The 52,201-nt window shown below is 45.7% G+C and carries 30 protein-coding genes; 21 read left to right on the top strand and 9 right to left on the bottom strand.

All coding sequences use genetic code 11. The features are described from left to right. The first annotated feature begins 124 nt into the window (after positions 1 to 124). The 7 genes from HU824_RS11505 to HU824_RS11535 all read left to right on the top strand — a co-directional run bounded on the left by HU824_RS11505 (position 125) and on the right by HU824_RS11535 (position 14,487). Positions 125 to 1,555 carry a DUF6377 domain-containing protein gene (locus tag HU824_RS11505; RefSeq protein ID WP_176468917.1) on the top strand — a complete coding sequence of 477 codons (1,431 nt, stop codon included), beginning with the start codon at positions 125 to 127 and terminating at the stop codon, positions 1,553 to 1,555. Between the two features lie 296 nt (positions 1,556 to 1,851). After that, positions 1,852 to 4,887: a TonB-dependent receptor gene (locus HU824_RS11510; protein WP_176468918.1), complete on the top strand. Its 3,036-nt coding sequence runs from the start codon at positions 1,852 to 1,854 to the stop codon at positions 4,885 to 4,887. Positions 4,888 to 4,929: 42 nt separating this feature from the next. Then, the gene (locus HU824_RS11515) at positions 4,930 to 6,729 is read left to right on the top strand and encodes a RagB/SusD family nutrient uptake outer membrane protein (protein ID WP_176468919.1); all 1,800 of its coding nucleotides are present in this window, start codon (positions 4,930 to 4,932) and stop codon (positions 6,727 to 6,729) included. Positions 6,730 to 6,845: 116 nt separating this feature from the next. Then, entirely contained in the window at positions 6,846 to 8,240 is a 1,395-nt protein-coding gene (dcuC, locus tag HU824_RS11520; RefSeq protein WP_176468920.1) for a C4-dicarboxylate transporter DcuC, read from the top strand. 15 nt (positions 8,241 to 8,255) lie between these two features. Next, complete coding sequence (gene iadA / locus HU824_RS11525; protein ID WP_176468921.1) at positions 8,256 to 9,401, top strand: beta-aspartyl-peptidase; 1,146 nt, start codon at positions 8,256 to 8,258, stop codon at positions 9,399 to 9,401. Further along, a complete protein-coding gene (locus HU824_RS11530) occupies positions 9,398 to 12,430 on the top strand; it encodes a M14 family zinc carboxypeptidase (RefSeq protein ID WP_176468922.1) in 3,033 nt (1,010 codons plus the stop codon). Before iadA ends, HU824_RS11530 begins: the two co-directional genes overlap by 4 nt. A 29-nt stretch (positions 12,431 to 12,459) precedes the next feature. Further along, positions 12,460 to 14,487 carry a glycoside hydrolase family 97 protein gene (locus HU824_RS11535; protein ID WP_176468923.1) on the top strand — a complete coding sequence of 676 codons (2,028 nt, stop codon included), beginning with the start codon at positions 12,460 to 12,462 and terminating at the stop codon, positions 14,485 to 14,487. Between the two features lie 27 nt (positions 14,488 to 14,514). Here HU824_RS11535 and HU824_RS11540 read toward each other — a convergent pair whose 3' ends face one another. Then, a complete protein-coding gene (locus tag HU824_RS11540) occupies positions 14,515 to 16,575 on the bottom strand; it encodes an RNA degradosome polyphosphate kinase (protein ID WP_176468924.1) in 2,061 nt (686 codons plus the stop codon). A gap of 71 nt (positions 16,576 to 16,646) precedes the next feature. Between HU824_RS11540 and HU824_RS11545 the strand changes: the two genes are divergently transcribed. From HU824_RS11545 to rfbB, 3 genes are all read left to right on the top strand, one after another. Beyond that, positions 16,647 to 17,141, top strand: coding sequence for a metallophosphoesterase (locus tag HU824_RS11545; RefSeq protein ID WP_136010280.1), 495 nt, complete (start codon positions 16,647 to 16,649; stop codon positions 17,139 to 17,141). A gap of 408 nt (positions 17,142 to 17,549) precedes the next feature. Continuing rightward, positions 17,550 to 18,422: a glucose-1-phosphate thymidylyltransferase RfbA gene (rfbA, locus tag HU824_RS11550; RefSeq protein ID WP_136010281.1), complete on the top strand. Its 873-nt coding sequence runs from the start codon at positions 17,550 to 17,552 to the stop codon at positions 18,420 to 18,422. Between the two features lie 97 nt (positions 18,423 to 18,519). Beyond that, positions 18,520 to 19,662: a dTDP-glucose 4,6-dehydratase gene (gene rfbB / locus HU824_RS11555; RefSeq protein WP_176468925.1), complete on the top strand. Its 1,143-nt coding sequence runs from the start codon at positions 18,520 to 18,522 to the stop codon at positions 19,660 to 19,662. A 46-nt stretch (positions 19,663 to 19,708) separates the two neighbouring features. On the opposite strand, the gene menA is transcribed toward rfbB, so the two are convergent. Further along, positions 19,709 to 20,620: a 1,4-dihydroxy-2-naphthoate octaprenyltransferase gene (gene menA, locus HU824_RS11560; RefSeq protein ID WP_176468926.1), complete on the bottom strand. Its 912-nt coding sequence runs from the start codon at positions 20,618 to 20,620 to the stop codon at positions 19,709 to 19,711. Positions 20,621 to 20,690: 70 nt separating this feature from the next. Here menA and HU824_RS11565 point away from each other — a divergent pair, with 70 nt between their 5' ends. Continuing rightward, positions 20,691 to 21,758 (top strand): metallophosphoesterase, encoded by a 1,068-nt coding sequence (locus tag HU824_RS11565; protein ID WP_176468940.1) that lies wholly within the window; start codon positions 20,691 to 20,693, stop codon positions 21,756 to 21,758. 5 nt (positions 21,759 to 21,763) lie between these two features. On the opposite strand, the gene HU824_RS11570 is transcribed toward HU824_RS11565, so the two are convergent. Further along, entirely contained in the window at positions 21,764 to 24,733 is a 2,970-nt protein-coding gene (locus HU824_RS11570; protein WP_176468927.1) for a PEP/pyruvate-binding domain-containing protein, read from the bottom strand. A 125-nt stretch (positions 24,734 to 24,858) separates the two neighbouring features. Here HU824_RS11570 and HU824_RS11575 point away from each other — a divergent pair, with 125 nt between their 5' ends. The 7 genes from HU824_RS11575 (at position 24,859) to HU824_RS11605 (ending at position 38,629) form a co-directional block, all read left to right on the top strand. Further along, positions 24,859 to 28,791 carry a two-component regulator propeller domain-containing protein gene (locus HU824_RS11575; protein WP_176468928.1) on the top strand — a complete coding sequence of 1,311 codons (3,933 nt, stop codon included), beginning with the start codon at positions 24,859 to 24,861 and terminating at the stop codon, positions 28,789 to 28,791. Positions 28,792 to 28,921: 130 nt separating this feature from the next. Beyond that, positions 28,922 to 29,863 (top strand): ROK family protein, encoded by a 942-nt coding sequence (locus tag HU824_RS11580; RefSeq protein ID WP_005833057.1) that lies wholly within the window; start codon positions 28,922 to 28,924, stop codon positions 29,861 to 29,863. 22 nt (positions 29,864 to 29,885) lie between these two features. Beyond that, positions 29,886 to 30,617 (top strand): 6-phosphogluconolactonase, encoded by a 732-nt coding sequence (locus HU824_RS11585; RefSeq protein WP_176468929.1) that lies wholly within the window; start codon positions 29,886 to 29,888, stop codon positions 30,615 to 30,617. A gap of 55 nt (positions 30,618 to 30,672) precedes the next feature. Further along, positions 30,673 to 31,938, top strand: coding sequence for an MFS transporter (locus HU824_RS11590; protein WP_176468930.1), 1,266 nt, complete (start codon positions 30,673 to 30,675; stop codon positions 31,936 to 31,938). 14 nt (positions 31,939 to 31,952) lie between these two features. Then, positions 31,953 to 33,677: a glycosyl hydrolase family 18 protein gene (locus tag HU824_RS11595; protein WP_176468931.1), complete on the top strand. Its 1,725-nt coding sequence runs from the start codon at positions 31,953 to 31,955 to the stop codon at positions 33,675 to 33,677. A gap of 254 nt (positions 33,678 to 33,931) precedes the next feature. Beyond that, positions 33,932 to 37,042, top strand: coding sequence for a TonB-dependent receptor (locus tag HU824_RS11600; RefSeq protein ID WP_176468932.1), 3,111 nt, complete (start codon positions 33,932 to 33,934; stop codon positions 37,040 to 37,042). 24 nt (positions 37,043 to 37,066) lie between these two features. Continuing rightward, the gene (locus tag HU824_RS11605) at positions 37,067 to 38,629 is read left to right on the top strand and encodes a RagB/SusD family nutrient uptake outer membrane protein (protein WP_176468933.1); all 1,563 of its coding nucleotides are present in this window, start codon (positions 37,067 to 37,069) and stop codon (positions 38,627 to 38,629) included. A 585-nt stretch (positions 38,630 to 39,214) separates the two neighbouring features. Here the strand turns inward: HU824_RS11605 and HU824_RS11610 are convergent. Both HU824_RS11610 and HU824_RS11615 read right to left on the bottom strand, forming a co-directional pair. After that, on the bottom strand, positions 39,215 to 40,018 hold the full coding sequence (locus tag HU824_RS11610; protein ID WP_176468934.1) for a ThuA domain-containing protein: 804 nt from the start codon (positions 40,016 to 40,018) through the stop codon (positions 39,215 to 39,217). A gap of 35 nt (positions 40,019 to 40,053) precedes the next feature. Beyond that, complete coding sequence (locus tag HU824_RS11615) at positions 40,054 to 42,519, bottom strand: glycoside hydrolase family 9 protein (RefSeq protein ID WP_176468935.1); 2,466 nt, start codon at positions 42,517 to 42,519, stop codon at positions 40,054 to 40,056. 1,203 nt (positions 42,520 to 43,722) lie between these two features. On the opposite strand from HU824_RS11615, the gene gdhA reads away from it, so the two are divergent. Next, positions 43,723 to 45,060, top strand: coding sequence for an NADP-specific glutamate dehydrogenase (gene gdhA, locus HU824_RS11620; protein WP_136010301.1), 1,338 nt, complete (start codon positions 43,723 to 43,725; stop codon positions 45,058 to 45,060). A gap of 199 nt (positions 45,061 to 45,259) precedes the next feature. Further along, the gene (locus tag HU824_RS11625; protein ID WP_136010302.1) at positions 45,260 to 46,423 is read left to right on the top strand and encodes a Xaa-Pro peptidase family protein; all 1,164 of its coding nucleotides are present in this window, start codon (positions 45,260 to 45,262) and stop codon (positions 46,421 to 46,423) included. A gap of 196 nt (positions 46,424 to 46,619) precedes the next feature. Here the strand turns inward: HU824_RS11625 and HU824_RS11630 are convergent, their stop codons facing one another. Both HU824_RS11630 and ruvA read right to left on the bottom strand, forming a co-directional pair. Continuing rightward, positions 46,620 to 47,612 carry a DUF3843 family protein gene (locus tag HU824_RS11630; protein ID WP_176468936.1) on the bottom strand — a complete coding sequence of 331 codons (993 nt, stop codon included), beginning with the start codon at positions 47,610 to 47,612 and terminating at the stop codon, positions 46,620 to 46,622. Then, on the bottom strand, positions 47,609 to 48,211 hold the full coding sequence (gene ruvA, locus HU824_RS11635) for a Holliday junction branch migration protein RuvA (RefSeq protein WP_176468937.1): 603 nt from the start codon (positions 48,209 to 48,211) through the stop codon (positions 47,609 to 47,611). The genes HU824_RS11630 and ruvA overlap by 4 nt, the downstream gene beginning before the upstream one ends. A gap of 195 nt (positions 48,212 to 48,406) precedes the next feature. Here ruvA and HU824_RS11640 point away from each other — a divergent pair, with 195 nt between their 5' ends. Then, a complete protein-coding gene (locus HU824_RS11640) occupies positions 48,407 to 49,306 on the top strand; it encodes a diaminopimelate dehydrogenase (RefSeq protein WP_176468938.1) in 900 nt (299 codons plus the stop codon). Between the two features lie 143 nt (positions 49,307 to 49,449). On the opposite strand, the gene rseP is transcribed toward HU824_RS11640, so the two are convergent. Together rseP and HU824_RS11650 are read right to left on the bottom strand one after the other, a co-directional pair. Beyond that, on the bottom strand, positions 49,450 to 50,781 hold the full coding sequence (gene rseP, locus HU824_RS11645; protein WP_136010307.1) for an RIP metalloprotease RseP: 1,332 nt from the start codon (positions 50,779 to 50,781) through the stop codon (positions 49,450 to 49,452). A gap of 111 nt (positions 50,782 to 50,892) precedes the next feature. Beyond that, entirely contained in the window at positions 50,893 to 52,038 is a 1,146-nt protein-coding gene (locus HU824_RS11650) for a 1-deoxy-D-xylulose-5-phosphate reductoisomerase (RefSeq protein WP_176468939.1), read from the bottom strand. Positions 52,039 to 52,201 lie beyond the last annotated feature (163 nt).

Genomic DNA, 52,201 nt, shown 5'->3' on the forward strand with positions numbered 1-52,201 from the left:
TGACAAAACGCACTTGAAAGACCTCTTCGACAAAACTAAATTTCAATATGACAAAGACCGTTTCGGACCAAATGGGCCAAATTTATTTAATGTTTAACTAGTCCCTATTTTTTATGGGACACTAATGAATCAGGCTATTTATCAAGAATATCGCGTGTATGATGCAGATTCGGCTATGAAGTATACTACACAAAGCCTTGATTTAGCACGACAATATCATGATAAGAATCGTGAGATTGAATCTTTATTAGGTATTGGTTTTGTTTATACGGCTAATGGCTTGCTTAGTCAAGCCTCTGAAGTAATGCATTCACTCTGTTCTTCCAGTATGCCTCGCTATTTACGTTCGCGTTATTATGGTCAGATGCGTACTCTCTGCTCGCGTTTGCAGCTTTATTCATTAGGTGATGATGCATTGCATGAATATTATGGTCAACTTTATGCGTTATATTCAGATTCAGTATTGCAGACGGCCACTCCTGACGAGCCACGCTACCTTTATAGCCGTGTGTGGAAATATCAAGATGTTCCCGGTGCACAACGTATTGCTATTAGGGATGAGTTGGAAAAAGAAAAACAACGTCTTCTACCTAATAGTCGTAATTATTCTATTTTAGCTTATAACTTGGCTCTACTTTATGAAAAAGAACACAACCATACCAAGTGGCTGGAAAATATGATTCTCTCAGGTATTGCTGATGTATATGCTGTGAATCGTGATATTGGTTCGTTATACGCATTGGCTTCCTATTTATATGAACAAGGTCAGTTGGACCGAGCCTATCGTTATAGTACTTATTGTTCTGATATCGGTATAGCTTTTAAGAGCCGTGTACGACTGCTTCATCAGCAGAAGTTGCAGAGAAGGATACATCAAAGTTACATTGAGCGTGATCATATGCAACAGGAGCAGCTAAAGCTATTCCTTTTATTTATTAGTTTTCTCACTGTTGTATTGCTGATAGCTCTTTTCTTTTTGAGAAGGCAAACAAGAAGACGTAGGAAAGCTTTGGTGGAGCTACATGTGGCCAATGGTAGGTTGAAGAGTCTTAATAGTGAATTGCAAAAGCTCAATTTGGTTCTACGTGACACAAATTATATTAAGGAGGAGTATATTGGTCAGGTATTCAAACTTTGTTCGTCCTATATTTGCCGTATGGAGGAGTATCGTAAAAAATTGAACCGTAAATTAAAGGCTGGACAACTTGAAGATTTAAAGAAAATGATTAGTTCTACCTCTACCATGAGCGATGAAATGAAGGAATTTTATGAGAAATTTGATTCTATTATTCTGCATTTATACCCTGATTTCGTAGAACATTTCAATAGTTTGCTACGTCCAGAAGAACATATTGAAGTGAAGTCTGGGCGGCTTAATACAGAACTTCGTATTCATGCTTTGATACGAATGGGGGTAACGGATAGTGAGAAGATTGCAGAATTTTTGCACTGTTCACTGCAAACCGTATATAATAATCGTTCTATAACTTTAAATAAATCTTCGCTCAGTAAGGAGGAATTTCTTCGAGCTGTGAAAGAGGTTTGTAAAAAGTAATTTGAAGACTGAGCGTTTCTCTCATTTTTTACCCACATGTATATAGATAATTGCCATTCGATAGTATTAAGCTATTGAATGGCAATTATCTATATACATGTTTTTGATTACCGATTTAATTTAAATCACTACTGAAAATCTATTGAGTCTGTCTGTAATTGAAAGATAATCAGTAATATATAACTTTGTGAATTTACCAAATCCTCTACCAGTGAATATAATCGGTTGTTACATTGTCTAATTTTGCTCTCGAGATTTTTTACACACAAGTTCCTATTAACTTAAAAATGTAATTTATGAAAACCAGACAAAAATCGAGAGACGCAAGTGGTATTTTGCTTGTCTGTCTTATGTGGATGCTGTCACTTTCAAGCTCACTTCATGCACAGACATGGAATATTAACGGAAATGTGACAGATGAACAAGGAGAACCGATAATCGGTGCCAATGTAGTGATACAAGGTACGGGTACGGGCACCATTACCGATGTAGAAGGAAACTTTAAACTCGCTTCAGTGACTAAGGGGGCGGTAATGGAGATAAGTTTCATTGGGTATATATCCAAGACATTGCAGGTGAAAGACGCATCATCGTTAAAGATTGTACTGAAAGAAGATAACCAGGCACTGGATGAGGTGGTAGTAGTAGGTTATGGTGTACAGCGCAAAAGTGATCTTACAGGTTCGGTTGCTTCGGTTAACTCGGATGTACTTGAAAGTCGCCCACAAGCTAATTTGATTCAATCTTTGCAAGGAGCAGTTCCAGGATTGAATATTAGTGTGACGGGTAGTAATGCTGAAGGTTCGTCTACTACTACACGTATTCGTGGTAACAACTCCATTACGGCCGATAATAAACCTCTTGTTATTCTTGATGGAATACCTTTTGATGGTCCATGGTCGGAAATCAATCCCAATGATGTAGAGAGTATAGAAGTATTGAAGGATGCCTCTTCAGCAGCCATTTATGGTGCTCGCGGTTCTAACGGTGTAATCCTTATTACTTCTAAGCGCGGTAAGAAAGACAGATTGACGGTATCATACGATACTTATGTTACTATTGACCAGCCTATCAATTTACCTCGTATGATGAATGGCAAAGAATTCTATAAGTATAAATCTGAAGCTTTCAAGGCTACCAATACTACTCCTCCTACAGAAGAGAATCCTGAACCTTGGTTAGATAACTTTACTCCTACTGAATTAGCTATGTATGCTGCCGGTCAGAGTACTGATTGGATGAAGTTGGCAACACAGACCGGTATAAAACAACAGCATAACCTTTCTTTCCGTGGTGGAGCTAACAAAACCAGCTATTTCATTTCATTGAACTATACGGATGTGAAAGGAACTGCGGTAGGCAATGAGTTCAAGCGTTATAATGTACGTTTCAATCTTGATCAGGAGTTTAATAGTTGGTTGAAATTTTCTACTACTACACAGTTAGGTCGCTACGATCGTAGTGGTAGCAGTGCTTCTTTTTGGCGGGCTATAAAACAAGTTCCGTTGGGACATGCTTATAACGAGGATGGTTCACTTACACTTTCTGCTACTGAGGACTCCTCTTCAGCTTTCAGCATTAATCCGTTGGGATCTCTTAATAATAAGACAAAAGATATCCGTGCAAAGGTTATCACTAATAATGTGCTTGAGGTAAAGTTTCCCTTTATTAAAGGGCTGAGCTATAAATTGAATACAGGCTTCACTTACCAAAACAGCTCCTATAAGAATTATCAAGGTTTGGATACCTACGAAGGAGCTAGTGCTAATGGCGTATTGAATACTGATGACTGGCATTCAGAAGAATGGATTTTGGAGAATATTATTTCTTATCAACGTGAATTTGGTAAACATCGTATATTTTTCACAGGATTATATTCTGCTCAAAGCAAGGAATATGAACAGAATACAATGGAAGGTAAGAATTTTCCCAATGATGTGATGTATTATTACCAGATTTCTAAAGCTGCCACAATGTCTGGTAATTCCAATTATTATAAAGAAAATCATATTTCACAAATGGGGCGTTTGAATTATACTTATGATGATCGTTACTTGTTGACTCTTACTGCTCGTCGTGATGGTTACTCCGCTTTTGGTGAAAGTTCTAAATTCGGCGTTTTTCCTTCAGCCGCTATTGGATGGAATATTTCCAATGAATCTTTTTTTAAAGACAAGCCTATAAGTGAAACCATTAGCAATCTGAAATATCGCTTGTCATGGGGTAAAAATGGCAATGAGGCTATCAGTGCTTATAGTACACTACCTAATCTTTCAACTTACAATTATCTGAATGATGATCATACTGCACAGTTTGGTTTCTATCCGTCGAAGTTAGCTTCGCCCGGTTTAGGTTGGGAAACTACTACATCTATTAATACTGGCTTTGATATTGCACTTTGGAATGGACGTATTCAGAGTTCATTTGATATTTATTGGTCTAAAACCAAAGATTTGCTGCTTTCCCGTTCTATTCCTACCATTAATGGTACTGGCTCTATTACTGAGAATCGTGGACAGACCCGTAATCGTGGTTTTGAATTCCAGATAACTTCTAATAACATTACACATAAGAGTTTTAGCTGGAGCACCTCTTTCAACCTCTCACACTATCGTTCGGAGATTGTAGATGTTGGTTTGTATGATGCTAATGGAAAGCCGGTTGATGATGTGGCTTCCAAGTGGTTTATTGGTGAACCTATCAATGTGAACTATGATTATAAAATTATCGGTGTATGGCAGATTGCTGATCCGTCTAACCCGACAGGGCAGCAAGATCCTAACTATCGTAATTCGTATCCTGGATATGTGAAATACCTTGATGTAGATGGTAACGATATTACAACGGCTGATAAGACTATTATAGGGTCGGCTATTCCTAAAGTAAATATGAGTTTGATGAACACTTTTGAGTACAAAAACTTCACTCTGAGTGTGTTCTTAACGGCTCAGTTAGGACAAACCCATCTGAATGCCTTGTATGATACAAGCCATAATTCATATCGCCAGAACCGCTTTTTGGTGGATTTTTGGACTCCAGAGAATCCTACGAATAGCTATCCGAAAAATAGTTTGAATAGTGATGTGAATCCAGAGGGAGCCAGTTTCTATGAAAAGACAGATTTCTTACGTATTTCCGACGTTACATTGGGTTATAATTTCCCACAACAATGGTTGCGTCGTACTTTCGTCAAACGGCTCAATCTTTACATGAACATTAAGAATTTGGCTACAATAACTGGCTGGACAGGTATGGATCCGGAATTTCTCAATGATCAATTGGCTGCTCCTCCAGTACGTTCGTTCACTTTTGGACTAAAGTTAGATATTTGATGAGAGTAATATATCATAAAAAGCTAAAATGAAATTGCACATATGAAAAAAATAACATATTTCAATGTCTTAGTGTTTACAGTATTATTGCTCACTATGGGCGGCTGTAATGAGGATAAGTTTCTTAAGGAAGATCCTCGTGATGCACTTTATCCAGAAAATTTACTTGTAGATTACAATGGATTTAAATCGATGATAACGCCTCTTTATGGTCTTATGCGTGCAGAGTATCGCCGTGCTGATGCAATGGGAGGAAGTATTGCGCTCTGTCTGCATTCTGCCTGGGGTGGAGGGGTAGATAATTCATGGGCCAATAATAGTCATGCGGAAATGAAGTTCCTCTACAATCCCAAAGAGATAACTTACACTGATCTTGCTATTTGGAATAATATTTTCCAGTGGGGATATCGTATCATCAATACTGCCAATATGGTTATCTCAAGAGCTGACAATGATGATATTAACTGGGGAAGTGGTGCTGATGCTGAAAATCGTAAAAATGAGGTGTTGGCCGAAGCTCGCTTCTTCCGTGCTTGGGCTTACCGTCACCTTACCTATTCATTTGGTGCAGTGCCCCTTTCAACACAAGAAATTACAGGATTGAATTATCGTGATGATTGGGAGCGTGCTTCCTTGAGTAGTATTCGCGAAGTGATGGCAGAAGATTTCCAGTTTGCAGTCGATAACCTTCCTTTGCGTACTTCTAATAATAGTAAAGTCTCTGGTGCTGTGGCACGTCACTATTTGGGTGAACTTTATTTGGCAGAAGGTAATGCTGAAAAAGCAGTTTCAGTACTGAAACCATTAGTGGAAAGTGGAGAATATTCCCTTATAAATCAACGCTTTGGTAGTAATGCTTCCAATGATGGATGTCCTTTTATTGACGTATTTTATACTCCTATGTATGCTGATGGAAATACGGAGGTGTTACTGGCTTTCATTAACACAGAAGAGGAGAATAGTGCCTATGGTACTGCAAATGTCTATATGACTACAACTTATAAGAACTATTATGCTAATGATGGCGATTGTAAAAAGACAAACCAGCATAATCCGGACTATATCAATAACGGTGGTGAAGGTTCATTTGCACAAGTCTTTTGGCAAGCTAATGGTGGTAAGGGAGCCGGACGTGTAGTTCCTTCCAGAGGAGCACTTCGTTTGTACAATTATAAAGGAATGGGAGAACAAGATGACCGTGTATCTGCCAATGCTATCGTATGGAGTATTAATGATGTAGATGCTGCCGGCAATGTAACCAAGGTATTTGATTTAGGTGGTACTGCACTTATTGATACTACGGTTAATGCAGCCATGCTAACTTCTACTTCCATTAAAAAATATGATTGGCCTACTACTCGTAAATGGGATTATACTCCACCTATTTTGGCTAATGCAGCTAATGATGGACACTATGCGGACATTGTTTATTTACGTTTGGCAGATACATATTTACTTTATGCAGAGGCTCTTTACAAGAGTAATCAAGTAGGCGAGGCCATTAAATGGATAAATAAAGTACGTAATCGTTCCAATGCTGTAAGTATTACTGAAGATGATCTTAGAATCGGTGGTATGGATTTCATTCTTGATGAACGCAGCCGTGAACTGCTTACGGAGGAAGAACGTCGTCATACATTGGTACGTGTTTGCCAAGAAAATGGTGGTGACGAACGTGATACCAATAACTATTTCAAACGTCGCATGCGTGAACTCAATGAGATAGCTGGTATTGCAGGACGTGGTATGGATGAATATGAGACTCCTGTCCTTTTCCCGCTGCCGCAATCATTCATTGATGCCAATACTGGTAATCCTTTGGAAAATAATCCGGGGTATTGATAGATAATAGTCAGATATAAATACCGCATATAAACGGCTTTGTATATATCGGTGTTTATATCTGATTTAGATTCATATATTCAAAAGAAAACAAAAACTTAATATCTTGATACATCATGTCCGAATTGGCTTTCATTTTTAGTCTTCTTATGGTAGGGATTACAGCGGTAGGTCTTTATCGTAAGCTCAATCCTCAAGGTCTTTTGATGCTTTCCGGTTTATTAATGCTTACAGCTGCTTTTTTCATGCAAGTGCATTCGGTAGTACCTAGTGAAGCTACGGGAATGGTGGTGTTTGATTTGGTAAGGATGATAGAGGAAGTTTTTCTTTCTAATTTGGCGCGTGCAGGGTTTATGATAATGACAATTGGCGGTTATGTAGCTTTCATGAATAACATAAAGGCTACTAATGCATTGGTCTATATTTCCATGAAGCCATTAGGTCTTTTTCGACGTTATCCTTATTGGGCGGCTACTATAGTTATTCCTATTGGACAATTACTTTTTATTACTACTCCTTCAGCTGCCGGATTAGGATTGTTGCTTGTGGCTTCGGTTTATCCTGTTTTAATTAGTTTGGGAGTAAGCCAACTTACAGCATTGTCAGTCATTGCCGCTGCTACTCTATTTGATCAGGGACCGGGGTCGGCAAATACTGCTATGGCTGCCGAATTGATAGGACAATCCAATGTGGAATATTTTATCACTCATCAACTTCCTTTAGTAATTCCTACTTCCTTGGTTGTAATGGTACTCTTCTATTTCAATAACCGTTATTTTGATAAAAAAGATGCAAAGAAACAGCAGGATGGCATATTGCAGGTGTCAAATGTGACTGCAACCTCATTAGTAGAAAAACCGGATGTTCCATTGGCTTTTGCGCTACTCCCGGTATTACCTTTGGCTCTTCTCATTTTCTTTTCACCTTTTGTGGGACTGTTTCAGCCTACTGTAACATTGGGTACCACTACTGCTATGCTTTTTTCTCTGTTCTTATCATTGGTATTTGTGTTGTTTCATACTCGTAGTGTGCGTACTACTTTTAACGTTTTTGCAAGTTTTTGGAAAGGCATGGGAAATGTGTTTATTTCAGTTGTAACATTGATTGTAGCTTCAGAAGTTTTCTCTAAAGGACTGATTGGTTTGGGATTTATTGATTCATTGGTGGGTTATTCCTCTCATATCGGACTTTCGGGATTAGCTATTGCCGCAATCTTTACTCTCATTATTTTTGGAGCTGCCATGCTGATGGGAAGTGGCAATGCAGCCTTTTTTTCATTTGGTCCTTTATTGCCGGGTATAGCCACTCAGCTTGGTTTGCCGGTTTTTTCATTGATACTTCCTTTGCAGTTGGCGGCAAGCATGGGACGTGCCGCATCTCCTATTGCCGGAGTCATTGTTGCCATTGCCGGGGTAGCCGGTGTGTCATCAGTGGAGTTGGCAAGGCGTAATACATTTCCTTTAATAGGAGGAATTGTTTTCTTGATACTTTATCATCTTATCACTTTCTAAAATTAATCGACAGCTATGTTTACATTGATAAAGAATGCAAATTTATATGCTCCTGCCTATCTTGGTAAAACAGACATTTTGCTATGCGGAGAAAAGATTGCGCATATTTCAAAGACAATTGAACTGAATGAATCATTTTGCCATACTATTGACGTGCAAGGTAAAATTGTTACTCCGGGATTTATAGATCAGCATGTACATATTACTGGTGGAGGAGGGCAACAAGGTTATGCCTCATTAGTCCCCGAGGTGACTATGAGCGAACTGGTGGCATCTGGTACTACTACTGTATTGGGTATGCTTGGTACTGATGGATTTGCCAAAGAACTTACTACGCTTTATGCCAAGGCCAAAGCTATTGACGATGACGGATTGTCGGCTTATATGCTGACAAGTTATTACGGATTGCCTACCAAAACATTGATGAATAGTGTGGCTGACGATTTTATCTTCATAGATAAAGTTATTGGCTGTAAGCTGGCGATGAGTGATGACCGTAGTCCGTTTCCGACAGAGCAAGAGATATTACGTATTATACATCAGGTACGTTTAGGGGGATTTACATCTGGTAAAGGAGGAATTCTCCACATTCATTTGGGAGCACTTCCGGAAGGTATCGAGCTCTTACTCAATATTGCTCGTCACTATCCTACACTGATATCTTATCTGTCTCCTACTCATCTGATACGTACTGAAGCTCTTTTTATGCAGGCTGTAGAATTTGGTAAATTAGGTGGAATGATTGATTTTTCGACTGGTGGCTCAAAGTTTGATACTCCCCATCGTTGTGTGATACGTGCATTGCAAGCTGGTGTCCCCCTTGATCGCATTACTTTTTCTAGTGATGGCCATGGTGGTGTACGCAGGGTGAATCCTGAAACTGGAGAAATAATTTATCGTCCTGCTCCTTTGAATTTAAATTTCAAGGAGGTAGTTGCATTAGTCAATGAGGAGGGGGTACCATTGGAACAGGCGATTACATTGATAACATCCAATCCGGCTCGTAATCTGAAATTACGAGCTAAAGGTATTGTGGCACAAGGAGCAGATGCAGACTTGTGTTTTTTGGCGGAAGATTTGCAGCTTACAGATGTCATTGCCCGTGGTAAATTTGTAATGCAAGATGGTACAATAGTAAAGAAGGGAAGGTACGAATTATGAAGAAGCTGATTATATTTTATATTGGATTCCTCTGTATTTGTTTATCTGCAATAGCGAAACAGACTTTGGAAAGGCCAAGAGGTGAACATTTCTTTACTTATAGTCAATACCCTCCTTTTGCCGATCGCCCGGTAGATGTACATTATTATATACCTTCCCAGGGGGATATCAAACAAATGCCTATTGTATTTGTCTTTGAAGGAGGAGACCGCGGCTATCGTTATCTTTTGGACGGTTGGAAAGAAGAAGCGGAGAGAAAGGGTTTTATGCTTTTTATACCTCACTTTGATTTGAAATCTTATCCTTTGGCAGACTATCAGGAGGTGGGGGTGATGAATGCTGCCCATACAGTAGCTAATGCTCCCGAAAAAATTACACCAGTGTTGGTTGATAAACTATTTGAATATGTGCGTCAATTTACGGGAAGCATGCGCAAAGGATATATGATTTATGGTCATTCTGCTGGTGGGCAATTTGTACAGCGTTTCATGCTTTTTCACGATAGTCCTTATGTGGAAAAAGCTATTATAAGTTCTCCCGGTTGGTATACTTTTCCAGATTTGGCCCAGACATATCCTTATGGTACGGCTGGTATCCCCTATATTTCATCTGAACAGATAAAAAAATACTTGTCAAAACCTATCATACTACAGCTGGCTTTGGGAGATACGATACGTGAGTCTTTTCTACGCAAGACTCCTGAAGCTGAACGACAAGGACGAAACCGTATGGAGCGTGGGCGTAGTTTCTGGCTTTATATTCACCAGTTGGCTGCATCCCGTGGTTGGGAATGCCATTGGCGCAAGATAGAAGAGTGCGGCATCGGGCATGAGGCTGTCCCTATGGGGAAACAAGCTGTGCCATTATTGACGACAGATTCTTTACGGGTACTTTTTATAGGTAACAGCTATACTTTTTTTAATCGTTTGCCATTGCAAGTCCAATCGTTAGCATCCTCATGTGGAAAAAAAATATCAGTGCGCCAGGTTGCTAACCCTGGTTGGTACTTGAGACAGCATGCAGCCAATACGCAAACATTAGAGGCGATTCGTGAAGGAGGATGGGATTATATGGTGATGCAGGAACAGAGCAAGGCACCTACTCGTGAAAAGGAATGGGTAAAGAAGAATGTATTCCATCCTGCGGCGCAGTTAGATAGTTTACGCCGTCTTTATGCCCCAAAAGGAAAAAGTGTCTGTTATATGACATGGGGGCGTAATAATGATACTTATGAAGGAATGCAGCAGCAACTTACGGAAAACTATTTGGAAATGGCTGATGTCCTTGATGCTTATTGTGCTCCTGTGGGTGAGGCATGGAGACGTGTACGTAGAGAGTGTCCAAGTTTGCAGTTGTATAATTCTGATGGCAGCCATCCTAGTCCTGCAGGAAGTTATCTGGCGGCTTGTGTCTTTTATGCAATTTTTTTTGGTGAGCCTTTTAGCAGCGATTATTATGCAGGTCTACCGTCTGAAACAGCTCTTTATTTACAGAGGATAGCACAAGAAGTGGTATTAGCTAATCTTGTGTTATGGAATAGAAATCAGTCGAAGCAACCTGCTGGAGTAACTGCAAGTTTCTATCCTGACCCCAAATTTGACCGTGAGACACCTACTCTAAGTAAACCTTACGGTAGCGGATTGGCATCGGTTGATGAGATAAAGGACTATTTACAACAATTGGTTGTACGTTCTCCGGGTTTGGCATATATGGAGAATATTGGTGTAACCAAACAAGGACGTACCATTCCGGTATTTTATTTGGGTACTCCCGACAAGAAGAAGGTAAGGGTATGGATTCAAGCGGCACTGCATGGTAACGAGCCGGCAGGTGCTGAGGCTGTATGCATGCTTGTCCGTTACTTACTTTGTGAAAAAGAAGGACGTGAATTGCTGAATCATATAGCTGTGGCTTTGGTTCCTATAGCCAATGTTGATGGTTATGCCATTCAGCAACGTCGTTCAGCCGATGGCTACGATTTGAATCGCGATCAGAGCAAATTAGAGGATGCTGTCACTTTGTTGTTGAAGCAGTCCTACCAGCAATGGAATCCGGATGTAGCTCTTGATATTCATGAATATACACCTTTACGTCGTGAGTTTAACTTATTACGTGGAGTGCCGACAGCAAATGCTGCTGATGTACTTTTTTTACCTACCGGACATCTTAATGCGCCTTTAGCTTTACGTACGCTGTCTGAAGAACTTTTTCGTCGTGAGGCAGAGGTCGTTTTAAATAGTGCCGGTTATACTTCCGGTTTCTACTTCACTCCCCGTGTGGCAGATGGTTCCCTTGTTCTTGTAAAAGGTGCTAAAAGTCCGCAGTCCAGTTCTACTTTTCAAGCATTGACGGGGGCTGTATCGCTTTTTGTCGAAATAAGAGGTATTGGATTGGGACCGGAGTGTTTTGCACGTCGTAGTGAATGCGGTTTCTTGGTGGCACGGCAAACGTTGGTTACTGCTGCGCAACATCGCACTTCAATTAAACGTAAGGTAGAACAAGCCAGGAAGCGCACCTTGAAAGCTACTGAACCGATATATGTTACTTTCACTTCGGATACTGTACGTCATGTAGTCTCTTTTATCGATTATAAGGCCAATGAACTGTTTAAGACTGAACTGCCAACCCTTGATGCCATGCAAGCAACACCTCAATTGGTGCGTACTCGCCCTAAGGCTTATCTGCTCGATGCTCTCTGTACAGAAGCAGTATGTAGGCTTCGAGCGTTGGGTGTACACATTGAACAAGTTACCCATGTACAAAAAGCAAAAGTTGAGCGTTACAAAGTAACCCGCCTGTATCGTGCAGAGAAGGAATGGGAGGGGATTCGTCCGGTAAATGTAGAAACGGATGTCTATGAAGATAATGTAGAACTTCCAATAGGTAGTTGGTTGGTACCTTTGGCACAACCTTTAGGAAATTTGGTTGCTACGTTGCTTGAACCGGAGTCTGTCTGTGGTTTCGTAAACTTCTGTGTTATTCCGGCTGAGGAAGGAAAGGGACTGTTTGTCAGTAGACTTATAAAATAAGAATTGGATATATAAAATTAAATTCGGTAATGACTATGAAACTAAAAAAAACGCTACAGATTATACTTGCTTTATGTTTAGGCCTATGGATGATTTCATGCCAGCAGGAACATATCAAGTTGACCTCTCCAAATGGAAAACTTTCTTTAGAGTTTACACTTGATGAAGAAGGTGCTCCCCGATATTGTTTAAGACATGCGGGGAAGAATATTTTACTTCCTTCACGTCTGGGATTGGTTTTGAAGGATGCGCCAGATCTTTTGACTGGTTTCGTTCTAAAAGAGGTTAAGCATGATTCGCATAATGATGTGTGGCAACCAGTATGGGGGGAAGAGGCTGAAATTGTAAATCATTATAATGAATTGAGGGTATGCCTCAAGGAAGAAACATCGTTGGAGCGGGAACTGAATATTATTTTTCGTCTTTTTGATGATGGGATGGGATTCCGGTATGAGTTCCCTCGCCAGCAACAGCTACAAGAGTTTCTTATTGATGACGAAGTGACTGAATTCGTTTTTCCTGCAGATTATGATGCTTGGAGTATTCCAGTGAAAGGAGTTCGTTTTTACGAAGCCTTATTTGAGAAAAAACCTCTTAGTAAGATGGGATGGGTAAGCACTCCGGTGACGATTGAGACAACAGATAGCCTTTATTTGGCTATTCATGAAGCAAATCTTACAGATTATGCTGCCATGAACTTGAAGCCGGTTGAACAACTTGAAGATAATAAAACGGTTACATTACGTGCGGCTCTTACACCTTGGAGTACAGGTGAGAAAGTACGTGTTACCGATACTCGTGTATCTCCTTGGCGTACAATGATAGTGGCTGAATCTGCCGGTGATTTGCTTCTTTCCCGTCTCATGTTAAATCTTAATGAACCTTGTCGTATAACCGATACTTCCTGGATACAACCTATGCGCTATATTGGAATTTGGTGGACTTATCACATGAAGCATAACACCTGGCATGCCGGTCCCCATCATGGGGCCACAACAGAGAATACAATGCGTCACATCGATTTTGCTGCTGCCAATAATTTGGGAGGTGTACTGGTGGAAGGGTGGAATGAAGACTGGGCTACTTGGAAATTTAGTTTCACAAAACCTTATACCGATTTTGATATACAACGTATTACTGATTATGGGCGTAGCAAAGGAGTAGCTTTGATAGGACATCATGAAACTGGCGGTAATGTTTCCAATTATGAAAATCAGATGGAAGATGGTTTCAAGTTCTATGAGAAATATGGTGTGCATCAAGTAAAAACGGGTTATGTGGGCGATTTGCTTGATGGGAAAGAATATCATAGCAGTCAGTTTGGTGTACTTCATTATCGCAAGGTAATAGAGGCTGCTGCCCGTCACCGTATCTGTATTGATAATCATGAACCGGTGATTCCTACAGGTTTGCAGCGTACTTTTCCTAATCTGATGACACAAGAGGGGGTACGTGGACAAGAATGGGACGCTTGGGATGTAGATGGTGGAAATCCTCCTTCTCATACCGTAATATTGCCTTTCACTCGTGGGTTGGCAGGCCCGATGGACTTTACACCGGTGACGTTTCGGTTTGTTAACGATGTAATGCCACAGACACGTGTACATACCACACTGGCCAAACAATTGGCGCTGTTTGTGGTGCTCTATTCACCGTTACAAATGGCTTCGGATGAAATAGAGAATTACGAGGCTAATCCGGAACCTTTTAATTTTATAGTATCTTGTCCTACAGATTGGAGCAGAACAGTAGTGCCGGAAGCATGCATTGGTAGTTATGTTACTATTGCCCGTTGCGATAAAGGAGAGGGATGCTGGTATATAGGCAGCATCACGGGAGATGAGGAACGAACGGCTAATATCAGTCTGTCTTTTCTCGATACAGATAAAAGATATCTGGCTACTATTTATCGTGATGCTCCTGAGGCCGATTATGAGACATGTCCTGCTGCTATACTTATAGAAGAGCGCGAAGTGACTTATAGTGATACCCTCACCATTCGGCAAGCACGTAGTGGAGGAACTGCCGTACGTCTGTGTCCTATAAAAGACAGTTGAGCCGGAGGTGTATTGGGGCAGAGTTGTTTATATTTTCTCTCTCAAGTATTCATAAAAGGTATATTGCGACCGTACCTTCTCCTTTTGCGGTCGTGACGACTTCCAGCGGTTTCGCAACTGGTCGTCCACAAAGCAGGCTTTCCGTTTGTCCGACAGTTGTATGGATAGCATATCGATGAGCTCTTGCTTCAAGTCCGGGTCCAGAATGGGGGTGACGGCTTCGATACGGCGGTACAAGTTACGCCGCATCCAGTCCGGCGAGCCGAGGAAGAGCTTGGGTGCGCCGCCGTTGCCGAAGTACCACACACGGGCATGTTCCAGAAAGGTATCCACAATGCGTGTCACGCGGATGTTGCGGCTGTACTCCTTTCCGGGGATGAGGCAGCAGATGCCGCGGACAATGAGGTCTATCTCTACACCGGCTTGCGAGGCTTCGTAGAGGCGGTCTATCATGGCGGGGTCTTGCAGGGCATTCATCTTTAGGATAATCCGTCCCCGTTTGCCTTGTTGGGCGAGTTGCATCTCGTGGCTGATGAGACGGTTCAGTTCCGGTATCAAGTTGAAACGGGCCACAAGCAGGCGGTGGAACACCGGATTTTCCTTTCCCTGCAGAGTACGGAACAAGTTATGCAAGTCGTTTACAATCATCGGATTGCAGGTGAATAGTCCGCTGTCGGCATAGAGGGTGGCAGTCTTCTCGTTGAAGTTACCGGTACTGATGTAGGCGTAGCTTGTCATTTTGTGCCCTTCCTTGTCGCGGCGGAGCACGAGGGCTACTTTGGCATGTACCTTCAGTCCCGGTATGCTGTAGATGATATTGATGCCTGCGGCCTTCATCATTTCGGCGGTGGCGAGGTTGTTCTCCTCATCGAAGCGTGCTTTCAGTTCTACAAAGACGGTGACTTTCTTTCCGTTCTGTGCGGCGGCTATCAGGGTGTTGATGACGGTGGAGTTCTCGGCTACACGATATTGAGTTACCATGATTTCACGTACGGTGGGTTCGTGGACGGCTTCATATAGGAAATGGATGAAGTGGTCGAAGGAGTGGTAGGGATAATGCAGCAGCAAGTCTTTTTTCTCCACGTAGCGGAAGATGGATTCGCGTTCGTCCAGGCAGGTCAGCTTCATGGGCTGGGGTTTCTTGATGGGACGCACGCTCTGGTTGGGATTGGGCAGATGCCGCAAATCTTCCATGTTGAGGTGCTTGTCGCCCGGAACCATCTCCCGGCGGTCTATGCGGTAGGCATCTACCAGAAAGTCGAGGAAGTCCTGAGGCATGGCGCGGTCGTATACAAAACGGCACACGGCGCCTATCTTGCGTTTCTTTACCTTCTTCTTCACCTGTTCGATGATTTCGGAGGTATTGGCGGCATCGTCTATCAGAATATCCGCATCGCGTGAAATCTTGATGCAATAACTGCTGTCCACTTCGTAACCGGGGAAGATGGTATCCAGATTGGCCTTGATGATGTCTTCAATGAACATCAGATAATAGTCTTTCCCCACCTTGGGCAACTGGATGAAGCGCGGCACTTTGCTGTACGGCAGTTTCATCACGAAATACTGGATGCGGTTTGGAGAACCGACGGGAGCTCCTTTCAGATGAAGCCGCACGGCCAGATAGAGACGGTTGTCGCGCAGGAATGAAATCACCTTGTCCTTGCTTACGGGCACCGGAGCCAGATAGGGGAATATCTCTTCACGGAAGAAGCTGCGCACGAAGTCGTGGTGAAACGGTTCCACGTTGCGGCTTTGATAGAATATGATGTGATGTTTCCGCAGGGCGGGCAGTATCTTCTGTTCGTAAATGCGGATACGCTCCTCCAGTTGGCGGTTGACTTCCCGGTTGATTTCATCTACCAGCTCGGTAGCGGATTGCACACTCTCTTCGTCGCTTTGCGAGGCTCCGGTGGCTATGGCCTTATGGTCGGCCACACGTATCTTGTAGAATTCTTCCAGATTGGAGGAGTATATGGAAATAAAGTTGATGCGTTCGTATAATGGCAGTGTATCGTCTTCGGCTTCCAGCAGCACGCGGTAGTTGAAAGACAGCCAGCTGATGTCACGTTTGAAATATCTGTTCTCCATGGTGTTGATGTGTTAATCACATTGTATTCTCCCCAAATATAATTACCTTTGTCCTAATAAACAAAGGAAAAATGACAAAAGTTGGTTTGTTATCAGATACGCATGGTTACTGGGATGAAAAGTACCTGCAATATTTCGAGTCTTGTGACGAAATCTGGCACGTCGGTGACATCGGTTCGCTGGAAGTGGCACAGAAGCTGGCGGCTTTCCGTCCCTTCCGTGCCGTGTATGGCAATATTGACGGGCAGGAGATACGGCAGCTCTATCCGCAGATTCTCCGTTTCACGGTAGATGGGGCAGAAGTGCTGATGAAACATATCGGCGGTTATCCCGGCAACTACGACCCTTCCATCAAAGGCAGCATTCTGGTGCGTCCACCCAAGTTGTTCATCAGCGGGCACTCACATATACTGAAGGTGAAGTATGACAAGACGTTGGACGTGCTGCACATCAATCCGGGTGCTGCGGGCATTCAAGGTTTCCATAAGGTACGTACGATGGTACGCTTTGCGGTTGATGGGGGAACGTTCAAGGATTTGGAGGTGATAGAACTTGCTGACCGATGACGTAGCTTGTTTATTATCAGCAGACTGTATTTACGGATTGTTTACTCTACAGTGTAAAAGCCGTTACATTCTAATGTAAATCTCGTTACACTGTAGGGTAAATCTCGTTACACTATAGGGTAAATGCCGTTACGTGCTAAGGTAAAGACCGTTTCATCAAGGGGTGATGGCTGTTGCGCACTGAAGTAATGTCCGTTGTCTGCTGGGGTGAATGGCGTATCTTTTTGAAATAAGCAAAACAATGTACCGGAGTAAGCAAAGCAACGAAGCAAAAAGATGAAACCAAGCCTTCACTTAATCGAATTTTTCCATTATCTTTGTGCCCGAATAGCAAGTAGAGCCGTGGGGCATCGTCCTCCTTCTTATTTTATTCTCCATTTTGAAGTATCACCGAAAAAGAACTGAAATATGAAAGGAATTATTCTTGCAGGTGGCAGTGCCACTCGTCTCTATCCGTTGTCCAAGGCTATCTCCAAGCAGATAATGCCTGTCTATGACAAACCGATGATATACTATCCGCTCTCTACATTGATGTTGGCGGGAATTCGCGAAGTGCTTATCATCTCTACTCCACGTGACTTGTCCATGTTCCGCGAGCTGCTGGGAACCGGCGAAGAACTCGGCATGTCCTTTTCCTATAAGATACAAGAGAATCCCAATGGACTGGCACAAGCCTTTGTGCTGGGTGCAGAGTTCTTGGACGGCGGACCGGGATGCCTCATCTTGGGCGACAACATGTTCTACGGTCAAGGCTTCTCGGCCATGCTGAAGCGTGCCGCTTCCATCGACAAAGGGGCCTGCATCTTCGGTTATTACGTCAAGGACCCCCGTGCTTACGGCGTTGTGGAGTTTGATGCCAACGGCAAAGCCATTTCGCTGGAAGAGAAACCCGCAGAACCTAAAAGTAACTACGCCGTCCCCGGTCTTTACTTCTACGATTCCACCGTGACAGAGAAAGCCGCTTCCTTGAAGCCCTCCGCCCGCGGCGAATACGAAATTACCGACCTCAACCGTCTCTATCTGAATGAAGGTACGCTGAAAGTGGAACTCTTCGGCCGTGGTTTTGCCTGGCTTGATACAGGCAACTGCGACAGCTTGCTGGAAGCCAGTAATTTTGTGGCTACCATCCAGAACCGCCAAGGTTTCCGTGTCAGCTGTATCGAAGAGATTGCTTGGCGCAAGGGCTGGATAGATGTAGACCAGTTGTATCGTCTGGGCGAACAGCTTGGCAAGACCGAGTATGGCAAATATCTGATGGAGTTGGCCGAGTCGAAACGCTGACGGAATGAGGATGTGCCTATATGTTTCTGTCGCCCCTTATTCTGGTATTATTATTTACTTTAGTTATTTCATTAATCATTAATCGCTAATCATTTTCATGAAAACCTATCTCGTAACCGGTGCTGCCGGATTTATCGGTGCCAATTATATTAAATACATCCTGGCAAAACATAATGATATTGAAGTGGTGATACTGGATGCCCTGACATATGCAGGCAATCTGGGTACCATTGCCAACGACATTGACGACGAACGTTGCTTCTTTGTAAAAGGCGACATTTGCGACCGTGTGCTTGCCGATGAACTGTTTGCTAAATATAAATTCGATTACGTGGTGAACTTTGCTGCCGAAAGCCACGTAGACCGTAGCATAGAGAATCCCCAACTTTTCCTGATGACCAACATTCTGGGTACACAGAACCTGCTTGACGCCGCCCGCCGTGCCTGGGTCACGGGTAAGGACGATTCCGGTTATCCTACTTGGCGTAAAGGCGTCCGTTACCATCAGGTATCTACCGACGAAGTTTACGGTTCACTTGGTGCCGAAGGTTACTTCACGGAGCAAACTCCGCTTTGTCCGCACAGCCCCTACAGCGCCAGCAAGACGAGTGCCGATATGGTAGTGATGGCCTATCACGACACCTATAAGATGCCCGTTACCATTACCCGCTGCTCTAATAACTATGGTCCTTACCACTTCCCGGAAAAATTGATTCCGCTCATCATCAAGAATATCCTCGAAGGCAAGAACCTCCCTGTCTATGGCGACGGCAGTAACGTGCGTGACTGGCTCTACGTAGAAGACCACTGTAAAGCCATCGACCTCGTTGTCCGCGAGGGTGTGGAAGGCGAGGTGTACAACGTAGGCGGTCACAACGAAAAGACCAATCTTGAAATTGTAAAGCTCACCATTGCCACTGTCCGCCGCTTGATGGAAGAGACTCCCCGTTACCGCGAAGTATTGAAGAAGCAAGTAAAAGCAGCCGACGGTACGATTGATGCCAGCTGGATAAACGAAGGCCTTATCACCTTCGTCAAAGACCGTTTGGGCCACGACCAACGTTATGCCATAGACCCCACAAAGATTACCAATGCCCTGGGCTGGTATCCGGAGACGAAGTTCGAGGTCGGTATCGTGAAAACTATCGAATGGTATCTGAACAACCAGCCGTGGGTGGAAGAAGTGACCAGCGGTGACTATCAGAAGTATTACGAACAGATGTATGGAGGTAAGGGTTAAGGTTTAGGGATTAGGGTCTAACCGCTAATCCTTAACCCCTAACCTCTCAATTCAGCGCCACAGCTAGCAGCAATCCTAGGAACAGCATATTGCGCGACGTCTCGCCCAGTATGCTGTTCAGCTTTTTACCGCTACCTATCTGTATCATCTTGCGCCACGTCAGTGCGTGCATGTATAGATAGACGCAGGGAGCCCAGATAAATTCCAGCGGAGTCAGCTTACCTGTATAGACAAACCGGAAGCAGAGTAGCATGGCGGCGATGCCCAATGCCAGATACATATTTTCACCGAACTTTTTGCCGTAGCGCACCACCAGCGTACACTTGCCGCTCACGGCATCCTGCTCGCAGTCGCGATAGTTGTTCACCATCAGCAAGGTGTCTATGGCGAGGCCACTGACGAGCGACAACACCAGCACATCCATGTTCAGCGTATAGGCCTGCACGTAGTAGGTGCCGCATACGGGCACGAGGCCGAAGAACACCAGTACCAGCACGTCGCCCCATCCCCGATAGGAGAGCAGCGTGGTATAGAGGAAAGCAAACAGTATGCACACCACGCCCAGCACCACCAGTTCCCAGCCTCCGTGGGGCAGCTGCCCCCAGACGGTGGACAACACTGCCAGCCCTGCCAGACAAGACAGTGTCAGTGCGATGACGATACCGATTTTCATGGTCGCTGGTGTAATCCAGCCTTCGGCGCAGGCGCGCTGCGGACCCAGGCGGTCTTCCCGGCGGTCGGTCCCTTTCTGGAAGTCGAAGAGGTCGTTGATAAAGTTGGCGGCAATCTGCATACCGCAGGCAAAGAGGGCACACAGCAGGGCAGGGGCAGTCTTGAACTGTCCGTCGCTGAAGGCAAGGGCGCTACTCAGCAGTACCGGTATGATGGCTCCTGTCAGCGTTTTGGGGCGGGCGGCGAGAAACCATGCGTAGGGTGAGTTCTGTTTAATCTCGTTCATCGTAGTTCCAATTTAGTTCGGCATCTGCCGGCAAAAATACTGAAAATCCCTATATTTGCACCCACTTATGATGAAGAACTTAGTCTATATATCCATTCTTTCTCTGCTACTCTTGTCTTCCTGCCGTTCCAAGCGGATGATTACCGTGTCGCTGCCACGGCCGGCCATGCAGGCAGACAGCACACTGCTTGGCGATACTATCGGGTTGCCTGCCCGCCTTTCGCCGATGTTCACCTTTGACCAGTCTGATTTGCGTAATGTCTGTCGCCAGCCGACGAAGGGCAAGGCAAAGAAACGGCAGATAAAGAAAACGTCACCGGCACAAAAGGCAATTGTACGGCGAGGCACAAGAATCACATCGACAACTATCCACGTAGGTTCGGCCTATAAGGGCGTCAGCCGCATTAAGACGTACGACTTCACGCATCGGGACGTGCCTGCCGCCTTCGAGGGCTTCCGCATCGCCTTTGTCTCCGACCTGCACTACAAAAGCCTGCTGAAGGAGGAGGGATTGAAGGACCTGGTCCGCCTGCTCATAGACCAGAAGGCCGACGTGCTGCTGATTGGCGGTGACTTTCACGAAGGCTGCCAGTACGTGCCGCCCGTCATGGCTGCCCTGGCGCAAGTGAAGACGCCGTTGGGCACCTATGCCGTGCTTGGCAACAATGACTACGAGGCTTGCTATGACGACATCGTGCGCGAAATGCGGCATTATGGCATGCATCTGCTGGAGCATAAGGTGGACACCCTGCGGCGTGGTGGTGAGCGGATTCTTGTGGCGGGCGTGCGCAATCCTTTCGACTTGGGCAAGAACGGCACATCGCCCACACTCGGCCTGGCGCCCGACGATTTCGTAATCCTGCTGACGCATACACCGGACTATGCCGAGGACGTTCCGGTGACAAACTCAGACCTCATTCTGGCCGGACATACACATGGAGGACAAGTGACATTGTTCGGACTCTACGCGCCGATAGTTCCCTCACACTATGGGCAGCGGTTCCTCTCCGGGCTGAAGTACAACTCAAAGCACATCCCGATGATTATCACCAACGGTATCGGCACTTCGCAGAAGGCCATCCGCATGTTTGCTCCTGCAGAGGTGGTGATGATTGTATTGCACCGACTGACGGATTGATTTATTTATTCTTCAGGCATCAGCACCACTCCCAGTTTCTTCTTGCCATCCATCTTTACTACCATCGGCTGGCAGAAATGTACATGCCGCAGGTATTTCGTCTCGTGTACGGCAGGCTGTGCATTCAGGAATTCCTGGTTGTATATGCCGTCGTTCATAAAGGCGTTGATGGTAAAGTATCCCACTCCGAAGGAGGTCAGGTTCTGAAAGAAGTGGGTTCCTTGGCTGGGGTCTACCCGGTAGTTGGTCAGTCCGGCTTCTACTATCACGCGGGCAGCGCTGATATGTGGCCACTTCACGGGAATACCGAGCCACGTGTCACTGCTGCCCCAACGTCCGGGACCTACGAGGACATAGTTGCGGCTTTCGTCCAAGAACTGCTGGTTCAGTTTCTCTATTTCCCAGGCAATCTCTTGGTTGTGGTAGGCGCTATAGTCGTCTGTCTTCACGTAGATGATGTCATGTATCTCGTTCATGATGCCATGTCCCAATGAGTTGTTGGAACGGAGCAGCACCCGGTTGTCGGGAATGGTGGTAAGATCTTCATCCAGCATCTCCTTGGTGTCGACTATCGGGCGGATTTGCAGCAGGTAGAAGGTACCGGTCTTGTCCTTCTCGCGGCTCATGGTGGCGGCAAACTCTATCTCTACTGGACGGCGCATCTCCTGCTCTCCGTGTTTCAAAGCCAGTTGCAGGATGCGTGGCAGGGGGAATACGTCGTGTTGCAGGATATTGGCAAAAGTGATGACCTTGCGGCCGCCGGGATAAAGGCCATCGCGGATAATCTGGTCGTAGGGGTCGTAGGTGGAGGCAATGTAGTTCAGCGCTCCATCTTTTTCCGCTTCCTTGACGTGCAGTTTCAGCAGGTTGAAGCCGTCGTCGATGGAGAAGTTGTGACCGGCATTGCGCAGGTCGAGGGCGTAGAAGCGGGTTTGGGTCTCTTTGAGGGCAATTTCCATTTCGCTGGTTTGCAGCACCTTGCTGGGGTGATAGGGCGAGAAGCGAAGCGTCATGCCGCCATCCACAATATATTTGCCCAAGCCGAGTGCCAAATTGACGATACCTTCTTCTGCCTTCTCGTCGCCGATGGGGTAGTAGTTGAGCGAACGTGCCACGCCGGACATGCTGGGGTAGTAGCGGTCGCCATACTGGTTGCCTACCACCTCTTGCAGGATAACAGCCATCTTTTCCTGGTCGATGACATTGCTTGTTGCCTGCATGTATGCCTTCGAGTCGCGGAAGTAGACCGAAGCATATACTCCTTTGATGGCATCGCTCAGCATGCGTAGCATCTCGTACTTGTCGTCTAGATAAGGAATCATATAGGTATTGTAGATACCGGCGAAGGGTTGGTAGTGCGAGTCTTCCAGTAGCGAAGACGAACGGACAGCGATGGGGGACTTCACTACATCAAAGAAGGTGAAGAAATCTTCCACCAGGCGGTCGGGCAGCTTGGCTTTGAGGAAGTAACGCAGGATGACGTCATCATTGACATCTGACAAGGCTATCTGATACAGGTTGTTGGTATCCATAAACTCGTCGAACACATCAGTACAGAGCACAATGGTCTTGGGGATGGCGACACGGGCATTCTCAAACTCTTCGAACTCGGGGTGGTGTTTCACCAGATTGTCGATAAAAGCAAGTCCGCGTCCCTTGCCGCCCAGCGAACCGTCACCGATGCGGGCAAAGTTGGAATAGCGGTCGAAGCGGTCGCGTTTGAAGACTGCCACCACTCCCTGGTTTTTCATCTTGCGGTATTTTACGATAGCCTCGAAGATGATTCTGCGGTGGGCGTCCACGTCTTGCAGGCTATTCCAGGTGATGGGCCGCAGGAACTCTGCCACGGGGAACATGGCACGCGAGTAGAGCCAGCGGCTAATGTGGTTGCGGCTGATGTGGTAAAGGAACGATTCTGCCGGAACGGCAAAAAGAATGTTTTGAAGCTCTTTGAGATTCTTTACGCGGGCAATCTCTTCCAGCGTGTCCGGGTTGCGGAAAATAAAGTCCCCGAAACCGAAATTGTCCGATACGATACGACGCAGGTCGACGTCCATCTTTTTGGAATTCTTGTCGATGAAGGCTGCATCGTATTTGGCTGCATATGCCACGTTGTCCGATTCACTGGACTGTATGATAAGGGGTACAAATGGGTCTTCCTTGCGGATGGCGGCGCAGAGCTTGATACCGGCCAGTCCGTCCTTTTCGCCCCGTTCCATGCGGGGGAAGCGTACGTCAGTGATGACACCTAATATATTGTTCTTGTATTTCTCGTAAATGCCGAAGGCTTCTTCATACGTACGTGCCAGGACTATCTTGGGGCGTCCCCTCATGCGCAGCGTGCGCTGGTGAGCATTCAGTGCTTCGGTAGAGAATTCCTGGCTCTGCTTCAATACGAATTTATACAGATTGGGCAGGATGGAGGAGTAGAAGCGGATGCCGTCTTCCACCAGTAGGATGAGCTGCACGCCCACTTCGTTGACGTCGTGCTCCAGATTCATCTTGTCCTCTATCAGCTTGATGATTGAAACCAGCAAGTCAGTGTTTCCCAGCCAGCAGAATACATACTCAAAAGGGCTGAGGTCTTCATTGGCAATGCGCTTGGTGATGCCGTGGCTGAAAGGAGTAAGTATCACCATCGGAATTTGCTCATAAAGGCTTTTGATGTATCGCGCCACATCGAAGCTGTCATTGTCTCCCGTACCCGGCATGCAGATGATGAGGTCGAAAGAGATGGAGGCCAGTTGTGTCAGTGCTTCTTCGCAAGTGGAAACCTGTGTGAAACGGGGAGGGTAGCGCAAGGAGAGCGAAGTGTATTCATTGAATATCTTTTCGTCGATGCGGCCATCGTCTTCCAGCATGAAGGCGTCATAAGGATTGGCTATCAGAAGGACGTTGAAAATGCGCCGTGTCATGAGGTTGGCAAACTGTGTGTCCTTGAAATAGAGCTGGTTTAATTTGAACTTACTGAGCATGGCTTCTCATGATTTATTGGTTTCAGAAGGCAAAAGTAATAGAAATCGAACCTATTCGGATAGTTTTTCGACCGTTTTTTTTATGTTTATGCGTAATATTGCATCCGAAAAACAATATATAATCTATGTTTGCTCCATATTCGTTTCTATATAAATTCGCCACATGCATATTTCTGCTGTTATGGATGTCCGTTTTTGGGTCTGTCAATTTGTTTGCCGGTTCATTTCGCACTTTGGGTATCAAGGAGGGATTGAGCAGCCGGCAAGTATTCCAGATAGACAAGGATTCATCCGGATTTGTCTGGGTGTATACTCATGTCGGGATAGACCGTTATGACGGGAATGAAATCAAGCATTACAAGCTGGACGGAATGGTTGATTCAAGGGACAATATCCAGTCTTCCACTACCATGATTTGTGATAAGGAAAGTGTTGTCTGGGTTGCATTAAAGAATGGACGAATTTATGCATACAACAAACTGACGGACTCTTTTCAATTGCGCGTGGACTTGGCCGATTACCTGCCTTCTCCGGTGTTGTATGATATTCTGTTTGATGACGAAAAACGTTTGTGGTTGTGTATGTCGAAGGGGCTTTATTCTTGGGAAGAAAGTGCAGGGCTGTCTTTTGCCGGATTGAAAGGGCAATCTGTCCGTTGCATGGCTCAAATGAAAGATGGATTGTTCTTTGCAGGCACAGACAAGGGGGTCTTCCGGTTGACGAAGGTAGGAACGGCAGGTTCTTCGTCTTTTGAGACGAGGCCGGTTGACCTGTATACAGAGATACATGTGGAATCGCTCTACGTCTTTGGAGCAAAGCTGTTCATCGGTACCTTTTCAAACGGTGTATTTGTACTTGACGGTCCCGACGGGAGGATACACTCGTTGAATGACCGGATTCCTCATGTACCTATCCGTTCGTTTGCAAAGACAAAGGATAATTTGCTGTTGGTGGGAGCCGACGGTGCGGGCGTTTTCTGCATGGATGTTGCGACGGGAGAACTTTTGAACCATTACATGAATAATGGGGATGATGACAAAAGTTTGAGTGGTAATACTGTATCCGATATTTGCGTGGATGAATCCGGAGTTGTGTGGATTGGCACTTCTACGAATGGTATCAGCTATCTGGATTCGGAGATGCCGGATGTCTGTAGAATCAGGCATGAACGCAATAATGGTAATTCCTTGAAGTCAGACCACGTAAATGTGATATTTCAGGACTCGGAGGGGGATTATTGGTATGGTACAAACAACGGCGTCAGCCTCTATCAATCCCGGTCACGTAAATGGACCCACTATCTGGACGATATGGAACATAGTGGCAAAGTGGTATTGGCGCTTGCCGAAGACTCCGGGGGAAACATCTGGGTAGGTGGCTATGGTATCGGTGTCTATTGTATTGATAAACAGACCGGACGGGTACAGAAGAAAGAGAAAAGAAATGCACATCCGGAGAAGGGAATGGCCACCGACTATGTTTATGCCATTTATGCGGAAGGGGATTATGTCTGGTTCGGTGGTATTGAAGGAGAGTTTACCCGTTACGATATACGGACGGATACTTATACATATTACCCGATTGATTGCATAGGTGACATAAAGCCGGGTAAGGGGGGCTCATTACTGATTGCCGGTTGCAGCGGGTTGGCCGTCTTTGATAAGAAGTCGGGAGACACGCAGTGGCATCAGACGTTTGGAGACATCTCTCTGCATTATCCTGTCCGTTGCCTGATGCAGTCCTCATCCGGTGATATTTGGCTGGCGACAGACGGGGAAGGCCTTATACGTGTTGGTCCGGATGGGAAAGAGGCGCATGCATATACCGTAGATGACAATCTGGTTTCCAATTCCATCAACAGCCTGCTGGAGGATAACGAAGGGCGTATCTGGTTCAGTACGGAGAAGGAATTGTATTGCTTGGACTGCTCCCGGGATATTATCATCAGTGCCAATGATTTTTTGGATGTCAGCTGGGGATATTACAACCCGAATGCTGCCCTTAAGTTGAAGAATGGATGTCTTGCTTTCGGTACTGCAGAAGGGGTTCTTTCCTTTCTCCCGTCTTTGGACTTAGGGCGCCATGTGTCTGTTGAGCTGATTCTGACAGACTTTAAACTGCTTTACGAATCAGTCAAAGCGGGAATGAAAGGCTCTCTTTTGCAAACGAATATCAATGATACCCGGAAAATAGATTTGAAGTATAATCAAAACTCCTTCTCAATTTCCTTCTCTGCCATCAACTTTGCAGTCCCGCATCGTATCAGATATGAGTATAGGCTCGAAAATCACAATGAAGAGTGGGAACACTCCAATTCAGTGCGGAACGTGAGCTATATGAATCTCTCGTCCGGTAAGTATGTATTCCGCTTGCGGGCATTTGATAAGTACACCGGGCAGCAGGTGGGAGAAAGAAGTCTGGACATTGTCATTCATAACCCTTACTGGGTTTCGTGGTGGGCGCTGCTCATCTATTTCATCTTGTTGTCTGTCTTTGTCTGCATGTTTGTGCAGTATAGAAGGCATAAGGTGAACGAGGGGCGTATAAGGGACAAGATACGTTCCTTTATCAGTATAGCCCATGATATCCGTACACCGGTTACTTTAATAAAGGCTCCGCTGAGCGAGCTCGAAGCGCAGGAGGGACTTCCGGAGCAGGGTAAGAAAACCGTTGCGGTGGCAATGAAGAATGTGGAAAAACTGATGGGAATGATTACTCAACTGCTTGAGTTGCAGAAAACGGAACTGCATGCCGAGGAGTGTCTGAAGGTTTCTCCATACGACATTAAGGCTTATCTGGAGGAAAAAATGGCGGAGTTTCACTTAGCCGCCATGCAGAAGAGCGTCGGGATAGAGTTGGAGGTGGAGCCGGATATGCCCAAGGTTTGGATTGACCGGGAGAAGATGGATCATATCATAGACAATCTGCTCTCCAATGCCTTGAAGTATACAGAGAAGGGAGTCATTCACATACTGGTGAAGACTGCAAGAAAGAAGTGGACTATTGAAGTGAAGGATACGGGTATCGGCATTCCAAAAGAGGAGCAGGGCAATATTTTCCACGAATATTATAGAGCCCAGAATGCCATGAACTTTGAGGAAACCGGTTCGGGTATCGGTCTGATGATTACGCGCCGCATTGTGAAACAGCATCACGGCACCATCTCTTTCAGTAGCGTGGAAGGGCAGGGAACTACGTTTACGATAACTTTCCCGCAGAGGATAAAGGCGAGCGTAGCGGTGGAAGCGAAGGCAGACGGCCAGGAAGAACCTCAGGCCGCTACCGGGGCTGTGCATGAAGAAACGGAACGTTCCGGGAAGAATGTCCTTCTTCTGGCGGAGGACGATGCGGATATGAGGGAGTATCTGGTGGACAGCTTGTCTTCCGAATATAAGGTAGTTGCCGTGCCCGACGGCGGAAAGGCATTGGAGACGGCAAGGGAAATCAATCCTGATATCATTATCTCGGACATTGTGATGCCGGTACTGGAAGGTGATGAATTGTGCCGGATTTTGAAGTCATCGGTAGATACAAGCCATATACCTGTTATATTATTGACCGCACTGAGTGAGAGGGAAAATATCATCTTCGGACTGGAGGCCGGTGCCAATGACTACATCATCAAGCCTTTCGACTTGTCTGTGCTGAAAGTGCGTATCAGGAATATTCTTCAGAATAGGCAGCATTTGCGCGAAACCGTGTTGGCGATGGATGCGCAGCCCGAAGAGACAGACTATACCAGCCAGTTGGACAAGGAGTTTCTGGACAAGGTTATGAAAGTGATTGAGGAGGAGTTGTCCGATTCGGAGTTCTCCATCAATGACTTCTGCCGGATGCTGGGCATGAGCCGCACTTCTGTCTATAATAAGATAAAGACGCTGACTGGGCAGGGACCGAATGACTTCATCCGCATTGTCCGTTTGAACAAGGCAAAAGAGCTGCTGGTTTCCCGGAAATATTCGATAGGGGAAGTGGCGAATATGGTCGGATTTTCTGACCCGAAATATTTCAGTACATGCTTCAAAAAGCAGTTTGGTACCAGTCCCAGCAAAATTTAGAGCCATGAAGACTGCTTTTGAACCACTGCTGACAAGTATTAAACCTTTTTTGTCAGAGAATAAACCCTTGTCTCCCTGATAGTGCGTAATATTGTGGACAGTAAACAATATTAAAAAACGCATATAAAAAATGGAAACGTATTTAGGTCTTGATTTAGGAGGCACGAAGTTGCTGATTGGCGAAATGGATAGCCGTGGCAACATTTTGAGGTATAAGAAATATGACTCCGGTTACTTTAATCAGCAGGCTGCGCTGGAAATCATCAAGTCGTCGCTCGATGATTATATCCGTACTGTGGGCTGGTATGACCAGAAGCCGGTAGCGATGGGTGTCGGCCTGATAGGGCGTGTAGACCCTAACGAAGGTGTCTGGCTGCAGATTGACCCGAGCAGGACACAGCGGATTGAGTTGGCAAAGGAACTGTCGGATATATATGGCATGCCTTGCCATATAGACAATGATGTGAAGAGCGCTACAAGAGCCGAACGCGTCTGGGGATTCGGACAAATTTCCAAAAACTTCATATACGTAAATGTAGGTACAGGCATTGCCGTGGGTACGGTGATAAATGGGAGACAAATCCGTGGCAGCCATTTCAATGCCGGCGAAGTGGGACACGTGCGTGTAGGTGTGAACATAGGCATTAAATGCGGTTGTGGACGAATGGATTGTGTGGAGGCGATTGCGGCCGGCATAGGCTTTGACAACTGTGCCCGTCTGCTCCGCAACCAGTATGAAACCGGCCTGCATATTCCGGCCGAAAAAGGGGAACGGGTGATTGTGAGCGAGGTGTTTGCACTCAGCCAGAAAGGCGACCCTCTCTGTACGGTGCTGGTGGAGAATGCAGCTGAGGCGCTTGCCAATCTTATCATGAATCTGGTACGTGTGATTGACCCGGACACGGTGGTGTTAGGTGGAGGCATTGTGGCCGACGGATATATGCACGAGAAGATTCTGGAAAAACTTCATCCTACGACCATGCGTTTTGTCAGCAACGGGGTTGTCATTACGAAACTGAATCCCGGATTTATCGGGCTTCTGGGAGCCGGAGCGGTGGCGATGAATATGTGATTAAGAATTAACGATTAAGAATATGAAAATAACAATAACAAAGAATGAAAAGGAGTTTGACTGCACGGCTGCATGGCGCATCATCGGCCAGATATTGAATAAACCGGAGAGCGTGATAGGACTTTCTACGGGACGTACTACCGGCAATCTTCATCGGTTGGTGGGAGGAATCTATACTAAATATCCGTTTAAGGTGGATACCGTTACTTTCTTCGGATTGGATGAGGTAACGAATGTGCCGCGCGAGTATGCCGGAGCATGCTACACGATGCTGAAAACGGAACTGATGGATACATTGGGCATCAAGGAAGAGAATTTCTTGATGCTGCCTACCATTTCCGATGATTTTGGACAGTCATGCAGGGATTTCCAGCAAGAAATTGCGAACCGTGGCGGTATTGATTTGCTGATTTTGGGGTTGGGTGAGAACGGACATTTGGGGTTCAACCAGCCGGAATCTCCCTTTGGCGGTGAAGCATGGGTGACTCGGATGAATGTGGAACTGGAAGAACGCATCCGTAGAGAAACGGGCACTCCTCCCGATAAAGAGTTGGGAGGGGCTACTTTGGGAATAAAGAACATTATGCGGGCACGTCGGATTGTACTGGTTGCCAAAGGGATTAATAAAGTGGATATTGTCAAGCGGATGCTTGAAGGACCTGTGACAACAGATGTTCCTGCTTCCATCCTTCAGCTTCATCCCGACTGTGAGTTTTTGCTCGATGAAGCGGCGGCAAGCATGCTCAGCTGCTAAGCCGCCTTGCAGGCGGCTGATAACTCTACTTGTTTGAATTAATAATTAAAATACTATGACACAACAAGAAAAAGAAATAAACTATATGGGGCCATTCATCACGATGGTATTCCTGTTCTTTATTGTAGGTTTCCTTACGACTGCCAATACTCAGTTTCAGGGTCCTTTAAAAGAAACTTTGCTTTTGGAAGTGGGCGGGTTGAAAAATACTTTTGCCACTTTGATTACTTTCTCTTGGTTCCTTGCTTATCCGGTTTGTGGAGGGGTAGGCTCGTCGTGGATTAGCAAATATGGGTATAAAGGGACATTGATGCGTGGATTGCTGGTGATGATTGTGGGGCTTGGTTTGTTCTTTGCCTCTTCCTATTTCACAGTACACTTTCCGGAAGCGAATTGGCATGCAGGAAATAATGTTATCCCTGGAGGGTTCTTGATTTTCTTACTGGGTTCTTTCGTGGTAGGGGCTTCGGCTACCATTCTGCAAGTGGTTATAAATCCTTATCTGACGGCTTGCCATGTCAAGGGTACCCAGTCCATTCAGCGTTTGGCTATAGGCGGTTCTGCCAATTCTGTGGGAACTACGCTTGCTCCTTATTTCGTGACTGGTGTCGTGTTTGGCGGTCTGTCTGTGGAGGACATTCAGATTGACCAGCTGATGGTTCCGTTCCTGGCATTGATGGCTGTTATTTCTTTGATTGTATTGTTGTTGATGAAATTGTCTTTGCCCGATATCCAAGGAACCAGGGTAGAGAAGGGAGAAAAGCTGGAAAAAAGTGTATGGTCCTTCCGTCATCTGACATTGGGCGTGGTGGCTATCTTCTTTTATGTAGGAGTGGAAGTCTGTATTGGGGCCAATATCAATCTGTATGCCATCGAGATGGACTATGCTTCTCCGGCACTGATGGCTACGCTCTATTGGGGTGGTATGCTTGTGGGCCGCCTGGTGGGGAGCAGCCTGAGCAGGATTTCTCCCCGCGTGCAGTTGACGGTTACTACGGTATCGGCAGGAGTACTCGCCTTACTGGCCATTTTGCTGAATAATCCGTGGCTGCTCACGGCAGTAGGTCTGTTCCATTCCATCATGTGGGGAGCTATCTTTACCTTGTCCGTTGCCCATTTGGGAAAATACACTTCGGTGGCTTCGGGTGTGTTCATGATCGGAGTGGTAGGCGGTGCCATATTGCCCTTGTTGCAAGGAGTGCTTGCCGATGTTCTTGGAGGCTGGAGATGGTCATGGTTCATCGTTCTTTTTGGAGAAGCGTTTATGCTGTATTATGCATTGATAGGTTCACGGGTCCGTCAGACCTGCGATAATTTGTAATTAAAATAGTACTTATGAAAAAAATTAAAATGATGATGGCTGCTGCTTTGGGCGTATTGGTTTCATGCGGTAGCGTTAAGTCGGGAGAAGAGGCCATTGCGGCTTCCCGCGAATCAAAGGTTGTGGTTGCTTATGTCACTTCGTGGAGTGAGGTGATGCCCGACCCGCAGTACATGACGCATATCAACTATGCGTTCGGTCATGTAAACGAGAGCTTTAACGGTGTCAAGATTGATAATGAGGAACGTTTGAGACAGATTGTTGATTTGAGGAAACAGAAGCCGGAGCTGAAAGTGCTGCTTTCCATCGGCGGCTGGGGAAGCGGACGTTTCAGTGAGATGGCTGCCAATGATGAATATCGCCGTGCTTTTGCCGCGGACTGTGACCGTGTGGTGAAGGAGTTCGCTTTGGATGGCATTGACATCGATTGGGAATATCCCACCAGCTCTATGGCAAATATATCCTCGTCACCGGACGATACGGAGAATTTTACACTTCTGATGCAGGATATCAGAGCTGCCATCGGCAATGAAAAGGAGCTGACGCTTGCCACCGTAGCTTCTGCCCGTTACATTGACTTCAAGGCTATCTTGTCTTCCGTCGATTTTGTGAATATCATGGCTTATGACATGGCTTCCGCTCCCAAGCACCATTCGGCGCTTTATTCGTCGGGACATAGCGGTGACATTACTTCGGATGGTGCCGTTACCGCACATTTGAAAGCAGGCATACCACCTTCCAAACTGGTGATGGGGATGCCTTTCTATGGTCGTGGAGGTGACGGTTATCCCAGCTTCCAAGATTATAATAAGGTAGGGAATACGGATACCCAATATACTGAAAAGTGGGATGAGGTGGCTCAAGTGCCTTATCTGGCCGATAAGAATGATACGTTGGTATTTGGATTTGAGAATCCTCGTTCACTTGCTATCAAGTGTCAGTATATTTTGGATAAGGATTTGCTGGGAGGCATGTATTGGGATTATAGCGGAGACAATGAGCAGGGTGATTTGCGCCGTACGGTTGCAGAAAGCTTATTGGGCAAGCCGCACAAGACGAAGGTGCTGGTGTTGACGGAACGTGGTGGACAGCACGGAGGATTTACGGATGCTGGCTTGAAGTGGTTGGCGGCCGAAGGTGCAAAGGGGAATTTCAGTATTACTGAGATAAACAATGCCAGGAACATAACGGAGGCTTACTTGTCGCAGTTCAGCTTGGTTATTCAATTGGATTTCCCGCCTTATGCTTGGCCGAAGGAAGCGGAAGATGCGTTCGTCAAGTATATAGAAGAAGGCTGTGGTGGCTGGATTGGTTTCCATCATGCTACTTTGCTGGGCGAGTTCGACGGTTATCCCATGTGGCAATGGTTCTCTGATTTCATGGGTGGTGTACGTTTCAAGAATTACATTGCTCCGCTGGCTGATGGTATGCTGGTGGTGGAAGATAAGCAGCATCCGGTGATGAAGGGTGTTCCGGCCTCTTTTATGGTGCCCGATGACGAGTGGTATACTTATGACAAGAGCCCGCGCCCCAATGTACATGTGCTGGCCAATGTAGACGAATCGAGCTACACGCCTGCATCGGACATCAAGATGGGCGATCATCCGGTGGTTTGGGTCAATGAAAGCAAAAAGGCACGCAATGTTTATTTCCAGATAGGGCATAGTAGTAAGTTGTACGAAACGGAAGGGTTTACGACCATGTTCAGAAATGCTATTAACTGGACTTTAGAAAGGTAATTCTCTTTATAATCAATGGATTTGGAAGAAAACGGGTACGTTACAGAAACGTATCCGTTTTTTTATGGGTTTAAACTTTATCACTTTAAGTTTAAAATAAAACGTTTTTTATGGATGTGTTAGTAAATGAACTTCTTATGAGAAATATTCAACTTCTATCTCTTATTTAGTACGTAATTTCGCTTATTGAAGTATTGGAATTTGTATCAATACAATATGAATAACTTTCTATTTTATAAACTAATACTATTATCATGAAAAGAAAAAGAGTCCTTTTGCTGCTTTGCATTTTCAGTTGTACTTTGCAGCTCTTCGCACAACAAATTAATGTGCAGGGTATCGTTTATGACCCTTCCGGAGAAACGGTTCCAGGTGCTAATGTTAGTATGAAAAGTAATCCGGTTGTGGGTACTGTGACGGATATTGATGGGAATTTCGGTCTGAAAGCTTCTGTGGGTGATGTGTTGGTCTTCACCTTTATCGGTTATGAGCCTATTGAGTATAAACTGACTGCTGCAGATACAAATCTGAAAGTCCGTTTTACTGATTCTTCTGAGTTGCTGGACGAGGTAGTTGTAGTAGGCTATGGTGTACAAAAGAAGAGTGTACTTTCGTCTGCTGTGAGCCGTGTTACCAGTGAAGAGTTGGATAAAGGTAATCCTACAAATATTCAGAATGCTTTGAAAGGTAAAGTTTCCGGTGTACAGATTATCTCTAATTCAGGTCAGCCCGGTGCGGAATCAAAGATTCGTATTCGGGGTACCGGTACGGTCAACAACTCCGATCCGCTTTATATAGTAGACGGCATGCCGTCTGAAAGTGGTATCAGTCATTTGAATCCTTCTGATATTGAGTCTATTGAAGTGTTGAAAGACGCAGCTTCCGCCGCTATTTACGGAGCCCGTGGTGCTAACGGTGTTGTGCTAATAACTACGAAGAAGGGTACTAAAGGGAAGGCTACTTTGAACTATGAATTTACGTACGGTATTCAGAATCCTTCCAAGAAGGTGGATTTGCTGGGTAGTGCGGATTATCAGATGTTGATGAATGAAATGGCTGCCAACGCAGGTAAGGACCCTTATTTCCCGACTGTTTCCAGCGTCAATACCGACTGGCAAAAGGAACTGCAGAACAAGAATGCTCCTATTATGAACCACAAGGTTTCGTTGAGTGGAGGTACGGACAACTCTACCTATTATGCTTCTTTCGGTTATGTAAAGCAAGAAGGTATTTATGCTAAAGGACATGCTGATTATGAACGCTACAATGTACGCTTGAATTACAATAATGTATTACTGGACACGAAATCACGAAATTGGTTGAATAAGATTAGTTTTGGTGCAATTGCAAGCTATTCCAAGTCAATCCAGACAGGTAATACTATTGGCAACAGTGAAGCAGCAGGCTTGATTACTTCCATGAATATGTTGCCTCCTACCGAACCGGTTTATCAGACCGACCCTGCTATACTGGAGCAATATGCCGTAACTTATCCAAATCATGTCATTGCTCCTAACGGACTGGCATACAATATTATTGAGATGCGTGAAATAACCAATCCGCTGGCAGCCATGCAGGTCAGTCATAACCAGAGGACTATGCCTCAGAATTTCGGTGCGAACTTTAACCTTGATGTGGACTTGTTACCGGGTTTGAAGTTCAAGACTACCTATGGTGCGGAATGGGTGTTCAATTCCATTAAGAATGTGACTCCAGTCTACGAGCTGAATGCTACCAGTAAGAATGCCACTTCCAAGGTAGAGGATAAGAAAAGGGAGTCTTCCTATTGGCAGTGGGAAAATGTACTGTCGTATACAAAGTCTTTCGGCCGTCATAATATAGGTGCACTGTTCGGTACGAGTATGTCTTCCTACCATTACTCCAATTTGGAAGCGGAAGATTATAATCTGCTGGTGGTAGATATAGACAAGGGATATATAGACACGGCCACAGCGCCCGAAGAACAGTCTAAAGTATGGGGTGGGGCGGAAGACCACCGCATTGCATCCGTATTCGGACGTATCAATTATAATTATGATGAAAAGTATTTGTTCGAAGCGGTAGTAAGACGGGACGGTTCGTCAAACTTCAGTCGTGACCACCAGTATGCTACATTCCCTTCGGTTTCTTTGGGTTGGGTGTTGACTCGGGAGAAGTTCATGGAGAACAGACCTTCCTGGTTGGATTTTGCCAAGATACGTCTGAGTTGGGGACAGAATGGTAACGAACGTATTGGCTCCTTTGCCTATACAAGTATGATGAGTCAGGGTAAGAATGCAGTCATAAATGGAAAGGTATATACGGGCATGCTGCCCAGTGGCTATGCCAATGCTGATTTGAAATGGGAGACCTCCGAACAGACCGACTTGGGTATTGACTTGCGTTTCTTCAACAGTGCATTGACATTCTCTGCCGACTATTTCGTGAAGAAGACGAAGGACATGCTGCTTTCCATGCCAATTCCTCTTTATACCAGTTATGGCAGTATGACGGTCAATTCGGGTACAGTGAAGAACGAAGGTATCGAGTTCGAAGCGTCCTATCGCTTTAAAGTGGGTGAAGTGAATCTGGGTATCAATGGAAATGCTTCTTACGTGAAGAATACCGTAACAGACCAAGGCCCCGACCGCGTCGGTCTCAATAATATCGGTGGTGGTATGGGCGGTCAGGTCAGCTGGAGAGAGAACGGGCGTCCGTATGGCTTCTTCTACGGTTACTTGCATGATGGCATTTTCCAGAATCAGCAGGAGATAGACAGCTATACCTACATGGATTCTAATGGAAAGACTCAACTGATACAACCAAATGCCAAGCCCGGAGATATTCGTTTTAAAGATTTGGATGGTAAAAATGGTCTTAATGGCGATGACCGTACTATGATAGGTAAGCCGAATCCCGACTGGACGTATGGATTTACGCTCTCTGCCGATTGGAAGGGGTTGGATTTCAGTGCATTCTTCCAGGAAAGTATCGGAAACGACATTTATAAACTGTACAGACGTTCCAATGTGACTTTTGGTAACTACGACAAATCTTGGCTGAACCGTTGGCATGGTGAAGGCACTTCCAATTGGGTGCCACGTGTGATAGATGGTGACAACAATAACTATCAGGTTTCAAACTTTTTTGTGGAAGATGGTTCGTATATGCGTTTGAAAGTGTTGCAGATTGGCTATAGTCTGCCCGGACAGATGTTGCAGCGTGTCGGCGTCAAGGGACTGCGTTTCTTTGTGCAGGGCGAAAATCTGTTTACAATTACCAACTACAGCGGTTATGATCCTGAAGTGGGAACACGTGATGGATTTGACGGGGGAACATATCCGCAAGCACGTACTTATACTATCGGTGCGAATATTACATTTTGATTAACGACCTAAAAAATAGATACAATGAATAAGATATTAAAGGTATTGGCTTTGGGTGCGATGGCTTTGTCGACCACAGCTTGTTCAGATTTTCTGGAAGTGAATCCAAGAACTCAGGTGTCGGAAACTGAATTTTACAAGACGGAAGAGGATATGATGAAGGGCTTGTATGCCGTGATAAATGAAATGCAGACCCGTATGCCGGAGGTTTGGTCTTACTCTTCTTTGCTGGGTGATGAGTCCGAAACTGGTGGTGGTATCGGTGAGGGGTCTTACAAGACGAAATGGGATACTTTTACCTATGACGCGACTTCTTGTTTTGGTGCATGGGGATATGGTTCTTGGTGGAATGAGTGGGATTTTGGCTTGTTCAATGGAGTCATTGCTGCCAATCTGTTGATTGACAAATTGGCCGGATGCAATCTCAGTGCAGACTTTGTCAATTCAATTTCTGCCGAAGCGCGCTTTTACCGTGCCATTTTCTATTACCATCTGTTTATGGGGTATGAGCAATTTCCACTTATCAAACATTATCTGGCAGCCAGTGAAATGTATAGCGTTGCCAAAGGAACCCGTGAAGAAATTTATGAGTTTATGATGGGTGACTTGGATGACGAAGTGACTAAGTATCTGCCCCAGCGCAGTGCTACACAGCAGGGACGCGTTTGCCGGGATGCTGCCAAGCTGCTTCGTGCCAAAATTATTTTGTTCCATCGTGATGAGACTAAATATCAGGTGGCATTGAATGACATGAAAGAAATAATCACTAGTGGAAGATACCAGTTGAACCCTGATTATCAGAACTTATGGGTGAAAGATGGAGAATGGTGTGCGGAATCTGTCTTTGAGGTATGTTATGCTGGTAATAACTCCGGTGAAGGGTTTGGTCTTGCACGTTCTTTGGGTGGTCGTAACATTGTTGACCCGAGAAGTGCCGAGCAGGGCGGATTGGGCGAAGGTTATGGGCAGAACACTATGCCGAGTACTGTTTACAATATGTTTAAGGAAGGCGATACGCGCCGCGAGGGAACAGTCATTGTCTATGCGGACGAGGCTAAGAAAGTGGCAGAAATGGTGGCCAAAGGTGAACTACCGGCAGGAAGTGTTTTCCAAGTCAGTGACCAGCAGGAAAATTACGAAGGTCTGGGGCACTATAAGATTCATCCGAGAAAGGAGACGACGTCTACGGTGAATCCTACGGATAACTATTATAATTCTTGGCGTATTTACCGTTATGCCGATGTTTTGCTGCTGGCTGTGGAGCTTGATGTGCGCATCAACGGAACTGCCAGTGCCGATGCGCAAGGTTGGTTCGACCAGGTCAGAGACCGCGCTTTCAAAGACAAAGAGCATCGTATCAACTTGGCGGGAAAGAGCAAGCAGGAGTTGTTGGATATTCTTTTTGAAGAGCGTGGGTATGAGTTTATGGATGAAATGCAGCGTTGGTTTGACATTCTGCGTTTCGATAAAGGAACAGAGATTTTAGGTAACAAAGGTTGGACGGAGAAGTTCAGGTATTTTCCAATTGACCAGTCGGAAATGGATAGGGCTAAAGGCGGTTTGACGCAGAACCCAGGCTGGTTATAAGTTTAGATTGGTTTTCTTTCTGAAGAGTCCCGGTATTTCCTTTGGGAATACTGGGATTTTTATATGTGGGCAGTGGTGGTATCTTTCACAGAGTTTATTTCGGCAAAACATCTGTCATGCTGTTACGCGAAGAGATTATTCTTTTTGATTATAAGTTGATTAAAGCGTGATGGATAAAAAACACTACAACCATCCATCACGCTTTCCAACTTTTATAAAAGATGGTATGCATACTTGTTTCGTGGGTCGTTGAAATAGTTATAATCTTAGTTCTCAGTATGAAACTTTTAGTTTCAAGATTAAATATGGAAAGTTTTGACGAGTAAGACTATTGGTTTCAACAAGCAAAACCAAAAGCTCCTTGCGATGAAACCATTCGTTTCAAAGGTTAAAACTCTTGGTTTCGACTATGGGAAACTATCATTCCAACTTGTCGGGACTAGCAAGGGTATTTACTTAAAACAACCGAAACAGATACTTTTCGAAGGAAAAGTATCTGTTTCGACATAAAAGTGTTATATTTTGGAGAAGATTTGAAGAATACTATCCTATTTTATTCTTTTGATTACTGTTATGGGAACTGTTTCATTTGAGGAACGGGTCACCGTTCTTGTCTTTGCTCACTACCCAGCGGAAAGCATTAACCAATAGCAGGTTCTGTGTACCGTCGATAAACTCTTCGTCACCATGCCCCATATTCAGGTAAATCATTCTGTAATTCTTGTTGGACCATACGATGGGGAAGTCGCCAAAATTCACTACATCCTTGATACCCAGTGGATAGTTCTTGGGAGATAGGGACAAGAGTACTTCTACGTCCTTGTTCTGGCGGGGGCTGGGAGTCCATTGGTACCATTCGCTGGCGGGAGCCACGAATGATGCAGGCAGATTCTTGGTAACGGGATGTTCTTCGTTGTCGACTTCGACCAATACCGGCTGGGGAGGCCAGTTGTTGCAATAGAACACCCCACCACCAAGAAACTTAACGAACCAGGGCCAATGCGTGTTTTTGTCGTTGTAGGCAGCTGCGTGGAAGCCTATCCAACCGCCTCCGTTTTCCATGTATTGCTCAAAAGCATCGCGTTCGGCCTTGGTGTTGGGGGATGTGTTAAGCATGATAATGACATTGTATCCTTTCAGTTTCTCGTATGGGTATTTTGAAAAATCGGTAGTAATATCCAGAACAAAGCCGTCACCGTAATTGAGCTTCTTGAAGAAAGTGGTTGCTTGTTCTGCAAATTGTACGTGTGCTTCTTCCGCATGTTGCGTGTAGTAAATCAAGGCCTTGAAGCGGGGAGCCTTGGCATAGTTTGCGGGATAACCTTCGGGAGCTTGTGCATACGTCAGAAGGGTGCAAGCCGTGAACAATAAAATAAGCAGATGTTTCATAATTTGTAATTTGTAAGTTATTAATTTTCCATTATCTAATATTCCGCAATCAGAGACAGCCATTTGCCTGCCGAGGTAACCCATACCTCTTTATAACAGGCATTGTTGGTTTGCGGCCAATAGGGGACATCGTCGTTACCCAGGGTACGGATACCAACGGGCATCTCTCCTGTCATTTCTCCCGAAGAGAAGGTATTCAGTTGCGGATAGTTGTGTCCTTCTCCATAAATCAAGGATTGTCCGAAAGGATTCTTGCCTACGGTCCAGTACAACTGTTCCAGACCGATGTTGAGCAGTTCCTTGTCCTTCAGGAAGTTTCCGCAGATGGCGGCGGACTTTCCGTTGGAAAGATGGATGGCGGTATTGCCGTTGAAGATGTTGAACCACACGGGGAAGCGTTTCATGTAGTGCTCTTTGTCCAGTTGTACTCCTCGTTTAATCTGTTCCGTGTACAGTTCCTTGGCATTGGCAGGTGGAAACAGATGGAGAGCATAGAAGTTGGTGGTATCTTTATATTCCTCCGCATGGTAAACACCGCTTGGAATCATGCCGTAGGGATGGGTATACTTCATTATTCCTTTCAGATAGTCTCCATATAGTTGTATGGAATTCACCCATTTGGGGTAATCGGGGTGTTCCTTCTGGGTTTCGCAAAGCATCACCATGGCCTGCATATAGACCTGCTCGCGCGACTGGTGTATGTAATGTACGATGGATTTGCGGGATTTGTCCCGGTAGAAGAATCCGCGTGTCTTGTCTTTGTCTTTCAGCGGTTCCGTACGCTGGCAGTCGAGGGTGTAGCGGATGTATTCGGTGGCGATGTCCGCATAAGAAGGATTTCCGGTCAGCTTGTATAATTGGCTTGCCGACCAGGAGATGGTAGCCATGTACTGGCTTTTCGAAGTATTGTAGCTGTGTTCGTAAGGCTGGATGAACTTGTCGAAGCCGTCTTTTTTGAACTTCTCCATGGCAAAAGCGAAATCTTCTTCGGCCACGCGCAGCAGATATTCCTGTAGCATCGGGTCGTTGTCCAGCGTCATGGCGGCGTAAGCTTCGTATCCGGCATAGAGGAAGTTGTCGAATGCCATGTTCTGTACACGTACGGAAGAGATGTCATCCAGTGTGTTGAACACACCGTCTTGCCAGATTAGCAATCCCATGCTGCTGGCACGGTAGCCATCACCGTAGCGGTTCTTCAGGATAAACTCTATTCCCCATTCCGCTTCTTCACGCAGGCGGGCGGCGAGGGCGGGATTGATGTTTCTTTGTTTATTATAGGCTTCGAGCAGGGCAAAAGCCACATCTCCCGTCTGCAGGGTCTGCTGGGACAAATCGCCCGCATCGTGCCATCCACCGGAGTAGGAGATACTGCGTCCGTCATGCCGGGACATCAAGTCTGCGTGGCAGGAGGCATGCTTGCCGGGAACCGGATGCCCGCAGCGTTGGCAAAAGATGAAATTCAGCACTTTCCATTGTGAATCTTCCCAAAGCCGTTCTCCAATCCGAAAGGCAGGGGTCAATGAATTGCCGGCTTTCAGCCGATACTCTCCGGGAAGGTCGAAGGAGGTGAAGTCGATGAGACCGAATCGTCCGAGGGTGGTTGTCTCTTCCCGGATGTCTCCTTCGTAAGCCACTTTTCCGTCCGTGGTAAGCAGTTGGAAGCGTTTACCGGCATCTATGGTGACGTTTGTGTTGATAAGGGCGGTTTTAGGGTGATTGATGGCATAGCCGGTTGTCGAATAGGAGATTTTTCCATCGGCGGGTATCCATCCGCTGACTTTCTCGGGGGCTTTCACTGTTTGCAACTGGAGGTTGTCTAAGTAGTAGGTTGCTGAATCTCCCGTTGTCCGGTCCTTGCCTTTGAGGGCTGTGCTGAAGCTTATGGACATTACTTTATCGCGTTGATACTCGTCTATTTCGAGGAAACATTGGTTCCACTCCTTGTTGACAAGGTTGATAAGATGCGAACCCGAAGGTGGATTGTACCCTTTCTTGGCAGGAGTATCTGCATTATGGAATGTGAGGTTCATGTTGACGATACGTGCCCCGTCGCAGTCGGGGTAGATGGAGAATACAATGCGGTTGTACTTCTCCAGATTGGCACCATCCAGATGGTAGGTGACACTGCTGTTTCCATAGGTGGCATAGTCGGGGTCGGAAGGAGATCCGGTCGCTCTTTTTCCGGTAGAGGTAGGGAATTGCAGCTTGATGCTGCCTTTTCCGGAAATGCTCTTTTCCGTACTGAAGGACATGCTTCCTGCGCCGGAATGACTCCATCCCTCTGTACCTGCCGAGCAGGTGAGGGGAGCGCTTTGCAGGACCTCCTTTTTCCAGCCGTTGGCTTCGAAAGAGTTTTCAATATCCAAGGGTAGGGGTTGATGTATCAGTCCGCTTTCGTGGAGTTGCCGTTCCAGTTTGGGGTCTTGGGTCAAACGTGTCTGACCGTATGCGGCAATATTGCCGAGAGATAAAAGGTATAAAAATAATAATGTCTTTCTCATGTTGATGTCAACCTTTGGTTTCGGTTGCAATGTTAGCCATTATTAGGCAAAACAAGGTTTGAAAACTGTCATAAAAGCTTTAAAAGCTATCTGAAGTAGAGGAAATATGAATTCCGTTAGATGTATAATCCCTATGATGCGTATCTTGATTTTAATAATAATGTTGTTGCCATGTTCGCTTGGTGTGTGTGCATCTGCAATAGATAGCCTTTTGTCTGTTCCACTATTTTGGTTAACGTTGGAACAACGAAAAATACCGGTATAGAAGTATCTCTGGATGGTGATATCCTTACTAAGACAGCAGTGGAGTGGACGAGCGGAATCAATTATTCTTATGGAAAGACTAAATTGACCAAACTTTCTAACGATATTTACAAGGAAAGCTGCAAGCAATGATGTTAAATGGGTCATATACCTCTATCCGGAAGATTTTGTTAATGGAAAGACACTTGCCGATGGCTTTTGTCTCTAATCGGAATAATTACTTGAAATGAGTTGCGTATAGTAATAAAGATGTTAAATGACCTATTGGCGGAATGAGATTGGGGATATCTCTTTTCAATCTTGCGGATATATGTCCCAAGGCTTGGTTTTTCTATCCCAAGCCTTGGGATAGAAAAACCAAGCCTTGGGAAGGAGTTATCTCTTAGCTCTTCTGTTTTTTAGTATTGGCTTCCGGGATTTTTAGTACTAAGTCTTAGTATCTTTTTTGCCAATGTCCATCACTGGAGAGTTTGGATTCTCTTTTTGCAGATATCAGTTCCGCCAATGAGTATAAGTATAGATAAAAAGTAGAAATATGAAAAAAGTAATAATTGCTACATTGCTCTTTACGATGCTACATTCTTGTATGGGGTGTAGTGATAATCAGAATGACATAGAGTCAATTGAAGTTAGCAATTGGAAAGGCATAGTCCGTGAGGATTGTGTCTTTTTTCGTAAATTATTCGTCATTTCTTATTTTTTTATTATAATTTTCTATATTTATACCGTTATAGCGAACTGTAGACAGAGTACGAGAAGAATAGACCGTTTAGGTATGAATAGAGGATGTCGGAGTGACATTTTATCATTCTTTAATCAAAATCTAACCGTAAAGTTTAGCTATTTTGAAAAGTTTTCCTATATTTGCGGTGTTATTCGTTGACACTTTGCTTGAATAACGTTTAGTTAACAAGGTAATAACCTTTAAAACGTAATATTATGAATATCGAACGTATCATGGCCTCTTTAGAGGCAAAGCACCCCGGCGAGTCTGAATATCTTCAAGCCGTAAAGGAAGTTCTTCTTTCCATCGAAGATATCTATAACCAACATCCTGAGTTCGAGAAAGCAAAAATTATAGAACGTCTGGTCGAACCTGACCGTATATTTACTTTCCGCGTTACGTGGGTGGATGATAAGGGTGAAGTTCAGACGAACCTTGGCTATCGTGTACAGTTCAACAATGCCATTGGCCCGTACAAAGGTGGCATTCGTTTCCATGCTTCCGTAAATCTCTCCATCCTCAAGTTCTTGGGCTTTGAGCAGACTTTCAAGAATGCTTTGACTACATTGCCTATGGGTGGCGGTAAGGGTGGTTCCGACTTCTCTCCGCGCGGAAAGAGCGATGCTGAAATCATGCGCTTCTGTCAGGCTTTCATGCTGGAATTATGGCGTCACCTTGGCCCGGATATGGATGTGCCTGCCGGTGATATTGGCGTAGGTGGTCGTGAAGTGGGATATATGTTCGGTATGTATAAGAAGCTGACTCGCGAATTTACGGGCACATTTACCGGTAAAGGACTGGAATTTGGCGGTTCGTTGATTCGTCCTGAAGCAACAGGATTCGGCGGCTTGTACTTCGTGAACCAGATGTTAGAAACTAAAGGTATTGATATCAAGGGCAAGACCGTTGCCATCTCCGGTTTCGGAAACGTGGCTTGGGGCGCTGCTACCAAGGCTACCGAACTGGGTGCCAAGGTGGTTACCATCTCCGGTCCCGACGGTTACATCTACGACCCGAATGGCATCAGTGGCGAAAAGATAGATTATATGCTGGAACTTCGGTCATCGGGCAATGATATCGTGGCACCGTATGCCGACGAATTCCCCGGCTCTACTTTCGTGGCAGGCAAACGCCCGTGGGAAGTGAAAGCGGACATCGCTCTGCCTTGCGCTACCCAGAACGAGCTGAACGGCGAAGATGCACAACGCCTCATTGACAACAAGGTGACATGTGTAGGCGAAATATCCAATATGGGATGTACGCCCGAAGCTATCGACCTTTTCATTGAAAACAAGATTATGTATGCACCGGGCAAGGCTGTCAATGCAGGCGGTGTGGCTACCAGCGGACTGGAAATGTCACAGAATGCCATGCACCTCAGCTGGAGTGCAGCCGAAGTGGACGAAAAACTCCACGCCATCATGCACGGAATTCATACTCAATGCGTAAAATATGGGACAGAACCTGACGGCTACATCAACTACGTGAAAGGAGCGAATATCGCCGGCTTCATGAAGGTGGCTCATGCCATGATGGGTCAGGGAATTATCTAAGAGAAAAACTTTGTTTAGTTGTATTTGTATTTGTGGTTTGTGCTGCCCTACGCCTGTGAAGGTATGGGGCAGTACTTTTTTTATTGAGAATGGAAAATTGGCCTTATGGCATGTTTATATAATGCAGTGCTATTCTTAACTTTCCATTCTCAATGAAAAAATTGTATCTTTGTCGCACGAAATCATAAATGACAAAGAGATGTTACTACCTGAATTGAAACTGAGACGTGATAAAATACGCTCTCTCATGGCTCAACAAGAGATTGATGCCGCTCTTATCGCTTGTAATGTAAATTTAATCTATACGTACGGACGTGTTGTCAGTGGTTATCTGTATTTGCCGTTGAATGCTCCTGCCCGTTTATTTATCAAACGTCCCAACAATATCAAAGGGGAACATATACATCTTATCCGTAAACCAGAACAACTCCCTGATTTGTTGAAGGAATGCGGCTTGTCCATACCTGCTAGATTGATGCTGGAGGGGGACGAGTTGTCTTTTACGGAATATAACCGTTTGGCTGCTTGTTTCCCTGAGACGGAGGTGCTTCCTTGTGGTACGGCCCTTATCCGGAAGGCCCGAAGTGTCAAGACTGGAATGGAGATTGAGATGTTCCGTCGTTCCGGCATTGCACATGCCAAGGCTTATGAACAAATACCTTCGGTTTACAGACCGGGAATGACAGATTGCCGGTTATCCATAGAAATAGAGCGCTTGATGCGTTTGGAAGGTTGTCTGGGCATTTTTCGTACATTCGGGCAAAGCATGGAAATTTTTATGGGAAGTCTGTTGGCAGGAGACAATGCCACTGTGCCTGCCCCCTATGACTTTGCTTTGGGAGGCGAGGGACTTGACCCGTCACTGCCTATTAGCGTAAACGGTGCACTGTTGAAGCCCGGTCATAGCTTTATGGTCGATATGGGAGGAAACTTTTATGGTTATATGGGCGACATGAGCCGCGTATTTTCCATCGGAAAGTTGCCGGAAAATGCATACGTTGCCCATCAGGTTTGTCTGGACATACAAGAGGCTGTTGTAGCAAAGGTGAAACCGGGAGCCGTTTGTGAGGACCTTTACAATCTTGCTGTCAATATTGTCACCAAAGCAGGCTTTGCCGATAACTTTATGGGAACCACTCAAAAGGCTAAGTTCATCGGACATGGTGTCGGTCTGGAAATAAATGAAATGCCGGTATTGGCTCCGCGCGTGAAGCAGGAACTGGAACCGGGCATGGTCTTTGCATTGGAGCCAAAGATTGTTTTGCCGGGCATCGGTCCCGTCGGTATCGAAAACTCTTGGGTCGTAACGGCAGATGGAGTAGAGAAACTGACGTTGTGCAAGGAAGAGATTGTGGAACTTTGATAATGGGAAAATGGATAACTGATAATTGAACTGTGCAGTGTGTTTCGTGAAACCGCATGGCAATTATCAATAATCCATTTTTTATTATTTGACCCTTCTGTTAAGCTGATTGTTCGCTTTCGAAGGTTTTGATTTACCAATTCGTTTACCGATTGGCTTGGTTTTGTTGTTTCGTTTGGGTTTTATTCCAAAATGATTATTCGCCTTCATAATATTCACGTAGATAATAGCGGGCTATGAAGTCCCAGTTTTGTTGCAGTATTTCTTTTCCTTTCGGGAAGGGGAGTTCCACGTCGGGTAGAATTCCTTTTGCCATTCCGTATTTCAGCAGGTCGAAGGGGCAATAGCCGGGTTGGCAGAACATATCATATCCTTCCGCTGCCGCACGCTTGGCATCATACATCGGGTTATGCGCTTCACGGAAGCAGGCAGCTACGTTGTGGGCTATGAGCATACCTTTGGTGTTGGCATAGATTACGAATTCCTTTTTATGCTCCAAGTCGGGTAGCAGTGCCGATGGTTTGTTTTCCCATCCCAGTATATCGACGAAGAAAGTACATAGCTCTTTATAGTTGGTGAAATATAGCAACGGTTTCCCTTTGCTGTATTCCAGGCAGCGGGAGGTCAGGTTGCCCAACTTGGTTTCCGGAGTGACTTCCGGAAGCGGAGTAATAGGCATGTCCGGCAAGTCGGTTCCCGTCACCCAAAGACAGGAGGATGCTTCTTCTCGGATGGGAGCTTCTTCAAAACGTGCGTCCATCAGTTTGTACACAGTTTGGCTCAGCGCAAGTAGCTCTTTGTCATAAGGGCTGAACAGGGTGTAGTTCTGGTTGGGAGAGCCAGGCTGTGATTTCAAGGTCCATAGTACGAATGCTATGTCTTCCGGATTTATTTCATCGGGCACGTAATTATCGGTCAGCAGATAAAACGGCAGATGAGTTCCGTATATTTTCTGGTGTGCTTCGGTGAAAAGTTTCCATCCTCCGTTTTGGGCAATGGCATCTTGAAAGTACATGCCGAGAGCAATGGCTGTATTGGCTCGCACGTGGCGGTCTTCCTTACAGAATAGGGGAGAGGCTTCGACGGAGGGTAGGATACTTGTGGCAAAGTCCAGATACCATTTGTCCGTTGGCAATATACGAGTACGTTGATTGGCCTTTAACCAATGTTGTATGTGGATTGTTGTCATAATCTCTTTAATGCCAGTTTGATGACTTGTTCTACCGGTGCACTTGGCTCTTCCTTCAAAATGGCAAGTACCACTTTTTGTGAGGGGGCTTGTGCAAAGCCCAACATGGTAAGGGCAGCTACGGCTTCTTCCTGTACTTGCGTGTTGGCGGCCGATATGAGAGTACCCATGGTTCCGGTATTGTCGGCTGCCACACTGCCGGTCTTGATTTTGTCTTTCAAGTCCACAATCACCCGTTGGGCAGTTTTCAGTCCGATGCCCTTGACTGTTTTCAGCAGATTGGCGTTTTCCGTGCTGATGACATTTATCAGTTCGGATGGCGAGAGTGCCGAGAGAATCATGCGGGCTGTGTTTCCGCCGATTCCTGACACGGAGATGAGCAGCAGGAATAGTTCGCGTTCCTGCTTGTCGGCGAAGCCGTAGAGGACATAGGCGTCTTCACGGATAGCTTCGTATATATATAGCTTGCATTCTTTTTTGCCTTGGATGGCGGCATACGTGTTCAATGAAATATTGACACCGTATCCCAGTCCGTTGCAATCTATTACTGCGGTTGCCGGACTTAGTTCGGCAATCCCGCCTTTGATGTATTCTATCATAATTTTTTTGCTTGTTGGCCTAAAATGCGCCTTGCGCACATATCATCTGCGAATGTATGAATTATTATTGGACTTTCACACACTAAAAAAAGAAAAACTGTGTGAAACAGCAGAGACTTTTGCCGATATAATAAATTAAAATGATTACTTTTGCGCCGATAAAGTAGAAAACTGATAAATAAATTCATAAAAAGAATGAAAAAAGTAAGAGCAGCCATTGTTGGCTATGGTAATATCGGGCACTATGTGTTCGAAGCCCTGCAAGTAGCTCCCGATTTTGAAATTGCCGGTGTAGTGCGCCGTGCCGGAGCTGAAAACTGTCCTGCGGAGCTGGGCGGATATCCCGTTGTGAAGAATATCAAGGAGTTGAAAGATGTGGATGTGGCTATCCTTTGTACGCCTACCCGCAAGGTGGAAGAGTATGCAAAGGAGATTCTTGCTTTAGGCATTCATACTGTGGACAGTTTCGATATCCATACGGGTATCACTGCCTTGCGCCGTACACTGGATGCAGAGGCTAAAAAGCATAATACGGTATCCATCATTTCTGCCGGCTGGGATCCGGGTAGTGACTCTATCGTCCGTACCATGCTGGAAGCTATTGCTCCGAAGGGCATTACCTATACTAATTTTGGTCCGGGCATGAGCATGGGACACACCGTGGCTGTGAAGGCCATCGAAGGGGTGAAAGCCGCCCTTTCCATGACTATTCCCACGGGAACCGGCATTCACCGCCGTATGGTGTACATCGAGCTGAAGGATGGTTACGAATTTGACCAGGTGGCTGCCGCCATCAAAGCCGACCCGTACTTCGTGAATGACGAGACACATGTGAAATTGGTTCCGAGTGTGGATGCACTGCTTGATATGGGGCATGGGGTAAACCTGACCCGTAAAGGGGTGTCCGGCAAGACGCAGAACCAGCTATTTGAGTTCAACATGCGCATCAATAATCCTGCCCTCACGGCACAAGTGCTGGTATGTGTGGCGCGTGCCGCTATGCGTCAGCAGCCGGGTTGCTATACAATGGTTGAAGTTCCGGTAATAGACCTGCTTCCGGGCGACCGTGAAGAGTGGATTGCTCACTTGGTATAAGGATACGAAAAAAGCAGATGACGTGTTTGGTTCAAACGCATCGTCGGCTTGTCCCGAACACATCATCTGTTTGATGCAAACGCATCATCCGTTCTACTGCGAATGGATGATGCGTTTTTTAGTACGCTCGGCAGTCCTTTTTTTTAGAAGAAATACCTTAGTATATCATTGAAGTTTGCCCAAATCAGCAAACCGAACAAGAGGAACATGCCTGCCATCTGTGCGCGTTCCATAAACTTGTCGCTGGGCTTGCGGCGTGCAATGATTTCGTAAATGAGGAATAAAACGTGTCCGCCGTCCAGTGCGGGGATGGGCAGAATATTCATAAAGGCAAGGATGATAGAGAGGAATGCCGTCATGTACCAGAACTGGTGCCAGTCCCACGTGGCGGGGAAAATGCTGCCGATGGTTCCGAAACCTCCGAGTTGCTTGGCTCCTTCCTTAGAGAATAGATATTTCATCTGGCCCACGTAGCCTTTCAGAGTCTTTACTCCCAAGGATATGCCGGCAGGGAAGGAGGAAAGGAAGCTGTACTCCTTGCGGACAACAGGGAGCAGTTTGTCGGTTTCCGTACGTGCTGCTACACCTATTTCATAGTCGGCATTGGTTATCATGCTCAAAGTATCTGTCACACCGTTACGGACGTATGTCAAGGTTACCTCATGGGATGCATTGGCTTTCTTGCGCTTCAGCATTTCTTCTTTGAAGTCGTAGTAGGCTATAGGCTTTCCATCCAAGTGGGTGATACTGTCACCTACTTGCAGGCCGGCGGAAGCGGCAGGGTATCCTACAATCAGGCTGTCCACTACATAAGGGAAACGGAAACTGGCGAAACGCACACTGTCTGCCAGCAAGCGGTTCATCATGTCTTCGGGGATGTAGACTGAAGCGGCTTTCCCGTCACGCAGTACGCTTACCTGACGGGCATCGACAATACTGGTCAGCAGGTCGCCGTCATAGCGTTCGAACGGTACCCCGTCGGCAGATATTAGAATATCACCGTCGCGGAAGCCTATGGATTTGGCAGTTTCGTTAAAGTCCATACCTAATGGGGCTTTTTGTACTGGTATATATTCGTCGCCCCAAGTAAAAAGTATCATGGAATAGATGAACAATGCGAGCAGGAAGTTGAACAATACACCGCCCACCATAATCAGCAGGCGCTGCCATGCCGGCTTGGCACGAAACTCCCATGGTTGCATGGGTTGCTTCATCTGTTCGGTATCCATAGATTCGTCTATCATGCCTGCTATTTTTACATAGCCGCCTAAGGGTAGCCACCCGATACCATATTCCGTATCACTGTGTTTGGGCTTGAACTTGAATAATGTGAACCAAGGGTCAAAGAATAAGCAGAACTTTTCTACCCGCGTCTTGAATAGACGCGCAAAAAGAAAGTGCCCTCCCTCATGAATAATAACGAGCAACGAAAGGCTCATAATGAGTTGCAGGGCACGAATCAAGAATGTTTCCATCAATTATTTGCTGTTTTACGATTTTTATAATTTTCGCAAAGGTACGTTTTCTTATTTAACGTATCAAATGAGTAGATGTTTTTTATAATTCTTTTCATTCCAATATATCTGTCAAATCAGTTCTTCTGCTATCCGTCGGGCTTCGGTATCCGTAGCCACATAGTCTTCATAGGTGGGCTTCTGCAAGTAGGATACGCGCGACATGGTCTTTTCTATTACGTCACTCATGCCAAGGAACGAAATTTTGTCTTGCAGGAAGGCGGCTACCACCACTTCATTGGCGGCATTGACAATGCAAGGCATGTTGCCTGCACGATGCAGAGCTTCGTAGGCCAGGGCGAGGTTGCGGAAACGGGTGGTGTCCGGTTGCTCGAATGTCAGTTCCGTGCACAGCTTGAAGTCCAGGCGCGGGAAAGAGGCTTTCAACCGGTCGGGGTAGGAGAAAGCGTACTGGATGGGCAGACGCATGTCCGGCATTCCTAGTTGTGCTTTCACGGCACCGTCCTCAAACTGTACCATGGAGTGGATGACGGATTGCGGATGTACCACGACCTCTATCTGGTCGGGACGTACACCAAACAGCCATTTGGCTTCGATTACCTCGAACCCTTTGTTCATCATGGAAGCAGAGTCTATCGTGATTTTGGCGCCCATGTCCCAGTTGGGGTGTTTCAGTGCTTGCACTTTGGTGACGGTTGCCAGTTGCTCCATGGTGCAGGTGCGGAACGGACCTCCGGAGGCAGTCAGTATCACTTTTTCTATTTGGTTGCCTATCTCACCGGCCAGGCACTGGAAAACGGCGGAGTGCTCGGAGTCGACGGGCAGGATGGGGACACCGCTGAAGCGTGCCAGGTCATTGATGAGCTCTCCCGCTACCACCAGTGTCTCTTTGTTGGCAAGGGCTATCGGCTTGCGGGCGCGGATGGCATTCATGGTAGGCTTCAGCCCTGCATATCCCACCATGGCGGTCAATACCATGTCAATGGGATTTTCGGTCACAATCTGGCAGAGAGCATCTGAGCCGGCATATACCTTGATAGGCAGGTCGGCAAGCGCTTCTTTCAGTTGCGTGTATTTCGATTCGTTGGCTATTACCACTGCCTCAGGCTTGAATTTGCGTGCTTGGGCTATGAGTTCCTCTACGCGATTGTTGGCGGTCAATACGTATGTTTCGTACTGGTCGGGATGTTCTTCGATGACCTGCAACGCTTGTGTACCGATGGAACCGGTAGAACCGAGTATGGCAATCTGTTTCATTACTATTATGCTATTTTACAATTTACTATTTGAAGACACTACTGTCCAATAAAAGTTAGCTAATCGGTCTTTGAAATTATTGAAATACAGTCTTTTAAGCAGTCCTTTAGAATGAAACGGATTTGAATTCGTAGCTTAGCGGTCAAATTGAAGGCCGCTTATG

This window comes from Bacteroides sp. L10-4 (assembly GCF_013373675.1).
GTDB lineage: Bacteria > Bacteroidota > Bacteroidia > Bacteroidales > Bacteroidaceae > Bacteroides > Bacteroides muris.

Coding starts and splice junctions, on each gene's coding strand:
- HU824_RS11510 (WP_176468918.1), top strand. CDS start 1,852: ATGAAAACCAGACAAAAATCGAGAGACGCAAGTGGTATTTTGCTTGTC.
- menA (WP_176468926.1), bottom strand. CDS start 20,620: ATGAACGAGATTAAACAGAACTCACCCTACGCATGGTTTCTCGCCGCC.
- HU824_RS11610 (WP_176468934.1), bottom strand. CDS start 40,018: ATGAAACATCTGCTTATTTTATTGTTCACGGCTTGCACCCTTCTGACG.
- HU824_RS11600 (WP_176468932.1), top strand. CDS start 33,932: ATGAAAAGAAAAAGAGTCCTTTTGCTGCTTTGCATTTTCAGTTGTACT.
- HU824_RS11540 (WP_176468924.1), bottom strand. CDS start 16,575: ATGGAGAACAGATATTTCAAACGTGACATCAGCTGGCTGTCTTTCAAC.
- iadA (WP_176468921.1), top strand. CDS start 8,256: ATGTTTACATTGATAAAGAATGCAAATTTATATGCTCCTGCCTATCTT.
- HU824_RS11505 (WP_176468917.1), top strand. CDS start 125: ATGAATCAGGCTATTTATCAAGAATATCGCGTGTATGATGCAGATTCG.
- HU824_RS11585 (WP_176468929.1), top strand. CDS start 29,886: ATGAAAATAACAATAACAAAGAATGAAAAGGAGTTTGACTGCACGGCT.
- HU824_RS11530 (WP_176468922.1), top strand. CDS start 9,398: ATGAAGAAGCTGATTATATTTTATATTGGATTCCTCTGTATTTGTTTA.
- HU824_RS11650 (WP_176468939.1), bottom strand. CDS start 52,038: ATGAAACAGATTGCCATACTCGGTTCTACCGGTTCCATCGGTACACAA.
- HU824_RS11545 (WP_136010280.1), top strand. CDS start 16,647: ATGACAAAAGTTGGTTTGTTATCAGATACGCATGGTTACTGGGATGAA.
- HU824_RS11630 (WP_176468936.1), bottom strand. CDS start 47,612: ATGACAACAATCCACATACAACATTGGTTAAAGGCCAATCAACGTACT.
- rfbB (WP_176468925.1), top strand. CDS start 18,520: ATGAAAACCTATCTCGTAACCGGTGCTGCCGGATTTATCGGTGCCAAT.
- HU824_RS11615 (WP_176468935.1), bottom strand. CDS start 42,519: ATGAGAAAGACATTATTATTTTTATACCTTTTATCTCTCGGCAATATT.
- HU824_RS11575 (WP_176468928.1), top strand. CDS start 24,859: ATGTTTGCTCCATATTCGTTTCTATATAAATTCGCCACATGCATATTT.
- HU824_RS11625 (WP_136010302.1), top strand. CDS start 45,260: ATGTTACTACCTGAATTGAAACTGAGACGTGATAAAATACGCTCTCTC.
- HU824_RS11605 (WP_176468933.1), top strand. CDS start 37,067: ATGAATAAGATATTAAAGGTATTGGCTTTGGGTGCGATGGCTTTGTCG.
- HU824_RS11595 (WP_176468931.1), top strand. CDS start 31,953: ATGAAAAAAATTAAAATGATGATGGCTGCTGCTTTGGGCGTATTGGTT.
- dcuC (WP_176468920.1), top strand. CDS start 6,846: ATGTCCGAATTGGCTTTCATTTTTAGTCTTCTTATGGTAGGGATTACA.
- HU824_RS11515 (WP_176468919.1), top strand. CDS start 4,930: ATGAAAAAAATAACATATTTCAATGTCTTAGTGTTTACAGTATTATTG.
- HU824_RS11565 (WP_176468940.1), top strand. CDS start 20,691: ATGAAGAACTTAGTCTATATATCCATTCTTTCTCTGCTACTCTTGTCT.
- HU824_RS11535 (WP_176468923.1), top strand. CDS start 12,460: ATGACTATGAAACTAAAAAAAACGCTACAGATTATACTTGCTTTATGT.
- HU824_RS11570 (WP_176468927.1), bottom strand. CDS start 24,733: ATGCTCAGTAAGTTCAAATTAAACCAGCTCTATTTCAAGGACACACAG.
- HU824_RS11640 (WP_176468938.1), top strand. CDS start 48,407: ATGAAAAAAGTAAGAGCAGCCATTGTTGGCTATGGTAATATCGGGCAC.
- HU824_RS11590 (WP_176468930.1), top strand. CDS start 30,673: ATGACACAACAAGAAAAAGAAATAAACTATATGGGGCCATTCATCACG.
- gdhA (WP_136010301.1), top strand. CDS start 43,723: ATGAATATCGAACGTATCATGGCCTCTTTAGAGGCAAAGCACCCCGGC.
- rseP (WP_136010307.1), bottom strand. CDS start 50,781: ATGGAAACATTCTTGATTCGTGCCCTGCAACTCATTATGAGCCTTTCG.
- ruvA (WP_176468937.1), bottom strand. CDS start 48,211: ATGATAGAATACATCAAAGGCGGGATTGCCGAACTAAGTCCGGCAACC.
- HU824_RS11580 (WP_005833057.1), top strand. CDS start 28,922: ATGGAAACGTATTTAGGTCTTGATTTAGGAGGCACGAAGTTGCTGATT.
- rfbA (WP_136010281.1), top strand. CDS start 17,550: ATGAAAGGAATTATTCTTGCAGGTGGCAGTGCCACTCGTCTCTATCCG.